A 52,522-nucleotide genomic window follows, 5' to 3' on the forward strand; every position below is an offset into this window, starting at 1 on the left:
GCTGCTCGTCTACCGCAAGGACCTGTTCGCCGCCGCCGGCCTGCCGGCGCCCGACACGTACGAGAAGATCGCCGCCGCGGCGGCGAAGCTGAACACCGGCGGCGTCGCCGGCATCACCGCGGCGACCGCGCCCGGCGACGTGTTCACCCAGCAGACGTTCGAGCACCTGGCGCTGGCGAACAACTGCCGGCTCACCGACGACTCCGGGACGGTCACCCTCGACTCCCCCGAGTGCGTCGAGGCGTTCCGCTTCTACGGCGACCTGATGCGGAACAACTCGGTGAAGGGCGCCCAGGACGTCGACACCACCCGGGCCACCTACTTCGCCGGCAAGGCGGCCATGCTGATCTGGTCGCCGTTCATCCTCGACGAGCTGGCCGGGCTGCGCGCCGACGCCCGTCCCACCTGCCCGCAGTGCCAGTCCGACCCGGCGTGGCTGGCGAAGAACAGCGGCTTCGTCACCGCGATCAAGGGCCCGAACGGCACCGAGCCCGCCCAGTACGGCGAGGTCAGCTCCTGGTCGGTGCTCGACGGCGCGGCCGACCCGGCGAAGTCGTTCGTGGAGTACATGCTCTCCGACGGCTACCCGCGTTGGTTCGGCATGTCCCCCGAGGGGCGCTTCCCAGTGCGCACCGGCACGCCGGAGGACAAGCAGAAGTTCCGCACCGCCTGGAACACCAGCCCGGCCGGCGTGGACACCAAGAAGCCGCTGTCCGAGGTCTACGGCGAGGACGTGCTCGCCACGCTGCGGCGCAGCCCCGACACGTTCCAGCGCTGGGGCCTGACCGAGAACCAGGGCAAGCTCGTCGGCGCCATCCTCGGTGAGCTGCCCGTACCCAAGGCGCTCGCCGACGTCGTCGGCGGCAAGTCCGACGCCCGCGCCGCCGCCGAACGCGCCCGCAAGGACGTCGAGGCGATAGCCAAGGGCGTCAATTGACCACCACCGCGCCGGAGGCCGGCCGCTCCCCCGCACCGGAGCGGTCCCGCCGACCCGGCCGCCGCCCGCTGACGCTGCGCCGCCGCGAGTCCCGCGCCGGGCTCGCGCTGGTCGCCCCGACGCTGCTCGTCGTGCTCGCGGTGATCGGCATACCCATCGTCTGGACGGTGGTGCTGGCCTTCCAGCGGGTACGCCTGGCGACACTGCGCAAGACCGGCCTGTTCGGCGAGCTGACGCTGGACAACATCGACCGGGTGCTGCACACGCCCGGGTTCGCCGACACGCTCTGGACCACAGTGCTCTACAGCGTCGGCGGCACCGCCGGCTCGATAGTGGTGGGCCTCGTGGCGGCGCTCGCCGTACGCGGGCCGTTCCGGGGCCGCACGCTGGTACGCGCGTCGATGCTGCTGCCGTACGTGGCGCCGGTGGTCGCCGTGACGTTCGTCTGGCAGGTGATGCTGGACCCGCAGCTCGGCATCGTCAACGACTGGGGGCGGCGCTTCCTCGGCTGGGACTCCCCGGTGCCGTTCCTGTCCCAGGAGTCCACCGCGCTGTGGACGGTGATCGCGTTCGAGGCGTGGCGCTACTTCCCGTTCGCGTTCCTGTTCCTGCTGGCCCGGCTCCAGGCGGTGCCCGGTGAGCTGGAGGAGGCCGCGCGGGTCGACGGTGCCACACCCACGCAGCGGTTCCGGCACATCCTGCTGCCGCAGCTCATGCCGGTGATCGCGCTGATCGGCGTGCTGCGGTTCATCATGACGTTCAACAAGTTCGACGACGTCTACCTGCTCACCGGCGGCGCGGCCGGCACCGAGGTGGTGAGCGTCCGGGTCTACCAGTTCCTCACCGCCCGTACCGACATCGGCGCGGCCGCCGCCCAGGCGGTCGTCCTGGCCGTGGTGCTGCTCGTGTTCGTGGCGATCTACCTGCGCTTCTTCGGCGCGCGACGGGAGGCGTGATGGACCGGGACCGGATCGAGACGGTCAGCCTGCGCTGGCTGCGCCGGCTGGTGATCGCCGGGTTCCTGGTGGTCACACTGCTGCCGTTCTGGTACATGCTGGTGCTGTCGGTACGCCCGATCGAACGCCTGCTGCTGGAACCCGGGTCGCTCTGGGTGCCGTTCGGCGAGCTGACCGTCGCCACGTACGCCGAGGTGCTGAGGTCCGTCTCCGACGGCGGCCAGGGCTTCCTCACGTTCATCCGCAACAGCGGCCTGGTGGCGCTGGCCGCCACCGCGCTCACCCTGGTGATCGCCATTCCGGGCGCGTACGCGGTGTCCCGCCTGCGGTTCTTCGGCCGCCGGCAGGTCAGCGCGCTGTTCCTGGCGGTCTACCTGTTCCCGTCCATCGTCATCGCGATCCCGCTGTTCGTGGTCTTCACCCGCGCCGGGCTGCGCGGATCGCTGACCGGCCTGGTGCTCGTCTACATCTCGCAGACGCTGCCGGTGTCGGTCTACATGCTGAAGAACTACTTCGAGACCATCCCGGTCAGCCTGGAGGAGTCGGCGGCGATCGACGGCGCCGGTCGGCTCGGCATCATCCGCCGGGTCAGCCTGCCGCTGGCCGCGCCGTCGGTGATGGCTGTCGCGCTGTACGACTTCATGATCGCGTGGAACGAGTACCTGTTCGCGCTGCTGTTCCTGGTCGACCGGCCGGACAGGTGGACCGTGTCGCTGGGGTTGTCGCTGCTCGCCGACGGCGTGGAGGTGCCCAAGACCGTGCTGATGGCCGGCTCGGTCATCCTCACGCTGCCGATCGTGGTGCTGTTCTTCGCCGGGGAACGCCTGCTCACCGAGGGACTCACCAGCGGGGCCGAGAAGGGCTGAGGGTCCGTGCCAGGATGATCGGGTGCGAGCATCACGGGAGCGCCGGGCCGGCGCGCGGGCGGCCCGGTTGCTCACCGAGGCGCTCGCCCCGACCGTCCTGGTCACGGCGCTGCCGCTGATCGCCGCCGCCCGGGTCAGCCGCTCGGCGGGCCAGTTTTTGCTCTGGGGCGGCATCGCGCTGACGTTCTGCGCCGTCATCCCGATCGGTGTGCTCGTGCACGGCGTACGCCGGGGGCGGCTCACCGACCGGCACGTCGGCGACCGCACGCAGCGGGCCCGGCCGCTGTCGATCGGGCTGGCCTCGGTGGCGGCCGGGTTGCTGCTGCTGGCGGCGGTACGCGCACCCGCCGAACTGTTCGCCGTGATCGTGGTGGTCTTCGTGGTCGGCGCGGCCTGCGCGCTGGTGAACCACTGGTGGAAGCTGAGCATCCACGCCGCGGTGGCCGCCGCCACCGTCGCCGTGCTGGTGCCGCTGGCCGGCCCGGCCGCGAACGTCGGCTGGGCGCTCGTCGCGGCCGTCGGCTGGTCCCGGGTACGCCTGGGCGACCACACCTGGCCGCAGGTGCTGGCCGGTGTCGCGCTGGGCGGGCCGCTCGCCGCCGGCACGTTCCTGGCGCTCGCCTGACCCGCTCCCACAAGATCAGCTACGGTGGCGTCATGGGCAAGCCGACGCGCTGGGTGACCGACACGAAGCCCGGCCACTCGCAGTGGTACGTGGACCGCTTCCGTCAGCTCGCCGCAGAGGGCGCCGACCTGGCCGGTGAGGCGCGGCTGCTCGACGCGCTCGTACCGCCCGGCGCGCGCGTCCTGGACGCCGGCTGCGGCACCGGCCGGGTCGCCGCCGCGCTCGCCGCGCGCGGGCACGACGTCGTGGGCGTGGACGCCGACCCGACGCTCGTCGAGGCGGCCCGCGCCGACCATCCCGGCCCCCGTTTCCTGGTCGCCGACCTGGCCGAGCTGGACCTGGCCGCGCAGGGCGAGGCGGAGCCGTTCGACGCCGCCGTGCTGGCCGGCAACGTGATGGTCTTCGTCGCCCCCGGCACCGAACGCGACGTGCTGGGCCGCGTCGCCGCGCACGTGCGCCCGGACGGCCTCGTGGTGGTCGGCTTCGCCACCGACCGCGGCTACCCGGTGGCCGACCTGGACGCCGACGCGGTCGCCGCGGGGCTGCGCCCTGAGCACCGCTTCGCCACCTGGGACCTGCGGCCGTGGCGCGACGACGCCGACTTCGCGGTGACGGTGCTGCGCCGCCCCGCCGGCTGACCCTTCTCCTGCCGCGCCGGGCTCACGCGGGCGCGGCGACAGTGCGGGCGGCCTCCGGGTCGAGCGGGCTGCCGGCCGGCAGGAGGTCCACCAGGGCCGCCGGCAGCCGCGCCGGGCGCACTCCGGCATAGCCGAGCATGCCCGGCACGTCCGTGCCGGTCAGCGCGTACCGCCGTCCGAGGTCGGTGATCACGCAGACCGCGCCGCCGGTAGCGCCCGGCGCGGACACCGCCTCCACCAGCGCGCCGCGTCCCGGCTCCACCACCACCTCGTCGGCGAGCCCGGCCCGCCCGCCCGGTGTCCGCGTGGCAGCCGCGAGGTCCGGCGCGGTGACTCCGAGACGGATCTCGCGAACGCCGGCGTCGTCCCCGGCCCGCGCGCAGATCGCACCGCTCTCGGCGGCGGCCAGCCGGGGCGGGACGGCGGGCGGCGCGGCCGGCCCGCCGGGCACCAGACCGGGCAGTTTCGGCAGCGCGGCGAACCGGCCGAGCGTGATCGGTTCCGGCTCCCCCTGGCCGGTGCGGGCCAGCAGCAGCGCCGCCTGCAACTCGGTGATCGCCGCCAGCCCGCCGCGCCGGGCTACCGCGTACTGCCGTCCGCCGCCGGAGTTGCGCACCAGGTAGACGTCACCCACAGCCGCGCCGGTGACCCGCTCGGACGGCTCGCCGAGGTCGTCCAGCGGCGGCGGGGCCAGATCCGCGCCGGCCGGGAGCGTGTTCAGCAGCGCCGCCGCCACCGGCACCGCCCGTTCCCTGGTGGCGGCGAGCGCGGCGAGCACCCGGTCGGTGTCGCGCAGCAGGTAGCGCCGGTCGTGCCAGAGCAGGTGCAGGCCGCCGTCCGGGTGCCGCGCCAGCAGCCCCTGGTCGCCGAGCACCCGGCCGCCGGTGGCCTGCCGCCCGATCAGCAGCACCGACCGGGCCTCGTCGCGCCCGGGCTCGTCCCCCTCCACGGAACAGAGCGTCCACGCGTCGCGGACCAGCCGGTCCGGCGCGGGCAGCGAGTCCGGCGCGTCGGCGATGCCCAGCGGCAGACCGCGCGGCACCCCCTCGATGGCGCGGCGGCCGACCAGAACCGTCTTCGGCTTCTCCGCCCCGATGATCAGCAGCGCGGAGGCGTAGTTCGACACCGGGTGCAGCTTCTCGTCGCGGTAGACGAATCGCGCACCCGACTCCTTCTCCACGATCACCGCGCCCGTCTCGCGCCACGAGTCGCCGCCGCCGGTGAACAGGCCGTGGAGGGCGACGCCGCCGAGCGCGATCGCCGCGACCAGGACGCTGGCCAGACCGGCGCCGGCCAGCCGGCGGAACGGGGACTGCGGCGGGTCCGTCTCCCGCATGACGAGTGCGGCGACCGCCCGCTGGACGGTGAACTGGTACGAGTGCAGCTGGTCCTGCCGCGACGCCATCGTGTCCCTTCCCGCCGGGATGGTCGGCGCACAGGATAAGCGCTCCGTCGATGCCCCGGCGACCCTGCGTGTCCCTCACCCGCCCCTCGCACCACTACGGAATGGATACCCCGGGGGGTGTGTTACACATGCAGGACCCGAACCGACGGAGGTACTGATGGCCAGCGTGGCGTTGACCACCACCGACTTCGCAGAGACCGTCAACCGGGACGGCATCGTCCTGGTCGACTTCTGGGCCGGCTGGTGCGGCCCCTGCCGGGCGTTCGCGCCGGTCTACGAGAAGTCCAGCGAGCAGCACCCGGACATCGTCTTCGGCAAGGTCGACACCGAGGCCGAGCCGGCCCTGGCGGCCGCCGCCCAGATCCGGTCGATCCCGACACTCATGGCGTTCCGGGACGGCGTGCTGGTGTTCGCCCAGCCGGGGGCCCTGCCGACGGCCGGACTGGAGGAGCTGATCCGGGCCGTACGCGACCTCGACATGGACGAGGTCCGGACCAAGACCGCCTGACGGGTGGCGACACCGGTACCCCCTGGGGTATGTTTGCGAGCAGGAGGTGAGACGTGAAGCTTCGACCCGAGATGACCGGCGACGCGCTGACCCGGCTCAAGCGGGCCCGAGGGCAGCTCAACGCCGTCATCGAGATGATGGAGAACGGCGAGGACTGCCGCGCCGCGCTGACCCAGCTCGCCGCGGTCTCCAAGGCCATCGACCGGGCCGGGTTCAAGATCATCGCTTCCGGCATGCGCTACTGCGACGCCGCCCGACAGGCGGGCGAGGAGCCGGAGATGACCGAGGAGGAGCTGGAGAAGCTCTTCCTGTCCCTGGCCTGACGGCACCCGCCTGACCGGCTGAGTCCCGCCCGCGCCGTGTGACCGCGACGCGGGCGGGTAAACACCTGCCTGGAGAACCCGGGCCGCAGACTGTCCCACGCATACCCCCCGGGGTATATAGGCAATGAGAGGAAACGGCATGCCCCTCGACGTGTCCGTCATCGCGACCTCCTCGCTCGGCGACCGCAGCTACCTCGCCTCCGACGGCCGGGTGGCGATCGTGGTCGACCCGCAGCGCGACATCGACCGCATCCTGTACCTGGCCGGCGCCGAGGGCGTACGCATCACCCACGTCGTCGAGACGCACATCCACAACGACTACGTCTCCGGCGGACTGGAACTGGCCCGGATCACCGGCGCGCAGTACCTGGTGGCCGCCGCCGACACGGTCGAGTTCGACCGGACCCCGGTTTCCGACGGCGACACCGTGCCGGTGTCGGACACGATGCGGCTGCGGGTGATCGGCACCCCGGGCCACACCTTCCACCACCTGTCGTACGCGATCGACGAGGCCTCCGACGGCGGCTGGACACCGGCCGGCGTGTTCACCGGCGGCTCGCTGCTGTTCGGCACCACCGGCCGCACCGACCTGCTCGGCGAGCAGTACGCGCACGAGCTGGCACACCACCAGCACGCCTCGGCGCGCAAGCTGGCCGACCTGCTGCCCGACGGCGCGCAGGTGTGGCCCACGCACGGCTTCGGCAGCTTCTGCTCGGCCAGCCAGGCCGACGCGCCCGAGTCGACGATCGGCCGGGAGAAGGAGGCCAACCCGGTGCTGCGGCTGGCCGCCGACCAGTTCGTCACGGAGACGCTGGCCGGGCTGGACGCCTACCCGGCGTACTACGCCCACATGGGCGTCGCCAACGCCGCCGGGCCCGCCCCGGTCGACCTCACGCCGGTGGCCCGCGCCGACGCCGACGAACTGCGCCGGCGCGTCGCCGCCGGCGAGTGGGTGGTCGACCTGCGCCACCGCAAGGCGTACGCGGCCTCGCACCTGGCCGGAACCGTCAGCCTCGGCCTGGACGGGCCGATGTCGACGTGGCTCGGCTGGCTGATCGACTGGGGCGTGCCGATCACGTTCCTGGCGCAGACCCCGGAGCAGGTCGCCGACGCCCAGCGGGAACTGGTCCGCATCGGCATCGACCGTCCGGCCGCCCAGGCCACCGGCGAGCCCGAGCAGTGGACCACGGACCCGTCGCAGCTGCGGGAGACGGCGGTGGCCGACTTCGACGCGCTCGCCGCCGCACAGGCCGGGAAGACCCCGGCCGGGCTGCCCGAGCCGCAGGTCGTCCTCGACGTGCGGATGACCAACGAGTGGAAGGCCGGGCACATCGACGGCGCGGTGCACGTGCCGCTGCCGGACGTGCCGAAGCGGCTCGCCGACATCCCCGCCGGAACGATCTGGGTGCACTGCGGCTCCGGCTACCGGGCCACCGCCGCCGCGTCCCTGCTCGCCAACGCCGGCCGGGACGTGGTGCTGATCGACGACTCGTACGGCCGGGCCGTGACGGCCGGCGTACGCATGGCGCCCACCGCCTGACCTCTCCCTGAGCGCCCGGCCGGCGTGTCCCTACGCCGGCCGGCGCCCGACCCTGCCCGAAAACACCCGTGAAGGAGTACAGAGAGCATGACCACGACCACCCCCACCACCATCGACGCGGCGACCCTGCGCGAGCTGATCGCCGCCGGCCGTACGCCCCGGATGCTCGACGTGCGCACGCCCGGCGAGTTCGAGGCGGCGCACATCCCCGGCGCGTACAACGTGCCGCTGGACCTGCTCCGGGAACACCGCGCCGAGCTGCGCGGCCACCTGGACGAGGACGTGGTGCTGATCTGCCGCTCCGGCGTCCGGGCGAGCCAGGCCGGCCAGGCGCTCGGCACCGTCGGCCTGCCCAACGTCAAGGTGCTCGACGGCGGCATGCTGGCCTGGCAGGCCACGAACGCCCCGGTCAACCAGGGCCGGTCGCGCTGGGACCTGGAGCGCCAGGTACGCCTCGTCGCCGGCTCGATCGTGCTCGCCGCCGTCGTCGGTTCGGTGTTCGTGCCCGGCCTGAAGTGGGTCGCCGGGTTCATCGGCGCGGGCCTCACGTTCGCCGCGCTCACCAACACCTGCGCCATGGGCATGCTGCTGAGCAAGCTGCCGTACAACCGCGGCGCGAGCTGCGACCTGGACACGATCGTGGGGCAGTTGCGCGACGGGAGCCGCAGGTGACGACCCTCGCGCTGACGCTGGCCGGCGCGGTGCTGATCGGCGTGACGCTGGGCCTGCTCGGCGGCGGCGGGTCGATCCTCGCCGTGCCGCTGCTGGTCTACGTCGCCGACCTGCCCGCCAAGGAGGCGATCGCCACCTCGCTGCTCGTCGTCGGCGTGACGAGCGCCGTCGGCGTGCTGCCGCACGCCCGCGCGAACCGGGTCCGCTGGCGCACCGGGCTCATCTTCGGCCTGGCCGGCATGACCGGCGCGTACGCCGGTGGCCGGCTGGCCGAGTTCGTCCCGGCCGGCGTCCTGCTGACCGGGTTCGCGCTGATGATGCTCGCCACCGCGGTCGCGATGCTCCGGGGCCGCCGGTCCGCCGAGGGCCGGCCGGTGCCGCACGAGCTGCCGATGCTGCGGGTGGTCGGGGACGGCGTGGTCGTGGGCCTGGTCACCGGCCTGGTCGGCGCGGGCGGCGGCTTCCTGGTCGTACCGGCCCTGGCGCTGCTGGGCGGGTTGCCGATGCCGGTCGCGGTCGGCACCTCGCTGGTCGTCATCGCGATGAAGTCGTTCGCCGGCCTGGCCGGGTACCTGTCCAGCGTGCAGATCCACTGGGGGCTCGCCGCCGGGGTCACCGCCGCCGCGGTCGTCGGCAGCCTGCTCGGTGGCCGGCTCGCCGGCCGGATCCCGGCCGACCTGCTGCGCCGGGGGTTCGGCTGGTTCGTCGTGGTGATGGGCGTGTTCGTGCTCGCGCAGCAGTTGCCGCCGGTGTGGGGACTCGCCGTGGGAGCGCTTGCCGTGGCCGGTACGGTCACCTTGGCGGTGTGGGGCCGCCGGAGGAGGGAACACAGTGGACAGCAGCGCCTGGGACAGCCGGTACGCCGACGCGCCCGGACTGGTGTGGAGCGCTGAGCCCAACCGTTTCGTGGTCGAGTCGGTCGCCGGGCTGACCCCGGGGTCAGCGTTGGACGTCGCCGCCGGCGAGGGCCGCAACGCGGTCTGGCTGGCCGGTCAGGGCTGGCGGGTCAACGCGGTGGACTTCTCCGCCGTGGCCGTGGACCGGGGCCGGGAGCTGGCGGCCGCGCGGGGCGTGACAGTCGACTGGCGGGTGGCGGACGTGACCGCGTACCGGCCGGTGCCGAACAGCTACGACCTGGTGCTGATCAGCTACCTGCACCTGCCGGCACCCGAGTTCGCCGGGGTGCTCGCCGCGGCGAAGTCCGCGCTGCGCCCCGGCGGCACGCTCGTGGTGGTGGGCCACGACCTGGCCAACCTCACCGGCGGCATCGGCGGCCCGCAGGACCCGGACGTGCTGCTCACGCCGGAGTCGGTGGTCGACGGGCTGGCCGGGCTGCGTGTGCAGCGGGCCGAGACGACCCGCCGGCCGGTCCCGGCCACCGACGGCGGCACCGTCGACGCGCTGGACACCGTCGTGGTGGCCACCCGCCCCGCCGACTGACCGCCGTCCGCCGTCGTTTCGCCGGGCCGGGACCGGCCGGTAGCATCCGGGGACGGATCGGCGGAGAGGACACCGGGTGGGCGCGCGTTTCGAGGAACTGGCCTGGCGTGAGACGCCGATCGGCGAGATCAGCCTGCGGCGGCGCCGCGACCCGGCGCTGGACGCCGAGGTGTACGAGGTGAAGCTCGACGACGAGTACCTCATGTCCAGCGCCTTCCCGGTCGCGGAGATCGAACTGGCCCGGCTCGGGCTGGCCCCGCTGACCGGTGACGCGCTGGACGTGGTGGTCGGCGGGCTCGGCCTCGGCTACACCGCGCGTACCGCACTGGAGGATCCCCGGGTGCGGTCGCTGGTGGTGGTCGAGGCGATCGAGGACGTGATCGACTGGCACCGGCGGGATCTGCTGCCGTTCGCCGCCGGTCTGGCCACGGATCCACGTACCCGGTTCGTCCGGGCGGACTTCTTCGCCGCGGTCGCCGGCGGCGGTCTCGACCCGGACGAGCCGGGGCGCCGCTTCCACGCGGTGCTGCTGGACGTGGACCACTCCCCCCGCCAGGTGCTGCACCCCGGTCACGCACCGTTCTACACGGCCGACGGGCTGCGCCGGCTGGCCGCGCTGCTGCACCCGGAGGGCGTCTTCGCGCTGTGGTCGAACGACCCGCCCGACCCGGAGTTCCAGCGCACGCTGACCGAGGTGTTCCCGACCTCGGTGGCGCACGTCGTCCGGTTCCCGAACCCGTTGCAGGGCCGGGAGGCGGCGAACACCGTGTACGTGGCCCGGCACTGATCCACCCGGCGGCGCATGGCCGCACGAGCAGCGGGAAAGCGCACGGCCCACCGTACGACGGGAGGCTGGGACATGCGCGCGTTGCTCTGGGTGGTCGGCGTGGTCGCCGGTGTGCTCATCCTGCTCGGGCTGCTGCTGGAGGCGGTCCGCTGGCTCGTCATCATCGGCGTGATCGCGCTCGCCGCGGTGATCATCTTCGGGATCGTGAAGGGCCGGCGGGTGGTGCACCAGCATTCGACCCGCCGACGCTGACCTGCGGAGAGTGTGACCCACCCGGCAACCTACGTGAGCGTAGGTTACCGGGCGGTCAAGTTAGGCTGGGGGCGTCATCCGCGCGACGAGGAGTAACGGCGATGGACGCGACCGCCCAGCGACCCTGGACCCGTAGCTACGCACCCGGCGTGCCTGCCGAGATCGCCGAGCCGGACGGCTCGCTCGTCGACCTGCTCACCGAGGCGGCCGGGCGGTTCGGTCCCCGGGTCGCGCTCGACTTCTACGGCGCCACCACCACGTTCACCGAACTGGCCGACCAGGTGTCCCGCGCCGCCGAGGCGCTGCGTCGCCTCGGCGTCGGCCCCGGCGACCGGGTGGCTCTGGTGCTGCCGAACTGCCCGCAGCACGTGGTCGCGTTCTACGCCGTGCTGCGCCTCGGCGCGGTGGTCGTCGAGCACAACCCGCTCTACACCGCCGACGAGCTGGACCGGCAGCTCACCGACCACGGTGCGACGGTCGCGATCGCGTGGGACAAGGTCGCGCCGCTGGTGGCGGGACGCGGCGCCGTGCGTACCGTGGTGGCGGTCGACCTGACCGCGGCGCTGCCGCGGCTCAAGCGGTGGGCGCTGCGCGTGCCGCTGCCGAAGGTCCGCGCCGCCCGGGCCGCGATGACCGCCCCCGCGCCCGGCGCCCTGGCCTGGTCGGAACTGGTCGCCGCCGCCGGGCCGCTGCCCGCCGGCCATCCCGCGCCGGAGGCCGGTGACGTGGCGCTGCTCCAGTACACCGGTGGCACCACCGGCGAGCCCAAGGGCGCGGTGCTGACCCACCGCAATCTGCGCGCCAACGCCGCGCAGGGCCGGGCCTGGGTGCCGGGCCTGCGCGACGGCGCGGAGACGGTGTACGCGGTGCTGCCGCTGTTCCACGCCTACGGGCTGACGCTCTGCCTCACCTTCGCCGTGAGCATCGGGGCCACGCTGGTGCTGTTCCCCCGCTTCGACGCCGACCAGGTGCTCGACGCGGTCCGCCGCCGCCCGCCGACGTTCCTGCCGGCGGTGCCGCCGGTCTACGCGAAGCTGGCCACCGTCGCCCGGGAACGCGGCGTCGACCTCACCTCCGTCCGGTACGCGCTGTCCGGCGCGATGTCGCTGCCGCCGGCCACCGTGGAGCTGTGGGAGCAGGTGACCGGCGGCCTGCTGGTCGAGGGGTACGGGATGACCGAGACATCGCCGATCACAGTGGGCAACCCGGTCGCGCCGACCCGCCGCCCCGGCACGGTGGGCGTGCCGTTCCCCTCCACCGACGTACGCATCGTCGACCCGGAGGACCCGTCCCGCGACCGCGCGCCGGGCGAGGCCGGCGAGCTGCTGGTCCGCGGCCCGCAGGTGTTCTCCGGCTACTGGCACCGGCCCGAGGAGACCGCCAAGGTGCTGCTGCCGGGCGGCTGGATGCGCACCGGCGACATCGTCACCATGGACGCCGACGGCTTCGTGACGGTGGTGGACCGGATCAAGGAGCTGATCATCACCGGCGGCTTCAACGTCTACCCGTCCGAGGTGGAGGAGGCGCTGCGCCGCGTCCCCGGCGTACGCGAGGCCGCCGCCGTGGGAATGCCCACCGACGACGGTGAGGAGGTCGTCGCAGCGGTGGTGGTCGACCCGGCGGTGGCCGGTACGCCGGAGGCGATCCGGACCTCGTGCCGCACCCACCTGGCCGGATACAAGGTGCCGCGCCGGGTCGTGGTCGTCGACGAGCTGCCGTACTCCCAGATCGGCAAGATCCTGCGCCGCGAGGTCCGCGAACGCCTGCTCGCCGACCGCTGACCCGCCCGCGGTGTTCCACCGACGGCTGACCGGGCCGGGACGAACGGGCCGCGCCGCGCCGGACGTGTCGGTGCCGGCGCCTACGCTGTGGCGATGGTCGACAGGCGTCAGGTGATGGCCTTCCGCGTGCGCGCTCAGCAGCTCGACCGGGCCGAGGGCTCGCTCGCCGACACCGCCGTGCTCGACATCGGCGTGCAGGACACCGGCCCCGACGGCGGCCGGTGGGCGCTCGCCGCGCGCGGTGTCGACGTGGCCCCGCTGACCGGCGACGACCTGGTCCTGCTCTGGACCGTACGCGGCGCCCCGCACCTCTACCGCCGTGCCGACGTGGGCGCGGTGGCCGCCGCGGTCGAGCCGTTCTCCGACGCCGACGCGGGCAAGCGCATCTACGACGCGGCGAAGCCGTTGAAGGCGGCGGGCATCGGCATCGTCGCCGCGCTCGACGAGGTGGCCGCGCGGATGCGGGAGATCGTCCGCACGCCGACGGTCAAGGGCGAGGTCTCCGGGCGGCTCGCCGAGGTGATGCCGCAGCCCTACCTGCGGTTCTGCCGACCGTGCGACGCGACCCACCTCTACGAGATGCCGTTTCGCCTCGCCGCCGTGCGTGCCGGCCTGGAGCTGCGGCTCGACACGTCGCCGCCGGTCCTGGAACGCATCCGCCGATTCCGTCCGGCCGACGCGCCCGGCGACCGGTTCGACCTCGTCCGCGCCTACCTGCGGCTGCTCGGCCCGGCGACCCCGAAGCACGTGGCCGACTACCTCGACGCCCCGGTCAAGGAGGTCAAGGCCCGCTGGCCGGGCGACGCGGCCGAGGTGAGCGTCGACGGCGAGACGCGCTGGCTGCTCGCTGCCGACGAGGCCGCGCTGGCGTCGGCCGAGACCACGACGACGCGCCTGCTCGGCCCGTTCGACCTGTTCCTCCAGGCGAAGGACCGGGCGACGCTGGTGCCGGACGCGGCTCGCGTCAAGGAGCTGTGGCCGGTGCTGGGCCGCCCCGGCGCGGTGCTGGCCGACGGGGATCTGGCCGGCACGTGGCGGCCCCGCAAGTCCGGCCGGACCTTCACCGTCGCCGTTCACCAGTGGCGCAAGCTCACCGGCGGCGCACGCGACGCGGTGGTGGCGGAGGCCGAGCGCCTCGCCGCGTACCGGGGCGTGCCGCTGGCCGGCGTCGACTTCGCCGAGTGATGGCATCATGATCGCGTGATCGTCTGGGTCAACGGTGCGTTCGGTGTCGGCAAGACGACCACCGCGCGGCTGCTCACGAGCGCGCTGCCGGACGCTCGGCTGTTCGACCCGGAGTTCCTCGGCTCGATGCTCACCGCGTTCGTCACCTCCCCCACCGGTGACTTCCAGGACCTGCCACTGTGGCGTCATCTCGTCGTGCAGACGGTCACCGGGCTGGACCGGCACCACCCGGGCGTCTGGATCGTGCCGATGAGCCTGCTCGACCCGGCGTACCGCGCGGAGATCCTCGGCGGCATCCGCGCCGCGGGCGTCGACGTCCGGGAGGTCGTGCTCACGCTCCCCGAGGACCGGTTGCGGGCCCGCATCGACGCCGACCACGTCGAGGTCGGCGCGCGCGGCTGGCGGCACGACCACGTCGCCCGGGCGCTCGCCACGTTCGGATCGGTGACCGACGCCCGTCTGATCGACGCCGCCGCCCCGCCCGAGCAGGTCGCCGACGCCGTCGCCGCGCACGTGCGCGCCGAAACTCGCTGTCCGGCTTCCGGGCCCGGTGGTAGACAGCCGGGGTGATCGAACCGATGACGTTTACCGATCGGCTGCGGCTGATCGACGACCGGGCGGCCGCGTTCCGGGACGCGGTCGCCGCCGCGCCGGACCTCGACGCGCCGGTGCCGACCTGCCCCGAGTGGACGCTGTTCGACCTGGCCCGGCACATCGGCGAGGGACGCCGCTCGTGGGCGGCCACCGTCGCGGCCGGACCGGAGGCGTCCGGACGGGCCGCACCGGACGGTCCGTACGCGCCCCGGGAGCGTACGGCGCTGCGGGACTGGCTGGCCGAGTCCACCGAGCGGTTGCTGGTCGCGCTGCGCGACGCCGGACCCGATCGTGGTTGCTGGACGTGGTGGGACACGTCGCAGTCGCCGCAGAACTGCGGCGCCGTCGCCCGGCACCAGCTCCAGGAGATCGCGGTGCACACCTACGACGCCCAGCTCACCGCGGGCGCGCCGCGGCCGTTGCCGGTCGAGGTGGCCCTCGACGGCGTGGAGGACTTCCTGTTCACCTGCTGCGCGACCACTGTGCCGTGGCCGTACGCGCCCGCCGTCCTCGACTACCACGTCACCGAGGGCGGCTCCTGGCGCACGCGGCTCACCCCCGACGGCGTACGGGTCACCCGCCTGCCCGCCGGAACCGATGCCGGCCCGGCCGACACCGCCGCCAGCTCCAGCGCCGGTGATCTGGTCCTGGCCTTCTACGGCCGGATACCGCTGGACGCGCTCACCGTCGAGGGCGACCGGCGCGTACTCGACCGGATCGCGGCGTGGGATCCGGACGCGTAGGACGGCGGCCCGATCGTGGGAGGATGCTCGGTGTGCCGGGTCGTGCGTTGAGCTTCGGAGCGGCCGCGCAGGCGTACGAGCGGTTCCGTCCCGGCTATCCCGAGGAACTGGCCGACCTGGTGCTGGCGTACGCGGACCGGCCCGTCCGGACCGCCCTGGAGATCGGCGCCGGGACCGGCAAGGCCACCCGGCTGTTCGCCCGGCGCGGCGTCGCGGTCACCGCCACCGACCCGGACGCCGCGATGCTCACCGAGCTGCGCCGGCACGTGCCCGCGGACGTCCGGGTCCGGCAGGCCGCGTTCGAGCAGTTGCGCGCCGGCGAGCGCCACGACCTGGTGTACGCGGCGGCGGCCCTGCACTGGACGGACCCGGACCGGCGGTGGGAGCGGATCGCCGGGCTGCTCACCCCCGGTGGCGTGTTCGCCTCGTTCGGCGGGCCGCTGCGGCTGGCCGACCCGGCGCTGCGCGACGCGGTGGCCGCGGCCCGGTCCGAGTACCTCGCCGACGACGAGATCCCGTCGCCCGACGGCACGCCGCCGGCGGCCGGCATGCAGTGGCCCGGCACCGAGCTGCGCGCGTCCGAGTGGTTCACCGACGTGCGCCAGTCGGGGATCGAGCGGCGGATCTCGACGAGTGCCGACGACTACGTCGGTCTCCTGTCGACCGTCTCCGCCTATCTCGAACTGCCGCCGGACGTACGCGAGCAGGTGTTCCGCCGCATCCGGGCCGTCCTGCCCGGCACTGTCGAGGTCACCGCCGACGTCACTGTCCACCTGGCGCGGCGAACGCCGCAGCCCTGATCAGACGGCCCAGGAGGGCCGCCAGACCGGGCCCGGCAGCGGCGGCAGGCCCGCGAAGTGGCGGATCACCGGCCGCAGCCCCGGGTGCGGGCCGGTCCGCGGCAGCATGAGGTTGATCGGGTACGCGAGCACCGGACCCGCGATCGGGATGCGGCGCAGGTCGTGGCCGGCGGGCCACAGGTAGCGGTCCCGGGCGCCGACGAGCGTCGCCACGTCCGCCGAGTCCGCCAGCGTGTCGAGGAGCACCTCGGTGCCGAAGTTCGGCCCGGTCGCGTCCACCCACAGGTCAAAGGCGTCGGCGAGCTGCTCGTAGAACTCGCCCCACTCGCTGCCCGGCACGATGCCCGGCACCCGGAGCCGTTGTCCACGCAGATGGGCGGGCGTGAGCGTGCGCGCGGACGCGAGCGGATGCCGGGGCCCGGCGAGCAGTTGCAGCGGCAAGTCGAAGGCACGGACCATCCGTACCTCGGGCGGCAGCGCGGCCGGGTCGGTGACGGTACGGAACGCGGCGTCCACGTCGCCGGCCCGGACCGCGGCGGCGACCTGCCGGGGGTCGTCGACCCGCAGCGTCACCACGTCGAGGTCGACGCCCGGGTGGGAGCGCCAGTAGTCGTGCAGGAGAACGGCCTGCGCACTGCGCAGGCCGAGCACGTCGATGCGCGGCGCCCGCGCGCCGGGCCGGACCGCGGCGACCGCGCGGTCGGCGCCCGCGACGACGCCCCGGGCGTGCGGGAGGAACGCCCGGCCGTCGTGTGTCAGTTCGACCCCTCGGGGTGTACGGGTGAACAGGCGCACTCCCAGCTCCCGCTCCAGCGCGGCGATCCGCTTCGACACGGCCTGCTGGGTGACGCCCAGGTCGTCGGCGGCATGCCGGAACTGACCGAGTTCGGCCGCCCGCACGAACGACCGCACCGCCTCGCTGTCCACCGGCCCACAGTAGGCGGGTCCAGCCGATGGTTGTGGCGCGCCGGGCGGCGGTTGTTTGCCGCGGCACCCGCGCGGCCGGTCTGATGCGCGGGGCATCGGTGACGGGGGGCGGCGTGCGGAGACCGGGGTCGGATTTCGGGTGGCTGTGGTCGGCGTACGCGGTGAGCACGTACGGCACCTGGCTGGCGTTCGGCGCGTTTCCGCTGATCGCGGTGCGCGTGCTGGATGCGTCGGCGTTCGCGGTGTCGCTCCTGGAGGCGGCCGGACTCGCCGTGGCGGCGGTGCTGGCGGTCCCGCTGGGCCCGTGGATGGCGTACCGGCCCAGGCTGCCGGTGATGGTCGCGACGGATCTGGTCCGGTTCGCGGCGCTGGCGAGCGTGCCGGCCGCGTACGCGCTCGGGGTGTTGTCCTACGGACAGTTGCTCGTCGTCGCGGTGGTCTGCGGGACGGCCGGCATCACGTTCACCGCCGCGTCCGGGGCGTACCTGAAGAGTCTGGTCCGTGGTGATCGGCTGCTGGCGGCGAACGGGCGGTTCGAGGCGACGAGCTGGGCCGCGACGGCGACCGGGCCGCCGCTCGGGGGCGCGCTCGTCGGGCTGCTCGGACCGGTCGTCACCATCACCGCGGACGCCGTGAGCCACCTGCTGTCGGCGCTCGCGGTGCGGCGGATCCGGGCCGGCGACACGGCGGCGCCCCGCGACCCGGCGGGCGGCTCGCGGGCTGCCGGCCTGGGCGCGGGCTGGCGGTTCGTGCGCCGCGACCCGGTGCTGTGGCGGCTGTTCCTCAACTCGGTGCTGGTCGGCGGCCTGATCATGGCGACCGCGCCGTTGCTGGCGGTGCTCCTGCTGGGTGAGTACCGGGTGGCGGCCTGGCAGTACGGGCTGGTCTTCGGCGTCTCCGCGCTCGGCGGCGTGCTCGGCGCACGGCTGAGCCCGCGCCTGGTGCGGCGGTACGGGCGGCAGCGGGTGATGACGGCGTCCGGCTGGCTGCGGTCGATCGTCCCGCTCGGTCTCGCGTTCACCCACCCGGGGACCACCGGCCTGCTGACCGTCATCGCCGTCGAGTCGGTCCTCATCACCTGCATGGGCGTGTTCAACCCGATCTCCGCGACCGAGCGCCTGCGCCGCACCCCGCAGGCGCACACCGCGCAGGTCCTGACCGCGTGGAGCGTCACCGGCCGGCTCACCCAGGCCACGCTGATGACCGTGTGGGGCGTCCTCGCCACCGTCGTCGGCCCGCTCGCCGCGATCACCGCGTCCGGGGTGCTGCTGCTCGCCACGCCGCTGCTGCTGCCGACGCGCCGGCACACGCGCGACCCGGAGCCCGCACGCCCGGCCGCTGCGGTCTCCTGAAACGGGCGGCCGGACGGTCAGGACGCCAGGTATGCGGTCAGCCGGTCGGCGAGCGGACCCGGGTGACTGAGCGCCACCGCGTGACCGCCGTCGATCTCGTCCGGAACCACACCGAGCCGGTCGGCGGCCACCCGGCGTTGGAAGTCGGCGGGGAAGAACCGGTCGTCGCGAGCGATGAGCACCCTCGTCGGCACAGCCGGCCAGTCCGCGAGCGGCCACGGCTCGTCCCACTCCGCGCTGACCTGCTGCCGGCCGTGCGACGGCGCCTCGGCGACGATCTCGGCCGGCACACCGTTGTAGAACTGCTGCTCCTCGCTGAGCCCGTCCGGCTCGCGGTAGCCGGTGTCGCCCCACCAGTCCCCCGGCTTCTCACCGGGCCGCGGGATCATCGGGGTGAGCAGGACCAGCAGCCGCACCGGCAGGCGGTCGGCGACCAGTGGTGCGGTGAACGCGCCGTACGAGTGGCCGACCACCACGAGGTCGTCGCGGTCGCCGACGGCGTCGACCACCGTCCGGCGGAAGTCGGTGAACCCCGCCGAGCGGTCCCCGATCGGCAGCTCCGGCACCACCGTGTCGTGACCCCGGGCGGCCAGCTCGGGAACCAGCAGATGCCAGTCCCACGCGCTGCCCCCGCCACCGTGGATGAGCACGAACGTCGTCATGTCCGGACCCTCCCACACCGGTACGACATGCCGTCACCGTGCGGAAGGGCCCTCGGATCCCCGACCGTTTCCGCGCGGGCCACCCCTGACCGGGGTCGGGACTCGCTCGTTCAGATCGGGCGGCCGAAGGTGACCGCCTCCCGGACGAGCCGTGGCGCCTTCTCCGCCAGTTGCGCGTCCGGTCGCGCGCCGAGCGCGTCGTTCACTGTGGAGAAGGCCAGCCGGAACGCGATGAGCGTGGTCGCCTCGAAGATCTCCCGGTCGCTCAGGCCGGCGTCGCGCAGGCGTTGCGTGTCGGCCTCGATGGTGGCGTTCGGGTCCGTCACGACCCGGCGGGACCAGTCGGCGAGCGCCGTCTCCCGCTCGGACAGGTCCGCCTCGGTGCCGCGCAGCACCGCGGCGGCGGTCGTCTCGTCGCTCATCCCGGCCAGCCGCGCGCCCCAGGCCAGCGCGCAGTACGAGTCGCCGCGGGCGGCGGCGGTGGCGGCGACCAGCACCGCCACCTCCCGCGCGGACAGCGTGGACTCGGACAGCAACTCGGTGCGCGTGTTCTGGAACGACATCAGCACGTCCGGGCGCCAGCACCAGACGCGGGTGAGGTTGTTGACATAGCCGTCGGCGGCGAGGTCGTCCTCGTACGCGGCTTTCGCCGCCGGGCTCTGCGGCGGTTCGGGGAGGAAGGCGGGATTCATGCGGGCAGTCTGCGCCACCCGGGCGGCCCCCACTGGCTGATCAACGACAGTACGATCCGCTGATGATCCGGGCGGTCTTCTTCGACGTGGGCGGGACGATCCTCGACGAGACGCGCGAGTTCGCGACCTGGGCGGACTGGCTGGGCGTTCCCCGGCACACGTTCTCCGCCGTCTTCGGCGCGGTGATCGCCCGTGGCCTGGACTACCAGGAGGTGTTCCGGGCCTTCCGGCCCGACTTCGATCTCACCGCCGAACTCGCGCGCCGGGTCGCGGCCGGCGACCCGGAGTCGTTCGGCGAGGAGGATCTCTACCCGGACGCGCGGACGTGCCTGGCCGCCCTGCGCGAGCAGGGACTGCGCGTCGGCCTGGCCGGCAACCAGCCGGAGCACGCCGAGGCGACGTTGCGGGCGCTGGACCTGCCGGTGGACGTGATCGGCACGTCGGCGGCCTGGGGCGTGGCGAAACCGGAGCCGGAGTTCTTCGCCCGGGTCGTCCGCGAGGGCGGCGGCGACGCGTCGGCGATCCTGTACGTCGGTGACCGGCCGGACAACGACGCCACGCCGGCGATGGCGGCCGGCATGGCGGCGTGCCTGATCCGGCGCGGCCCGTGGGGTCACATCCTCGACATGCCGGACGTGGCCGACCGGTGCCTGTTCCGCGTCGGCTCGCTGGACGAGTTGCCGGACCTGGTGGCGCGGCACAACGGCGCGGGCGGCTAGCCAGCCGACAGGGAGACCCGGATGCGGTGGTGGCGCGGCGACCCGCGCCGAAGACGGTGACGCCGCTCGATCCGGACATGTTCGATCCCGCCTGTCCGGCCTCGGCGTCGTACCCCTGGCATAGCCTTCCGGCCATGGCGAGCGAGGAGTTGGACGAGCTGATCGTGCCCGACGCGCAGGCGCTGCGCGCGTGGTTGTCCGCCAACCACGACACGTCGCCCGGTGTCTGGCTCGCGCTGGGCCGCAAGGGCGGCACGATCACCACGCTGACCTGGCAGCAGGCGGTCGACGAGGCGCTGTGCTTCGGCTGGATCGACGGGCAGGGCCGCAAGCGCGACCACGAGAGCTCCTGGATCCGGTACACCCCGCGCCGGGCGCGCAGTTCCTGGTCGCAGCGCAACGTCGCGCACGTGGCCCGGCTGGAGTCGGAGGGGCGGATGACACCGGCGGGCCGGGCCGCGGTGGAGGCGGCGAAGGCGGACGGCCGGTGGACGGCGGCCTACGCGCCGCCGTCGGAGGCCGAGGTGCCCGCCGACCTGCTCGCCGCCATCGCTGCCGAGCCCGCCGCGCAGGCCATGTTCGACGTCCTCACCAGCGCCAACAGGTTCTCGCTCATCCACCGGCTCAACGCGGTCAAGCGGGCGGAGACCCGGCAGCGCAAGATCGGCGAGTTCGTCGCCATGCTGGCCCGCCACGAGACGATCCACCCGCAGAAGGCGAAGCCGCCGAGCGCTCCCTGACGTCGGATCCGGTCGACCGTCGGCGGCTTACCGGCTCACGCGTGGTCCCGGACGAACGCGCGCATGAGCGCGGCGCACTCGGCCGCGTGGGTCTCCAGCAGCAGGTGGCCGCCGTCGTAGATGTGCGCGTCCATCCGGTCGAGCGCGCGGTGGTACGCGAGCACCTCGGCCACGTCGAAGTACGCGTCGTGGCGGCCCCACAGCACGAGCGCGGGCGGCTGGTGGGCGCTGTGGTACGCGGCGATCTCGCCGAACCGGGCGACATGGTTCGCGTAGTCGGTGAACAGCGCGAACTGCGCCTCGACGTTGCCGGGCCGGGTCATCCGCTCCCAGTCCAGGTGCCACGCCTCGGGCGCCTGCAACGGGCGTACGTGGCCGGGCAGCCCGGCGAGGTACTGGTCCCGGGTGCCGGCGAAGGTCAGCCAGTCCGGCAGCGCGGCGCGGGTCTCGTCGCCCGGGTCGGCCCAGTACGCCCGCGCGGTGTCCCACTGCGCGCCGAGCCCGTCGGCGTGCGCGTTGCCGCTCTGCACGACGAGGCCGCGGATCCGTTCCGGGGCGCGGGTGGCCAGGTGGTACCCGACCGGCGCGCCGAAGTCGTGCAGGTAGACGAAGAAGCGGTCCACGTCGAGCCGCCCGAGGAGGCGTTCGACCGTCCACGACAGGTTCTCGAACGTGTAGTCGTACTCGGCGACTGTGGGCGACGAGGACATGCCGAAGCCGGGCAGGTCGGGCGCGAGCACGTGCGCGACCTCGGCGAGCGCGGGCATGACCTCGCGGAACGTGTGCGACGAGCTGGGAAATCCGTGCAGCAGCAGCACCGCCGGGTCGCCCGGGCGGCCGGCCTCGCGGAAGAACACCTCCAGGCCGTCGACGTCGGCGTGCCGGTGGCGGATCTTCTGACTGGCGCGCATCACCTCATCCTGGCGGCCCGGGCGCGCCCGTACGGCCGATTCGCCGCGGCCCGGGCATGACCGGCGGCTGAACGGGGGTGAACCCGGCGTACGCTCGAACGAGCCGACGGTGGGAGGTCGCCCGCGATGATCCCGGTGCTGATCCTGTTCGGGGTTCTCCTCGGGCGCTGGTGGCGGTCGTCGCTCGTGGCCGCCGCGCTGGGCTGGCCGGTCCTGCTGGTCGCGACCGACGTGACGGAGGTCGACGCCGGGCTGCTCGGCGCGGCCGTGCTCGCCGTCGTCAACACCGCTGCCGGCGTGCTGCTCCATCAGGGAGCACGCCTGGCGATCCGGAGCCTTCGGGCACCCTGAGCCGGGCTCGTGCGCTACCCGGTGCCGCCGGTGTTCCGGATCATCCGCCGGAGCACCTTGAGCGTGGTGACGTAGTCGGCGTCGTCGACGCCGTCGTGAATCAGGGCCCGGATCTCCGGCGCGTGCTGCTTCAGGCGGACCCGGGCGGCCTCCCCCGCCTCGGTGATCCGCAGCCGGCCGTTCGCGTCGCGGCTGAGCCAGCCGCGTTCCCGCAGCACCTCCGCCTCGGCGTCCAGGTCGTCCTCGGCCCGCAGATACGAGCGCATCGCGTGCCGCAGCTCGGGGACGGTCAGTGCGCCGCCGCCGGGCAGGAGGTCGTTCGGGGACAGGTTGCGCAGGAGCCAGAACTGGGGCTGGGTGAAGCCGTGCGCGGCATGCCGGGCCCGGGTGAAGGCGATGAGCGACTCGTACGCGACGCCCGTCCAGTAGGCGGCCGGCTGGCCCGCGAGTTCGGCGTCGGACAGGTGCGGCGTCGTCATGGTGGTCTACCTCCGGCAGTGGTCGGGTGCGCTCGACGCTAGGACCTCAACCACGCTTCAGATCAAGCCACGAGGGGCACCGCGTGGCCGCCGGCGCAGGCATGATGGGGCGCATGCGGGTAGCGATGGCGACCGACGCGGGGCATCCCGGCCGTACCAATGAGGATTTCGCCGGCGCCGTCCCCTGCGGCATGGTCCTGGTCGACGGCGCCGGTGGCATCTCCGGCGCGGACGAGGTCTGCCACCACGGCATCGCCTGGTACGCGACCCGGCTCGGCGGCGCGCTGCTCGGGGCGCTGTCCGAGGATCGGAGCCTGCGCGACGTGCTGGCCGAGGGCATCGAGCGGGTCACCGACCAGCACCGCGACACCTGCGACGTCACCCACCCGATCAGCCCGTTCGCCGCCGTGGCGATGCTCCGGTTCTCCGGCGGGACCGTCGAGCACCTGGTCCTCGGCGACGCGGTCGCGGTCGTCGGCCGGGCGGCGGGTGAGCCCGTCGTCGCCCACGATCCGCGTGAGGTGGTGATCGCCCGGTCCTTCGAGGAGCGGTTGAAGGACGTGCCCGAGGGTGGCGACGAGTACCGGCGGCTGCTGATGGAACTGCGGGCCCGGCGGAACAGCCCTGGTGGGTTCTGGGTGGCCAAGGACGACCCCCGGGTGGTGGACGAGGCCGTCACCGGCGAGTGCCCCGTCGACGAGGCGCGCACAGCCGCGCTGCTCAGCAACGGCGCGAGCCGTCTCGTCGACACGTTCGGCCTGACCGGCTGGCCCGGGCTGCTGCGCCTGCTGGAGACCCACGGCCCCGCCGAGGTCGTCCGCCGGGTGCGCGAGGCCGAGGCGCGCGAGGGCTTCGCCACCGACGACGCGACGATCGTCTGCCGGCTCTGACCGCCGTGGCAACCGGGGTGCGCGGGCCGGGTGTCCTCGTGTTGACTGCGGCGATGGACCGTCAACGGCTCAGCAGCATCGCGCATTCGCACCACCCGATCGCGGCCCCGCTCTCCGGCGTCAGCGTCAACCGGCTGCTGCGCCGGGCCGGTCGTCGTCCGGCGGCCCGGATCCTCGACCTGGGCTGCGGCGAGGCCGCCTGGGCGTTGCAGGCCCTCGCGCACCACCCGGACGGGCACGCCGACGGCGTGGACCTCAACCCGCACGCGCTCGAACGCGCCACCGAGGCCGCCGCCGTGCGCGGCCTCGCCGACCGGCTCACGCTGCACGAGCGCGACGCCCGGTCGTACGTGCCGGACGGCGACTACGACCTGGTGCTGTGTGTCGGATCGACGCACGCGTTCGACGGGTTCGGCGGGACGCTGGAACTGGCCGGCCGGCACGTGAACGCCGACGGCATCCTGATGGTGGGCGAGGGATTCTGGCAGGTGCCGCCGACGCCGGAGGCGCTGGCGGCGCTGGGCGCGAAGCCGGACGACCACACCGACCTCGCCGGCCTGGTCGCGGCCGCCGAGCAGGCCGGCTGGACACCGGTGTACGCGCACGTCAGCGACGCCGCCGAGTGGGACGACTACGAGTGGTCGTGGACCGGTTCGCTGACCGAGTGGGCGCTGGACAACCCGGGTCACCCGGATGCCGCCGGCGCGCTGGCCGCCGCCCGGGAGCACCGCGACCAGTGGCTGCGCGGATACCGCGGCGTGCTGGGGTTCGTGACGCTGGTGCTGCGCCGGATCTGACCGGCCGGTCCTCGCGCGCCGCCCGGCCCGAACCGGACGGCGTCAGGAGCCGAGGTAGCGCAGGATCGCCAGGACCCGGCGGCTGTAGCCGGTCACGTGGGTGAGGTCGAGCTTGTCGAAGATGGTGTTGACGTGCTTCTCGACGGCGCTCTGCGAGACGTGCAGGCGTCCGGCGATCGCGGCGTTGGTGTGGCCCTGCGCCATGTGGTGCAGCACGTCGCGTTCCCGAGGGGTGAGGCGGCCCAGCGGGTCGCTGTGGCTCGTGGCGGACATGAGCTGCCGGACGACCTCGGGGTCGAGCGCGGTGGCGCCGGCGGCGACGCGGTCGAGCGCGTCGAGGAACTCCTCGACCTGGGCGACACGGTCCTTCAGGACGTAGCCGACGCCCTCGGACCGGTCGGCGAGGAGTTTAGCGGCGTAGCGCTTCTCGACGTACTGGGACAGGACGAGCACGGCGACGTGCGGCCAGCGGCGGCGGATCTCCAGCGCGGCCCGCAGTCCGTCGTCGGTGTTGTCGGGCGGCATCCGGACGTCGGTGACGACGGCGTCGGGACGATGCTCGTCGACGGCGGCGACGAGCTGGTCGGCGTCCGCGGCGGCGGCCACCACCTGGTGTCCCTCGTCGGCCAGGAGGCGGACCAGCCCTTCGCGGAGCAGGGTGGAGTCTTCAGCGAGGACTATGCGCACGGCAGCTCCGCTCGGATCGTGGTGGGTCCACCGGGTGGGCTGTGCACGTCGAACCGGCCGTCGAGCGCGGTGACCCGGCGGGCGAGCCCTTGCAGGCCGCTGCCGTGCGGGTCGGCGCCGCCGATGCCGTCGTCGTGCACACGCATCCCGATCGTCGTGTCCCGTGCCTCGATCTCGATCGCGACGAGCGTGGCGCGGGCGTGTTTGGTGGCGTTGGTGAGCGCCTCGCAGGCGACGAAGTAGAGCACGGTCTCGACCGGCCGCGCGGGCCGGACCGGCACATCGTAGGTGATCTTGACGGGCGTCGCCGACCGCTGTGCCACCATGGTCAGCACCTCGTCCAGCGTGGTGTGGTCGAGTGCGGACGGGTAGACCCGCCAGGCCACCTCCCGCAGTTCGTCGACGGCGCGCTGGGCGTCCTCGTGCGCCTGCGTCAGAAGGGCGCGGGCCTTGTCGGGGTCGCGGCTGCGGCGTGCCCGCCCGAGCAGCATGCCGAGGGCGACGAGGTGTTGTTGCAGCCCGTCGTGCAGGTCGCGCTCGATGCGCTGACGCTCGGCGTCGACAGCGGCGATGACGCCGGCCCGGCTGACCGCGAGTTCGCTGATCCGCCGCTGCAACGCCTCGCGTGTGTGGGATTCGAGCAGGCGGCGGGCCAGCCGGCGGTCCAGCGTCGCCACGCCGGCCATGGCCTGGAGGTTCACCGCCAGCAGGGCGGCCCCGATCAGCACCTGGAGCAGGAACCCGGCGACGGTCATGGTGCCCGCCACGAAGGAGCGCACCACGATGGCGGCGAGCACCACGCCGACCACGAGCAGCCCGGCGGTGAGCGCGCCGAGAGCCGCCGGCAGGAGCCGGGCGGCCAGGTAGCCGACGACCCGTGCTCCGCCCGCCCGCACCGGTGGCGGCACTTCCTCCGAGGCGACGACGGCCAGGCGCCGCCGCTCCCACTCCGCGACGCGCCGGGCGTACCGGATGGTGGTCGCGCCGACGCGGCGGCGGACCGCCGGCGCCGGCGAGACCGCCACCACGGCGAGCCCGGCGAGGAGCAGGAACAGCGCCTCGGCCACGGCGGTCAGGACCCCGACGGCCACGGCCGCCACTGGCCGGCCCCACCGGGCCACGGCAGGAAGGCGCGACCGCCGACCGTGGACCGTGTGCTCCGGCATCGGGGCCTCCCGTCGTGGCTCGTGTCGTCCCGGGTCGATGGCGGGCGGCCGGGCGTGTGTCCGGCCGCCTGCCAACCTAGCCACCGGTCACCGGCCGTCGTCCGGCCGGCGTGGGGTTCCGTACAGGGTGCCCCGTACGGCGTGCTCGGCCGCCGGTCGCGGGCGGCGCGCCCTGATCAGCCGGGACACGACGAAGTACGCGACGGCCAGCGCGCACACCACGACGACGATGCGCTGGAACGTCCCGGCGTACGGCTCGACGACGTGCCAGTTCTCCCCGAGCAGGTAGCCGGACATCACGAACACGGTGTTCCAGATCAGGCTGCCCAGCGTGGTGTAGAGCAGGAACGTGGGGACCGGCATGCGTTCCACACCGGCCGGGACGGAGATGAGGCTACGGAAGATCGGGATCATGCGGCCCAGGAAGACCGTCTTCACCCCGTGCCGGGCGAACCACGTCTCCGTCCGGTCGATGTCGCTCACCTGGATCAACGGCAGCCGTACCGCGATCGCGCGGACCCGGTCGCGTCCGAGCGCGGCGCCGACGCAGTACAGCGCCAGCGCGCCCACCACCGAGCCGATGGTGGTCCAGAGGATCGCGGCGAACAGGTTCATCCGGCCCTGACTGGCGGTGAACCCCGCCAACGGCAGGATCACCTCGCTCGGGATGGGCGGGAACAGATTCTCCAGCGCCACCGCCAAACCGGCGCCCGGGGCGCCGAGCCGCTCCATCAGATCGGTCACCAACCCGGCCAGCCCGCCCTGCGGCGGATCGGATTCCCCGGCCAGCCGGCCGGCTACGTGCCACAAACGGATCATGCCGATGACGCTATGAAGCCGTGGTGTTCCGGACCATGAGGTTGACCGCCGACCTGAGCGGGCCGGCCCCAGCCGCGGGGTGTGGAGAACCGCACCCCGGGCGGCCACCGGTAACGTGGAGCCGCACGTCGTCGCGGGGCAGCGCTCCCGCCGTCCAGAACACGAGTCCGGTGGGTGGTCCTCGGTGCCGATGCAGATCCGTTTCGCCGTGCCGGCCGATCCTGCCTATCCGGCCCGCGTGGCCGCCGCGCTCGCCGCCGCCCGGCTGCGCCGGTTCGGCTACATCGGCGCGGCCCTCGCCGCGATCGGGGTGATCGGGTGGGTCGCCTCGCAGGCGTCGGAGCGGGGTGACCGCTTCGCGTCGCTGTGGACCGCGTTCATCGTGGCCGGCGTGCTGTCGATGCTGTACGCGCCGTGGGTGCGGTGGCGGGCCCGGCGCCGCTCCGGCGGCTACGCGGTCGAGGGCGGCTACGACATCGACGACCGCAACATCATGATGCGCAGCGGTTCGGAGTCCGGCGGCATCGCCTGGGACGGCGTCACACGGGTCAGCGAGACCCCGGACTTCTGGCTCGTGTACGTCGGGCGGATGCCGGCCACCGTGATCCCCCGCTGGCTGATGTCCGCCGAGGACGCCGGGACGCTGCGTGCCTTCATGACCGAACGCGGTCTGCTCGACGACCGTTGACGATGTATTGATTGACTGTATATGTTGCCTCGGTGAGTGAGATGCGCGAGGCGACCTTCCTGATCCTGACCGCGTTGGCCGACGAGCCGCGCCACGGCTACGGGATCATCCAGGACGTCTCCGGCCTGTCCGGCGGTCGCGTCAACCTGCTGCCGGGCACGCTCTACGCCGCCCTGGACCGCCTGGTCGCGCAGGGCCTCGTCGAACCCAGCCACGAAGAGGTGGTGGACGGCCGGCTGCGCCGCTACTACCGGCTGCACGCCGACGGCCAGGCCGAGCTGGCGCGCCAGACCGAGCGGCTGCGGCAGCTCGCGTCCGCCGCCGAGACCCGGCTGCGCGCCCTGCGACCCCGCACCGCCTGACCCCCACCGTCACGGCCTCGTAGGGAGAAACCCGTGCACCGCTGGCTGCTGCTGGCCTACCCCCGTGACTACCGCCGCGCGCGCGGGCCCGAGATCCTGGAGACGGTACGGGACGTCGGCGCGGCCCACCGGCGTACCCGGATGGCGGCGAATCTCGTACGCCACGGTCTGCGCGCCCGGCTGGGACGGCCGGCGAGCCGTACCGTGGTGGTCTGGGCGTCGGTCTTCGCGGTGGTCTGCGGTCTGTTCGCCGCGTCGTTCGGCACCTGGCTCGCCTGGCTCGGCTCCCGCCCGCTCGACCACCGGGACCTCGCCGCCGTGGTGGGACAGCTCTACCCGGACCGGCAGGCGGGCCACCTCGACCAGGAAGACCCGCCCGCCGTGTTCCTCATCTACGGCCACCCGCTGACCGGAGACCTCCTGTCCGAGCTGCTGCTCGGTGACGGCGGCGAGTACGCGCCGGCCGAGCTGACCGCGTCGTTCGACCAGGCGCCGCCCGCCGGCCTCACCGAGCTGCGCCGGCGTCTGGACGCCACCGGGTGGGAGCAGAGCGAGCCCGTCCACTCCGACGCGTACGACTGCATCCCCGACCATCCGCGGTGCGACCCGGCGACCATCCCCTCCGACATCACCGTGAACGCCGCACGGGGCGACCACATCCTCGCTGTGGAAATCACCCCCGAGGGCTCGATGAGCCTCACCCTCAGCCGGGCCACCCCCGGCGCCGCGTATCCGGCCGGTCTGCTCGGCTTCGCACTCGGCGCGCCGGGCGGCTGGGTGCTGTTCGGCTGGGCCAGCCGCCGCACCGAGGAACGGCGCCCGCTGGTGCAGGCGCCGGCGAAGGTCCTGTACGGCGTCGCGATGGTGTTCTGGGCCGCGCCGATCCTGCTGAGCGCGCCGCTGATGCTCACGCACCACCTGAGCGAGCCGCATCCCCGCTGGCACGTGCCGTGGGAGTGGCTCGGCCAGCCGGCCCTGTCGCTGCCGTTCCTGCTCGGCGCGGTCCTGCTGCTGCTCGTGCTGGCCCTGGCGGCGCTGCCGCACCGGCGCCCGGCCGACCGTACGCTCGCCGGGGCGACGGGCCAGCGCCCGGCGGTCTAGCATCGGGCGATGACGTCGTCCCTGCACCGCCTGCCGAAGATCAGCGCACCGGCCACGCGGGCGCTGAACGCCGCCGGCTACACGACGCTGCGCCAGCTCGCCGGGGTGCCGCGCGCGGAGCTGGCCCGCTTGCACGGCATGGGGCCGAAGGCGCTGGGCGTCATCGAGGCCGCCCTCGACGAGCACGACCTGCGGCTGAGCTGACGAGGTGATCGCGGTGCCGCAACAGATGCACCTGGACGTGATGGTCGACGACCGGGACGAGGCGGGTCTGGCGGTGCTCGCGCTGGGTGCGCGGCGGTTGCCGGGCGACCACGTGCACGGCCACCCCGCAGGCCGCCCGTTCTGCCTGATCCGGCGTCCCACCTGGGCGTCGCCGGTGGGCGGGTCCGCGTGACGCACCAGGACCGAACGCACCGGGAGGTCACCGGTGGCGGCCAGCCCGCCGACCGCTGGACGGTGAACGCGTGGCGGGTCCTGCACATCGGGGTGGCGATCACCGCGGTCTGTCTGCTCTGGGCGGTCAGCGTCCCGGGTTTCGTCTTCCTCCTGATGCTCGGCGTGGTTCACCTGCTCGTTCTGGCCGGTCTGGGTTGGGCCGCCCTGGTGGTGTTCTTCGTGGCGGAGCGCCGCCGCTGGTCCTGGCGTTTCCTGACCGCCCCGGTGATCGTCGTGCTCACGGGGGCGTTGCTCGCCGCGGGAGCGCCGTTCCAGGCTCGCTGGGCGGTGAGCCGTGGCGCGTTCGATCGGGTGGTCGCCGCCCTGCCCCCGGCAGGCCCGGAAGACGCCGAGTGGTCACCCGTGGCGGTGCCGCGCCGCATCGGCGCCTACCTCATCACCTCGGCTTACACCGTCCCCGGCGGTGTGGTGCTGTACGAGACCAACGGATACATGCTGGACGACGCCGGATTCGCCTACCTGCCCCAGGGCCCCACCGCCGACCTGGCGACCGAGGAGTTCGAGGCTCCGCGCTTCACGCACCTCGGCGGCCCCTGGTACAGCTGGACCGCGAGCTGGTAGGGCAACGACCTACGGCTGCCGCGAGGATTCCCGGTAGGGGATGAACACCAGCGTCCGACGTTGCCGCCGAGGTGGCGATGGAAGTCGGTGGCGGCCCGCCGGTCGGACACGGCGATGACGACGTGGTCCGGTCCGGCCACGGGCGTCTTGCGTCGACCGTACCGGCGGGCCCGGCCGGGGGTCAGGCGCTCGGACGCCGCCGGACAAGGTGACGGGCGAAGAACCGGTTCGCGGGCTCTCCCTCGAACTGCGGCACGCCCGTGTGCCCACCCATGTTGGCGTGCAGCGTCTTCTCCGCCGAGCCGAAGGCGTCGAACAGGTCCAGTGCCATCTGCCGGTCGTTGCCCTCGTCGTCCCACTGCAGCAGGACGTGCAGCGGAATGGTGACCCGCCGCGCCTCCTCGATGATGGCGCGCGGCACGAAGCTCCCGGCGAACAGGAGCGCGGCCACGATGCGCGGTTCGACAAGCGCCAGCCGCACGCCGATCGAGATCACCCCGCCGGCGTACCCGACCGGGCCTCCGACCTCGGGCAGCGCGAGGAGGGCGTCCAGCGCGGCCCGACACTCCGGGACCGCCTTCTCGACCAGCGGCAGGACGAGCCGGTCGACGATCTCGTCGGCGACCGGCTCACCGGCCGCCAGCGCGCGGTGCAGATCGGCGCGGGCCTGTTCGGCGGCGGCGGACGCAGGCCGGTCGCCGCTTCCGGGAAGCTCGATGGTGGCCGCGGCGAAGCCCTGCGCGACGCAGCCCTCCGCCCGTGCCAGCAGGCGGGGATACATCCGGCGGAGTCCGCCGGGGTGGCCGAGCAGGATCAGCGGGGCCGGCTCGGACGCGGATGCGGGCGTCCACAGGAGGCCGGGGATCTCGCCGAGGGTGAACGTGCGCTCGCGGACGCCGTCGGCGAGGCGCTGTTCGGAGGTGAATCGCATGGTCGTGCCTTTCGGGAGTGAGACGGCGCTCCCGGACGACCTATCGCCCGGCCGTGACCCCCGAGGGGAGCACCCATGTCGTTACTGCGGTCACGGGTACCACCTCCCTCGTCCTCCGGCACGGCCACCGGAAAGCTAACAGCACCGGCCGGGGTCGCCAACCGGTTTTCGCGACCGGCCTCGGCCCGTCACCGTAGTCTGCCCGCGACCTGGTTGAGGCGAACGGCGAGGTCACGTTTCGCCGCACGAGGCTGTCGATCACGGTGGGCGTGGCTGCCGTCCGGGTGCCACGCCCACCCCGTCATCGCGTCGACGTCGGACCTGTCACCGGCCGGCCGCGCGGAGCATCGCCTCCGTCTCGGGGTCGGGCATGATCTCCCGGACCTCCTGGGCGCAGCGGCACGACACGGCGATCTTGGCGGCCCACTTCAGCGCCTCGTCGCGTGAGGCCACGTCGAGGACCACGAACCCGCCGATGACCTCCTTGGTCTCCGGGAACGGCCCGTCGGTGACCACCCCGTCCGTACCGACGATGCTCGCCTGCTGCCGTTCGAGCCCGGTGCCGTACACGAAGACGCCCGCGTTCACGGCCTCCTGGATGACCGCGTGCGCGTCCTTGCCCACCTGGGGGATCTCCTCGGCGGGGATGTGGTCCATCGCGCCGTCGTTGAACGAGATCAGGTACCGCGCCATGCCATGACTCCCTTGTCCGGGCGGCCCGGTCCGGCCGCCTCTCACCCGTACTACGAACGAGCCGCCCCGGATCCGACGTCATGCGCCCAGCGGGTTCAGTGCGCTTCGAGGACGAAGAGGACGACAGGCGTCCTCCTCACCGGACCGCCTCCTCGACAGGCGGGATGGGCACGGCGGTGCCGGTCACCGCGATCCCGGTGCCGGGGCCGGCGGGGATGCCGACGGTGAGCAGGCTCGGACGGCCCATGTCCTCGCCCTGCCGCACGGTCACAGTCGCGGGCGGCTGCACCAGGCCCAGCTCCCGCAGGTAGCCGCCGAACGCGGCGGCCGCCGCCCCGGTCGCGGCGTCCTCGACCACGCCGCCGGGCGGGAACGGGTTGCGCGCGTGGAACACCAGCGGAGACTCCCGGTGCACCAGGTCGATCGTGGTCCAGTCCCGCTCGGCCATCAGGGCGCTCAGCGCCGCCATGTCGTAGTCCAGGTCCGTCAGGCGCTGCCGGGTCGCGGCGGCCACGATCGGGTGCCAGGCCCCGGCGTACGCGACACGCGGCGGCAGCGTCGCGTCGAGATCGTCAGGCGACCAGCGCAACGCGGCGAGCAGCGCCGCGAGGTCGTCGGCGCCCAGGGGCACGGTACGCGGCGCGACGCTGGTCAGCGTGGCGGTGGTGGCGCCGTCGGCCTGCACGCTCGTGGCGACCTCGACCAGTCCGGCGCGGGTGTCCAGGTGCAGCACACCGGGGCCGTGCCGCTCGGCGTAGGCGACCGCAGCCGCGATCGTCGCGTGGCCGCAGAACGGCACCTCCGCCTTCGGGCTGAAGTAGCGCACCGTGAACCGCCCGCCCCCGCCCGCGGGCACGAGGAACGCCGTCTCGGAGTAGCCGACCCGGGCCGCCACCTGCTGCATCTCCGCGTCTCCGACGCCCGTGGCATCGAGGACGACGCCGGCCGGGTTGCCACCGGCGGGGTCGGCGGTGAACGCGGCGTATCGGTTGACGTCCATGATCACGATCCTAGGTCAGCGGCCCGCCCTCGGCTGTCCCGAAGCGGGCGACGAGGAAGTCGAGTCGCTCCTCCTGCCCGCCCGCCGGGACACGGCCGCTGCGGGACAGCACCGTGATGCCGTGCAGCGCGCTCCAGAGGACCTCAGCGGACAACTCCCGCCGCTCGTCTCCGGGGTCGAAGCAGCTGACGAACTCGTCGAAGCAGGCCCGCAGCGGCGGCGGGGTCTCGGCGCTGGCGAACCGCAGTTCGGTGGGCAGGACGAACATGGCGTCGTACAGGGCCGGCCGCTCGGTCGCGAAGTCCAGGTAGGCGTGGCAGACCGCGCGCAGGGACTGCCCCGGGTCGGGCGCGGCCTGCCGTGCGCGGCTCAGGTGGGTGGCGAGCTCGGTGAACCCGTCCAGGGCGACGGCGGCGACGATGGCGTCCTTGCCGTTGAAGTGGCTGTAGAGCACGGGCTGGCTGTACTCGACCCGGTCCGCCAGTCGCCTGGTGGTGACCGCCTCCCAGCCCTCGGTCTCGGCCAGCTCGCGCGCGGTGGCGACGATCAATCGATGACGCTGCGCCCGCTCACGTTCGCGGCGCTCACTGACGGCGGACATGACCGGATCCTAGCAGCGCTAGACATCCTGCCGGCGACAATCTATCGTCGCTCTCATCGCTAGCGCCGCTAGCAAGCCGCCGCCACCGAGGGGATGCCATCCATGCTCACCACAGCCGCCACAGTGCTCGCCGGGCTGATCGGCGTGGGCTGCGTACTCATGGGGGTGCTCGCCTTCCGGAGGCCGCAGGGCGCCGCCGGCTTCGGCATTCCCGACACGCCGACCGAGGACCCCACCTTCCGGGCCTGGCTGACCGTCAAGGCCGTACGCGACATCGCCTCGGGCGTCTTCATCCTCATCCTCGTGGCCGGCGCGACACCCCATCTGCTGGGCTGGTTCATGCTCGCCGCCACCGGCATACCCGTCGGAGACGCGCTGATCGTGCGCCGCAGCAACGGCCCCGCGACCGCCGTCTACGGCGTTCACGGCGCCACCGCCCTGGTGATGCTGGTGATCAGCGTCCTGCTGCTCGCCGCCTGAGCGGCCCACACGGAACGGAGAATCCGATCATGCGTAGCTTCGAGATCACATCCATCGGGACCGTCCGCAACGACCGGACGGACATCCAGCACAGCGACAACTGGGGTGCGGTCCGCAGCACGATCGTCGTGGACGAGCGGTTCGGCGAGGCGTGCCTCCAGGGTCTGGAGGAGTTCTCCGACGTGGAGGTCTTCTTCGTCTTCGACCGGTTCCCGGACGGCGGCGACTTCCGGGAACCCCGTCCCTACCGTGGCCGGGCCGACCTGCCGCCGATGGGCGTGTTCGCCGGTCGCGGCCCCCGCCGGCCGAACCGCATCGGCGTGACCTGCTGCCGGATCGAGTCCGTCGACGGCCGCGAGCTGACGGTGGTGGGCCTCGACGCGGTGAACGGCACCCCGGTGATCGACCTCAAGCCGGTGCTGGCGGAGTTCGTCCCCGCCGACGTCCGGCAGCCGGGATGGGTCAGCCGCATGATGTCCGAGTACTTCCAGTCGTAGCGTCGGCGCGGCGCGCGTGCACCCGCGCCGCAGGCGAGCGTCCGGTGGGAGGCACCCGCGAGACGGATCCGGCGAGCGCGGGATGCTCCGGACGCACGCCTGGACGGCGCGCGGATTCCTCCGCCGGGTGGCGGGCGTCGATCTGGGATGCTTCCTCCATGCCGTCCTTCCCGCCCACCTTCTCCCCCGAGGTCGTCGCGCAGCCGGCGCAGGCCCAGCTCGAGGCGTTCCTCGACGAACACCGCGACGCGCTCGACCGCTGCCTGGACGGGCTGACCGAGGAGCAGGCGCGCCGGTCGCTGGTGGCCTCCCGGACCACGCTGCTCGGTCTGGTGAAGCACGCGACCTTCGTCGAGAAGGTCTGGTTCGACGAGGCCTTCACAGGCCGGTCGCGCGCCGAGATCGGCATCCCGGAGCGGTCGCAGGACTCGTTCCTCCTCGACGACGGCGACACGATCGCCGGCGTGCGGCGGGCCTACCGCGACGCCCGCGACGCGTCACGCCGGGCGACCTCCACGCGGGGCCTGGACGACATCCTCACCGGGCACCGGCGGGGCCCGCTTCCGCTGCGCTGGGTGTATCTCCACGTCCTGCGCGAACTCGCCCAGCACTGCGGGCACGCGGACATCCTCCGCGAGCAGATCCTCGACGGATAGCGGGCGGCCGGCGGTGGCCCGTCGTCGGAACGGTCCGCCGTCACGCGCCGACGCCCTCACCGGGGTCACCGGCGAGCGAGTCGGGGGCGCGCATCCGCCACGCGTCGGTGACCAGCTCCGTCAGACGCTCCACGCCGACGTGCGCCAGCCGCAGCATGACCAGGGGCGACCCGTCGTACGCGGGCGTGGTGAAGAACAGGTCGGGCTCGCCGAGGAGCAATGCCTGCTTCTCCGCCTCGTCGCCCACGTACAGCACGGCGATGTCGGTGCGGATGCGCCGCGGCCTACCGGGCGTACGCTCCGGATAGGACCAGACGAATCCCTTGCCGGCGACCCGGAAGTCGAAGCCGTCACTGTCGATCTCGACCACGTGCGGCAACGACAGCGCCACCCGGCGGACGTCGTCCGCGTCAACCATGACGGTCACCCCGGGACACCGCCTTCCGCACCGGCACAGCCTAGCCGCCGCGCTGCCGTGCGGTGGCAGGCCGCCAACGTCCTTCCGGTCACAACCCTGGCCGTGCCGATGGTCAGATGGTGAATCCGCCGTCGACGTTCACCGTCGCGCCTGTGAAGTAACGCCCGTCCGGGCCGGCCAGGAACGCCACCGCGGCGGCCACGTCGGCCGGCTGCGCGTAGTGGCCGAGGGCGGTGAACCCGTTGATCGTGTCCGCGTTCGGGCCGTCGGCCGGGTTCAGCTCGGTGTCCGTGGCACCGGGGTTCACCAGATTCACCGTGATCGCTCGGCCGCCGAGTTCGCGCCCGAGCGCCTTGGTCAGACCGATCAGGGCGGTCTTGCTCATCGCGTAGAGCGAGAAGCCCGGGAAGACCGCCCGCTCGGCCGTGTTGCTGCCGATGTTGACGATCCGCCCGCCCGCCGACATGTGACGAACCGCGGCCTGTGAGGCGACGAACGGCGCCCGGACGTTCACCGCGACTGTCTGCTCGAACTCGTCGAGACCCAACTGCTCCAGCGGCCCCAGCAGGAACGCGCCCGCGTTGTTGACCAGGACGTCCAACCGGCCCAGCTCATCGGCGGCCCTTTCCACCGCCGCGATCACCGCTGCCGGGTCGGCGCTGTCGGCCCGCACGGCGATCGCCCGCCGTCCCACGGCCTTGATCTGCTCCACCACGTCGTCGGCGCGCCGCTGATTCCGCTGGAACGTCAGCGCCACGTCGGCGCCGTCCTCGGCCAGGCGCAGGGCGACCGCCGCGCCGATGCCACGGCCACCGCCGGTGACGAGAGCTACCTTGCCGTCGAGTGCGTTGTTCATGGTGGACAGCCTGGTCGACGAGGGGCCGGCTGTCCGGCGGGGATCGGACGCCGCGTTCGTGACACGACGACGACAAGAATGGTGCGGTGGCGAGCACCATCTCGGCTTGCAAGGATGGGTGACGTGGGCACCGACATCGCCGGTGGGGTGGAGATGAGGCCGGACGGTCCGGGTTCGCCCTGGCAGCTGGCCGACGTCAGCCTGGATGCGCTACCCCGTCATTACGACGCCTTCGGGCTGCTGTTCGGCGTGCGCAACCACGCCGGGTTCGAGCCGGTCGCGCCCGGCCGTGGCCTGCCGGACGACGCCGGCGCGGACCTGCTCGCTCTCCTCGCGGACGGCGAACACGACCACACCTGGGTGACATGGGCGCAGTTGGCGTCCGTCGACTGGAGCGCGCAGGCGCCCCGTGTGGACGACCGGATACACGAGTACGAGCTGACGAGCCAGGGACCGCGCCTCGTGGGCAAGGCCGGACACCACGGGCGAGCCTGGCGCGAGGTAGCCGGCGAGCACGCGGACCACCGGGGCAGCAGCTACCCGGAGGGAACCGAATGGCGCGCTGCCGACCGGATGTGGCGGGTGGAGCGCCTGACCCACGGTGATGTGCTGCGCGCCGACCCGCAGCTCCGCGCGCTGCTGGACCGCATGCGCGAGCTCGCCGAACGGTACGGCGGCGACAACGTACGGCTCGTCGTCTGGTTCGACAGCTAGCACCGCCGCGCGCGATCAGGAGGCTCCCCACTCATCGCCGCGCGCGTACTCCCCCGAACAACCGGACCCGGTGGTCGACGTCGCGGTCCGGCTCAGTGTTCGTAGCCGGCCTCCTGGTCGGCGAGCACGTCGTGGCCCGGGCGCCTCGCCGGGGCTCAGTCCATCGCGATGTAGAGCCGTTGGCCGCCGGGCCGGTAGCCGACGCGCTCGTAGACCCGCCACGAATCCTCGCCGCCGGCCTCCAGCCAGGCGACCTCGGCACCGGCCTCGAACAGCCGCCGGGTGACGTCGGCGGTGATGGCCGACGCCAGCCCTCGGCGGCGGCAGGGCGCGCGAACGGCGATGCCGGCCACCTCGCTGACCGCGCCGAACGGCGCTGCCGCACCGCCGCCGCCCGCGCAGCCACCGTCCTCGGTGACGGCCATGACGACCACGCCGCCGGTGTCCTGCTGGCGCCGCAGGCGAACCACGTCGGCCGCGGCGGCGACCGGATCACCGCCGAACGCCTCGTTCTGCGTGCTGATCAGCGCGGCGCGCTGGGAGTCGGTCTCCGGTACGCACAGGCTCAGATGTTCCGGCACCGGTGGGGACGCCAGCGTGTCCGGCACGCAGACCAGGTAGGTGTGCCGGGCTTCCACGGTGAAGCCGGCGACGGTCAGCAGCGCCTCCAGGTTCGGGGGCGCAACTGGTGACGTACTCCAGGCGGGGTCTGCGGTCGGCGGCGTGAAACGCCGCGACCAGGGCGGTGACGTCGGCCGCGGTGACGTCGGCGCCGGGACGCGGCGTCGCGTAGTTGACGTACGGGCTGGTCGTCGTCGGATCAAGCCCGATCACGAACGGCCCCACCTCGACGGGCACGGGCCGGCGCGACAGGTTGACGACGACGGACTGTTGGATGCGGGCATCCATGCTCAACGGGAAACCTCGATGCATGAGAGAGCTGCGACGGGCGGAGGAAACGTCGGGCCGCCCCGCCGTGTCGCGGGCACACGACGGTCATCCGTCGCGTGGTGAGCGGGTGCTTGCCGGCTCGTCGATCGGCTGAACGACCGCGGCGAAACTGTCGGTGCCGGCCGCTAGCCTGCCGCCGTGATGAAAGTCGATATGGAGAAGGCCGCGCTGTGTGAGTTCCTCGAATATCAGCGTGTCAGCATCCGAGCCGTCCTGGCGGATCTGGACCCGGCCTCGCTGCGCACGCCGGTCCTGCCCTCCGGATGGTCGCCGCTCGGGCTGGTGGAGCACCTCGGGCATGCGGAGCGCCACTGGTTCCAGGAGGTCTTCCGCGGTTCCGTAGAGCCGGTGCCCTGGCCGGACGAGAACACACCACTGCGCACGACTCGATCGCCGTCCGAGGTCTTCGGTTTCTACCGCGACCAGTGCGACATCTCCGACGCGATCATCGCCGCGGCCCCGCTGTCGGCGGCACCCGCCGGCCGGCATCCGGACGAGACGCTGGCGTCCCAGACCACCGACCTGCGACGGATCGTTCTGCACGTCATCGAGGAGACCGCTCGGCACGCCGGTCACCTGGACGCCGTGCGCGAGCTGATCGACGGGCGCACCGGGCTCGGGCCGCGCTGAACCGAGCGGGAAGCCCTCGCCGCCGGCTCCGCCGTTCGGACCGGTCAACGACGCACCCGGTAGCGCAGGTGCAGCACCCGATCGCCCTGGAGCACCACGTCCGGATCCTCCAGCAGGTGCTGCGCGTCGACCGACCCGAAGTAGCGCTTCCCGGACCCGAACACCACGGGTACGACGTCCATGCGTACCTCGTCGACCAGGCCCGCGGCGAGCACCTGGCCTCCGACGTCGCCCGCGGCGACCTCGACGACGCGGTCCTCCGCGAGTTCCTGCGCCCTGGCCACGGCTGCCTCGATTCCGTCGACGAAGTGGAACGGCGACTCGGCGTCCCAGCCGTCGGGTGGCGGCCGGTGCGTCACGACGACCACGTGGTCGATCCCGCTCGGCGGCGTCCCGTCCCAGCCGCCGGTCAGGTCGAAGACGTGCCGGCCGACGACCGTCACCGCGATCCGGTCCCAGTACGGCCGGACGTAGTCGTAGGACGTCTGCGACACCGTCAACGCGCCGCTGTCGTCCAACGGGACGTCACCGCTCGTCAACCAGTGGAACAGCGGTCCGGGCTGGTCGTTTCCGTCCGCGACGAAGCCGTCCACCGACACCGAGCTGTACAGGACCACAGTGCCCACGCGGGCTCTCCTCTGCCTTGGGTGCCCCCAAGCTAGCGTCCCGCGAGCTGCGGTTCTTGTACGAAATCAATCGGCCGGCAGCGGCCAGCCGTCCATCGCGTGGCCGGGGTGTTCGCGCAGGAACCGCCGCCGGACCTCGATGTACCGCGTCGGTGTGAGCCCGGTGAACTCCCGGAACTCGTGACCGAAGTGGGCCTGGTCGAAGTAGCCCGCCGCATTGGCGAGCGCGCCCCAGTCGACCGGACCGGCGGGGTCGAGCGCGAACACGGTGGCGGCGAAGCGGTAGGTGCGGGCCATCCGCTTCGGTGTGACGCCGACGAGTTTCTTGAACCGCTGTGCCAGATGGGTGCTGCTGACACCGGCTGCCGTCCTCAGGTCGCCGATCGCCACCGCACCGCCGGTCGCCGCGATGACACCGCTCGTATGGCGGATCAGCCCCAGGCCGGCGGTCTCGCGCAGCCGTCGCATCAGCTCATCTTCGAGCAGCGTCAGCATCTCGTCCGGTCCGTCCGCCGTGGCCAGCCGGTCACGCAGCTCAGCCACGGCGGGCCGGCCCCAGACCTGCTCCACCGGCACCGGCCGGTCACACAGTTCGGCCGCGGGCATCGGCAGGAACGGCGCCAGGCCCCACGGCTTGACGTGCACGCCGACGGACCGGGTCGGGCGTGGGTAGCCGAACTCGAACGCGCGGGTGGGCGTGGTGATCACGCAGCCGTCGGCGTACTCCGCGGTCCCGATGTCGGCGCCGCCGCGGATACGGAACGGTGCCCCGAGGTTGACGACGAGCAGCGCCGCCGGCATCGGCGGCAGCGTCAACCGGGGGTACGGGGGCGTGCCCGCCAGGTAGTAGAGGTCGTCGATCAGCCCGTCCAGCGGCGGTCGAGGCACTCTGGAGACGTACTCCACGCCCACAGCATCGCGGACGCCCCGCCGTCGTCGCCGACGCCACGCCCAGCACGACGATCGACCCGGCTGTCGCAAGAGCAACTCGCACAGCCGGCAGTCCATGAACGCGATTCCAGCCGGACGGGCTCAGACGTTCCGCCGGATGCGCACCCTCGGACGCTCGCGCGTTCTGCTGACCGCGAAGAGGTCTTCATGGGGCCTCGCCCACCGGCCATGCTGGCTCGATGGATGTGCCGAGGCGCCTCACTTCCGAGGCCATGCTCACGAACCTCTACGCGGCCTTCAACAGGCGTGACATCCCCACGCTGCTGGCCGCCCTGACGCCGGACGTCTCGTGGCCCAACGGCTGGGAGGGAGGCGTCGTTCACGGCCGGGACCAGGTGAGTGCCTACTGGCGCCGGCAGTGGGACGAGCTTGAGCCCATGGTCACGCCGACCGCGTTCAGCACGGAGGCCGACGGCCGCATCGTCGTCACCGTTCATCAGGTCGTCCACGACAAGGCCGGCACGAAGCTCGCCGACCACACCGTCACGCACGTCTACCGCCTCGACGGCGGCCTGGTGACAGAGATGGAGATCCGGGAGTGACGCAACGTCCCGGAGAGGTACGAGAGGTCGCAACGGCGATGACTTTCGTTGCGGCTTCCGGTCTCTATTCCCGCGCACCCGCTCTCCCGGTTCTCCGGGGGAGCCCATGACCGCCACACACAGGAGGCAGGCGTGAAGCTTCTTCTCACATCCGCGGGCGTCCAGAACCCGAGCATCACCGATGCGCTGGTCGGCCTGCTGGGCAAGCCGATCGCCGAGTCCAGCGCCCTCTGCATCCCCACGGCGGCCTACCCGATGGGCGGACCGGCCTCGGCGTGGCGCTTCATCACCGGTCAGACGCCGCTGCCCATGAGCGGGCTGGGCTGGAAGTCGCTGGGCGTCCTCGAACTGACAGCGCTGCCGAGCATCGGCGAGGAGCGGTGGGTTCCCTGGGTCCGGGAGGCCGACGTCCTGCTCGTGCACGGCGGCGACGCCACGTACCTGTGCCACTGGATGCGGCAGTCCGGGCTGGCGGACCTCCTGCCGTCGCTGCCCGACACCGTCTGGGTCGGGCTGAGCGCCGGCAGCATGGTGCTGACCCCACGGGTCGGCAGGGAATTCGTCGAGTGGCAGTCCGCGCCCGACGACCGCACACTGGGGCTCGTCGACTTCTCGATCTTCCCGCACCTGGGCCTCGAACCGGACAACACCATGGCCGCTGCCGAGAAATGGGCGGCCGAGATCGCCGGTCCGGCGTACGCGATCGACGACCAGACGGCCATCACGGTGACCGGCGGCACCGTCGAGGTCGTCTCCGAGGGGCACTGGAGGCGGTTCCCCTCGTAGGGGTGATCGGCCGCGCTACCCGAGCAGCGTCGCCGCCACGGCCACTGTGGCCAGTGACAGCGTCGTGGTCACCATCACCGCCCGGTTGGCCACCGTCTCGCCGACGCCGTACTCCTGGCCGATGATGAACGTGTTCTGCGCTGTCGGCAGGCCCGCGCACACCACCACGGCGAGCAACTGCGGCGCGGACAGGTGCAGGGCCAGTCCGGCCGCGTACGCGATGACCGGCTGCGCGACGAGCTTCAGCGCGCTGATCGCGGCCAGTTCGGCCGGCCCGGCGGGCTCTGCCGGTTCTGCCGGTTCTGCCGGTTCTGCCGGTTCTGCCGGTTCCGGCCGCGACGGCGCCGTGCGGTGCAGCGACGCGCCGAGGGCGACCAGGGCGGCCGGAACCGCGGCACCCGCCAGCAGCGTCAGCGACGCGTCGGCCACCGACGGCAGACGCAGGCCGCCAGCCGAGCACGCGACACCGAGCAGCGACGCCAGGATCACCGGATTGCGTACGGGCAGGGAGGCGATGCGGCGGACGCGTACCCGCCCGTCCTGGTCGCTGTGCCGGTCCAGGGCGACCAGGATCACGGGCGTCACCACCAGCACCTGGAGCAGCACCACCGCCGCCAGGAACGACACGTCCCCGAGAACCTGCGTGGCGATCGGGATGCCGAGGTTCGCCGAGTTCACGTACCCGGCGGCCATGCCCCAGATCGTCCGTTCGCCGGGCTCGCGACCGAACAGCCGGCTCGCGCCGGCCCACCCGAACCCGATCACCGCGACAGTGCTCACGCCGAAGGCGAGCAGCGAGCGGCCGGCGAACCCGGACAGCGGCATTCGCGCCAGGGCCAGGAACAGGGCGGCCGGCATCGCGAGGTGGAACACGAACCGGCCGAGCACCGACGCCGCCGCCTCGCCCAGCAGGCCCCAGCGACAGGCCGCGTACCCGGCCGCGGTGAGGATCCAGATCGGTACGAACGCCGACACCAGGCTCATCCGGGCGTCACCGGAGCGTCGCGCCGGGTCAGGGATCGGCGGGCGTGCGGAGCGTACGAGCCGGGAACCCCTCCGACGCGTCCACGGCGCCTACCGAGCCGACGGGCAGCCGAGGGCTGTCCCCGTGTACATCGACGAGGGACGGGAGCCACGGTGGGCGGCACCAGGATGACCTTGCCGGGGTGAGCGCGTCAGTTCCAGGTGACAGTGGCCCGTGTCCGCCAGAGATCCAGGACGGCCGCGTCCCCGCGTAGGTCGAGGCGTTCAGTCCCACTCCGGTTCCACAGCAGGAGGTAGAGCTCGGATGCAGGTCCCACGACGGTCAGCTGGGCCGGCATCTCACCGGCGACCAGGCGGCGCCCGGCCGGCTCGATGTAGAAGGTCCATCCCGCGTCCACATCAGTAGGCACCAGGGCCATACTGAGGGGTGGATCCGCCACCAGACGCCCACCGGGCCGGCCGAAGAAGCCGTTCAGCAGTTCGTCGATGCCGTCAGCGGCGAAGGACGGATCCCAGTACGGAACCGTGGAGACAGCCGACTCGGCATCGGCGCGATGTACCGCGGTCTCGTGAGCCTGGCGACGTGCCCAGAACGCCAACGGCGAGGGCGCGGGCAGAAACGTCCAGCACTCGACGCTCTCGTCAGCCGCTGCCAGCGTGTCCACGAGTGCGCGATGGCCCTCCCGAAACCAGTCCAGCAGCTCGTCGTCATCCACCACGGCGAAGAACTCCGCCTCTTCCCGGGTGGAGTAGGGCTGACGGCGTCCTGTGATCACGTGGGCCATGGCCCAGCGGTGTACACCGCCGACATGGTGCAGCAGGTCACGGACCTGCCATCCGGGGCAGGTGGGCACGTGTGCGTCCAGACCCGCCCGGCCCGCCGCCTCTGCCAGTCGGACGCCTTCCTCATCCAGCGCGGCGATGTTCTCGGCGATACGCATGACGGGAGCGTCCCACGCGCCACCGACCCTCCGCCAGGCGGGCGTCGTGCCATCATGGCGCACTCACCTGCCGCAGATCGGGCGGCACTCGGTCACCCCGGCATGACGCGAGCAGGTCGTGACCGTCGCCCGCTGATCGCCCCGCCGGTATCCAGGAGTCTTGCGGGGAGCATCCCCACCCGATCTCGACCCGCCAGGCGCCTAGGATGGTCCCGGTGACCACACCCGAACGGCGACCCGCCGACGTCCCGACCGACGAAGCCCGGGTCGACGAGGCCCTGCGACTGCTCTCCGGTGCACCGGTCGCACTCGATGTCGCCGTCAAACGGCTCGCCCGCGGCAGCGGCGTCTACGCCTGGTGGGCAGCTCCGTCCGTCCTCCCCGACCTCCCCGGTCCGCCGAACGACAGCGACCCGTCGCGGCGGATGCTCCATCTCGGCCGGGCGACCAGCCTGCGCGGCCGGATCCTGCGCAACCATCTGAGGCGTTCGGGCAGCTCGACCCTGCGCCGCACGCTGGCCGGTCTCCTCGTCTCCGAGGGCTACCGGACGACCTGGACCGACCGGGTCGTCCTGGTTCCCGAGGACGAGGCACGGCTGACCGCCTGGATGCACGAGCACCTGCGCCTGACCTGGGCCGAGGACGCCGCGCCGACGGACATCGAGGCCGAACTCGTCCGGCGCCTGCACCCGCCGCTCAACGTCCACGGCGTCGACCCCGCGCACATCCAGGCCGCAGTGGTCGCCGCCAAGAACTCGTACAACCTCAGCAGCGGCCCGGCGCAGCCCTGACGCCCGGCACGCTGCCGGCATCACCCGATCCGGCGGACGCGTGCGACCCGTCGCTGTAGTGGAACTTCTCGTCCCCGGCCCGCAACACGCTCACCGCAGCCACCCCAGGAACCGCCGGTGCAGCGACCCCGCAGGCGCCCAGCTCAGATCCGCCGTCGCCCGCACCAACTGCGCTCCCAGGTACACCGCCAGCGACACCGGCGCGCCCTCGTACTCCGCAAGCAGCTCCCGCCGCCGCGTCGCACACGGCCACGGCGCACCGCACCCGCCGCACGTCCAGACCGGCAGCACCGGCCCGTGGGTGCTCACCCCCGCACCCCCAGAAAGCTGGCGACGCTCGCGCGCGCCTGCCGGCTGGTCGCCCACGCGACCTGCCAGCAGGGGTACGGAGTCAGGCACGCCCACCACAGCCGGCAACCCACGCACATCCCGTCCAGACCCCGTACGTGCACCGCCAGGATCGCCTGTTCCGCTGTGCTCACTGGTCCTCCTGCGACGGCCAGTGACCGCGATTGATCGGTACGCGGTGACGGTTCCGGCACGGCAGGTCCGCACCACAGCGGCACACCCACCGCCACTTCCGCCACGACCAGGCCGGGCGATGCCGGCGTACGAGCGTCGACGCGACAGCGAGGAGGTAGCCCTCGTAGGGCAGGCGCCTCCTGCGTGACCTGGTGGGTGCGACGACGTCGGCATCCCGGCGCGAAGCTTGTGCCGCTGCCGACTCGACGGGCGCTGTCTGCGCATGATCGGATTCGGCCAGTGCGAGGATCCGCCGCTTGGCCGCCTCCCATTCGGCCTTCTGCGTGTCCTGGCCCATGCGGTGCCAACCGTTCCGACCGCCCATCACCACCTCCGTCCGCTCCGGGGCGACGGACACTGCACAAGGGAGTGCGGCGCCGCGCCCGGCAGGATGAGGCGTTTCCTCACCCGAAAACGGACACTAGGGCCGCATGGTGATGGAGAAATTACCGCTGGTTATGCCGCCAGGCTGATGCCCAGCCGCCCGGCCAGCAGACGCAGTTCGGTCGGCACGGCCCGCCGCTTGGCCCGCTGCGCCATCGCGACCACCGCGTCCTGGGCGAGCGGGTTGAGGGAGAACGGCACCGGCGCGGCCTGTTCCGCACGCACGAACGCAGCGATCGCCTCGTTGTCCCGGCGACCGGAATCGGCCAGCGCCCGCCCGAGGTCGAGCCAGTACGACATCTGCCGGATCGACGCCGCCAGCACCTGCGGCCGTACCGTGCGGGACAGCTCGATCACCCGGCCGGGCTCGCCGGACTCGGCCGCGATGGACATCTCCCACAGCGTCACGTTCGTCGGCCCGAATCCGCAGCCGTTGAATCCCATGCCGTCCGCCGGGTCACCGAGGGTCGCCGCTTCCCGGGCGGCCTCGGTCAGATGGTCACGCGCGGCGTCCGGGCGCCCGCTGACTGTCGAGGCCAGAGCCGCCGACAGGTGCAACTGACCGAGCATCTGCCGGACCCGCTCGTCGGACGCGGCGGACTGCAGCTCTGCAAGGGAGCGGTCAGCCGCCCGCGCGGCGAGGGACGCCGACTCGATCGGCAGACTCTGCGCGTACGCGAAACGGGTCGCGCCCAGCCACGCCGCCTCCTCCACGTCCTCGGCCGCCGTCACCGCCACGCGCGCCGCGTTCAACGCCAGGTGGCGGTACCCGAGGTGCCGCAGGCAGGCCGACGCCTGGTACGCCACCTGCGCGAGCGCAGGTCCACCGACTGCGGCGGCCTCCAGCAGTAGGCCGGGCAACATCTGGGCCATTGCCGGGAAGTTCGAGCGGTGGCGGAGCTGCTCACTGCGGGCGATGCCCGCCGCCAGCGCTTCCCGGGTACGCGTCGACGGCCGCCGCTCGCCGTCCTCGATCTCGATGAGTGCGGACCAGATCGCCGGCACGCACTCGGCCGCGCGCTCACGCGCCGGGTCGCCCGTCTCGGTGCCCTGCCCGAGCAGGTCCGCGACCGTGATCTGCAACGCGGCGGCGACGGCGACCAGGGTGGAGCGCCTGTCGATCGTCTTACGGCCGGACTCGACCTGGGAGATGTAGGACTGGCTGACCCCGGCGAGCCCGGCGAGAACGGCCTGGCTCATCCCGCCACGGCGCATCCGCCAGTAGCGAATCCGGGCACCGATCGTGTCGGCCTTGCTGGCCATGTCTCGCCTGCCTCCCAGGACGAGGGCTGGGACTCCGGCACCGGCCGGTGAAGCCGGCATACCCCGTGCGCCAGTGTACGTGGATCGATGCTCTCGCATTGACGTCGAGGCGGTTCCTACCTGCCGCTCCCCTGCGCTCTGTGGTCGACTGGTTGGGCCGACCGGAGGTGCTGCCGACATGCCAACGCCGCCTGCCTACTTGGTTATCGCCGCCGACCTGCGCGCCGCAATCCTGTCCGGAGAACTCCCCGCCGGAGCCAAGTTGCCGTCCGAGTCCGGCCTGATGCGCCAGTACGACGTGAGCCGGACCGTCGCCAAGTGGGCCATCGCCGTCCTCAAGGGCGAGGGCATCGTGGAGGGCCGCGCCGGATCCGGCGTATACGTCCGTGACACCACCCGGCTGGTCCGTCACGCCCGAGGCCGCGACGCCCGCTCCGCCGACGGCCCGACTTCCCCGTTCGCCCGCGACGCGGCCGACGCTGGGCAGCAGGGCACGTGGGAGCACGACAGCCGACACGAGAAGGCCGATGAGCGGATCGCCGCCTGGCGCGGCGTGGAGCCGGGAGCGCCCGTAATGCGGACGTCGTATCGCTTCCTCGCCGACGGCGAACCGACACAGCTTTCCGTGTCGTACGAGCCGCTCGCCGTCACCGAGGGCACCCCGGTTGAGTGGCCCGAGGACGGCTCCGTGAAGGGCGTCGTGGCCCGCATGGACACCATCGGCGTACGGGTCGACGAGGTCGTAGAGTGTGTCAGCCTTCGATCAGCGACTGCCGAGGAGGTCGAGGCTCTCAACCTGCCGGCCCGCACGTTCGTACACACCATCGAGCGGACCTACACGGCGGGCGGTACGCCGGTGGAGACGGCCGACATCGTGCTGCCCGGCGGTCGATACGAACTCGTCTACCGTCTCCCCATCGACTGACGAGTTGACGAGGGGGATGCGATGTCGACAAGGCCTGATGAGGAGTCGCTTCCGATGAGGACCGATCCTCACGCGGGAGCCATGAGCTTCATCTTCGAGGCGGGCGTACTCAAGCGCGCCGCGCGGACCGGTTGGTGGTTCGCCGGTGTGAAGCACCCCGAATCGATCGCCGAACACTCGTTCCGCACGGCGCTCATCGGCATGATGCTCGCGGCAATGGAGGGCGCCGATCCGGCTCGCGTCTCGATGTTGTGCGTCCTGCACGACACCCAGGAGACCCGGATCACCGACATCCCGCACATCGCCAAGCGCTACCTCACCGCTGCGCCTAACACCGCCGTCACCGCCGACCAGGTCGCCGCCTGCCCGCCCGCCGTTGCCGACGTGATCAATGCTGCCGTCGCAGAGTACGAGGCCGGCGCAACTCTGGAAGCCATCGTGGCCCGCGACGCGGACAAGTTGGAGTGCCTCGTCCAAGCGATCGAGTACCGGCATCAGGGAGTCGCGGACGTTCAGCGCTGGATCGACAGCTCGCAGGCGGCACTCAAGGCAGCGACCGCCCAGCGCCTAGCTGATGCCGCCCTCACTGGCGCCCCTGTGGCATGGCCGAGCCCGCCCCGTTCTTGACGTAATCGTCGGACCAGCCGTTCGCGTTCATGCCCACGCCTCTCAGGCACCGCTCTGTCAATGAGAGCTCCGGCTTTTCCAAGGTTTGATCTGCCCAATTTTATTCTGGTCACCTCCGGTCCATCCCGTATGCCCGGACGGGGTGTCGGATGCCCGACCTTGCTTTGTCCACTCCAGGCATTTAGGTGTTTGGTCCTGTAACGAGGGTGGATAGCGGTTCGTTCATGCCCTATTTTTGGACGCCTGTCGGGGCCGGCCCCTGTCTGGCACTGTCGCACCGGTTGGCCGGCTCTACCATTCTGCCAAAGGAGTCCGGGTGGCGCAGACGGTTGCCGTACAGGTTGGCGCAGTCGAGGTGCTGTTCGAGGTCGCGCCCGTGGCCGGCTCTCAGCAGACTTCGGCGGGCGGACGCGTCGATCGGGCCGCGGATTATGTCGCGGGCGCGTTCGAGCGGGCGCAGTCGGCGGTGGAGGAGATCGCCGTATCGACGGCGCGGATGGTCGGCCGGGTGACACGCCGGGTCGGTAGCCCCGAGTCGGTGGAGGTCGAGTTCGGACTGAAGGTATCGGCCAAAGGTGACGTGATCGTGGCAGGCACCTCGGCCGAGGCTTCACTCAAGGTGAAGATCATTTATGGCATGGATGGTATTCGAGGGCATGGCGAAGCGGAGAAGGGCGACGAGGGCACCGATGCCAGTGAGTCGCAGGACGCCGCCTGATGACTGCACGGGTGGCCGCGTACGAGTTTCTCGGCTGGGTTGCCGCTGACGATGCGGCGCCTGTCGGCACGTGTTTTCAGGTCGAACCGGGTGTGCTGGTCACTGCTCACCATGTCCTCACGGAAATCGAAGCGGCGGCAGTGGAGTGCGTCGTGCGAATCGGGCCCATCGGGGCTGATACCGGGTGGGACGCGACGGTCCAGCGCCTCGACGAGGTGCACGACCTGGCGGTCCTGCGCGCCGAACGGCCGCTGCCGGGGTCTGTTGCGCAGCTCGTCACCTCCGACGGGGTACGGGAGCACGAGGCAGTGACCACGGCCGGCTACCCGACGGTCGATGACGACGAACACGAGTACGAGCTGCTGGCCGCCGGGGGTCATTGGCGCGGACCGGCGTTGAGAGACAGTGTGTTGTGGTCGCGTCTGCAGGTGGATGCGCTCATGCCGGGTATGAGCGGCGCGCCGGTGATGCGGGCGTCCGACCGGGCGGTGGTGGGCGTCGTCTCCGGCCGCTACAACTCACAGGACGGTTGGCTGGCCGGTGCGGTGTGGGTGTCGCGGGTCGAGGACCTGTCCGTGCTGTTGGACGGGGTGGCGTCGGTTGTCGTTGAGGAGACGGTGCCGCCGAACGGGCTGCTGGACCTGGTGCTGACGGTGTCGCAGTCGCAGGTGCGCCTGTCGGGGTATGGGCAGGATGTGACGGCGGCGCATCGCGGTGTGTCACCCGGCTTGGCCAATGCGTTGCACGACGTACGTCGAGAACGCGCTCGCGAGCGTGCGGTGATGCGTGACGATGCGGGCGGAGGCCGGACCGCTGGTGTGGTCTCGTTGCGGCGCGCCGGCGAGTTGTTGGCGGAGTCGTTCCTGCCGGTCCCGGTGGCGCAGGCGCTGGCCCGGGTGATCCGCCTGGCACCGCGCCATCATCTGCCGGTGCGGGTGGGAGTGCAGGCGCCGGAGTTGTGGTGGCTGCCGTGGGAGGCGTTGCCGGATCCGGTGACCGGCCGTCCGCTGGTGCTGCACGAATTGGTGTCGGTGTATCGGAGGGTGGAAGCGGCCGGTTCCCGGTCGGCTGCGGTGCCGGGCCCGCTGCGGATTGTGGTGGCGATCGCCTCGCCAGAGTCCGGCGGTGGCCCGTTGCTGGACTACGAGCGGGAGCTGGGCAGTGTCCTGGACGCGGTGCATGGAGCGCATCGCAGCCGGGCGGTGGTGCGGATCGTGCCGTTCGCCACGACGGCGGCCATCCGCGCGGTGCTCGACGAGGACCCGACGCATGTGCTGCACCTGTCCGCGCACGGCGCGCCCGGCTTCCTGCACCTGGAGGATGAGCAGGGTCGTGCCCGGTCGGTGGATCCGGAAACGTTGATCGCGGAGGCGATCCCGGAGGGCCGGATGCCGCGGGTGATCTCACTGGCGGCCTGCTACACCGACGCAGCCGGCGAAGGCGGTGCGGGTTCGTTCGCGGCTAGGTTGGCCCGGCGGGGCGCGGGCGCGGTGATCGCGACGCAGACCTCGGTCACCGACGTGTACGCCACACGGTTGTTCACCACTGTGTATGCCGAGCTGGCAGCTTCGACGCGGCCGGATGTGGTCGCGGCAGTGGCGCAGGCCCGCCGGCAGGTGCAACGAGACCTGGACGCCGGGTCGGATCCACTTGCTCAGGCGGTTGCTGGCATGGACGAATGGAGTGTAGTCAGTGTGCTGGCTGCCGCTCCGTCGGTGACCGTCGTGGACGGCAGCGGTTCTGTCGAGCCCCGGGCGGAGATCGTGCCGGACCTGGGTGGCCTGCTCGCCCGGCCGGTCGGGCAGTTCGTCGGTCGCCGGCACGCACAGCGCACCGTGCCCGGCCTGCTCAATGACGGCACCGGCACGTCGGTGCTGCTGCACGGCATCGGCGGTATCGGAAAGACCACCCTGGCCGCCGAGGTGGTACGCCGCCTGCTGGACGTGTCGACGGACTGGCGTCTGGTGACCGTGACCGGCCCGGTCACCGTCGACGGGCTGTTAACCGCAGTCGCTGAGGCAGCCCGCCGGGAGCTGCTGCTGCGGGCACGGACAAGTGGCTCGCAGGTGGCTGCGGTGCAGTGTGCCGGCCGGGTGGACCTGGCCTGGTCCGACCGGTTCGCTCTGCTGCGCGAACAGATCCTCGCCGGCATGAGGATCCTGGTGGTGCTGGACAACTTCGAGGACAACCTGGTCCGCGACAGCGACACTGGCGCCGGCTGGTCGGTCGGGGATCCCGGGCTGGCGGGGTTGCTGGCCGCCTGGCTGACCAACCCTGGCCGTAGCCGGCTGCTGATCACCAGCCGGTACCGGTTCGCGCTACCCGACCCGGCCGCTGAACGGCTGCGCCCCTACCAGGTGCCCCCGTTGAGTCTGGCCGAGACCCGAAAGCTGCTGTGGTCGCTACCCCGCCTGGACCGCCACGCCGCCGACATCTACGCCCAGCAGCGGATCTGGCGAACAGTCGGTGGCCATCCCAGGGCTTTGGAGTACCTCGACGCGCTGCTACCCGGCGACGGCCCTGCTGGACAGGGCCGATTCACCGACATCACCCGACGGCTCCACCAGGCCGTCGAAGCACGGCTCGGCTCGGCCGACACGGCCGCATGGTTGGCCCAGGAGCGCAAATTGGACGCGGCGCTGGCCGACACGGTCACCCTGGCTGCTGATGACATCCTGCTCACCGAGCACCTAACCAGGCTCGACACTGTCGAAGGCGCGGTCCGGCTGCTGGCCGGGATCAGCGTCTACCGCGAGCCCGTCGACGTCAACGGACTGCTCTTCCAGATCGGCGTCACCAACCCGGATGCCGACCTGGAACCGCAGCTTGACAGAATGTCAGAGGCAGTTGCGCAGATCCGTGAGTTGCTGTCGCGATACGCACTCGATCTGAACGGGCTGGCCCAGGCACTCGAGCAAGACAGCCCGCTGACCCCGGCAGACCTCGAGCGTCTCACTCGGCTTGTTGAGCAGGCACGCCGTCCGCCTGAGCCCCCGTTCACCGCCCCACCGAGTATGACCGAGTTGATCCAGCACTTGGTCATGACCAGTCTGATCGCCGTCCTCGATGACGGTCGGGTGGTGATGCACCGATGGACCGCCACCGAACTGCAGCGCCACTGGAACGCCGACCATGGTCCGCACCACCGCCCCGGCCTGGTCACCGCCGCCCATCAAGCCGCCACCGCATACTGGCGGTGGCGCGTCAAGGTCTGGCCACAAGGCCCGCTCGACGACCTCCACGATCTCGAAGAGACCCGCCACCACCTGCTGGCCATCGATGATCTCGAAGCCGCCGCAACCATCACGTGGCATATCTGCAGCCAGCTTCATCAGTGGGGGGCATGGGACCGGGAAATCAGCCTGATCCACGACACCCTTCGCTGGCTGCCAGAGGATTCACTCAGCCGCCCGGCCTGGTACCACCAGCTCGGCATCCTCGCGCAGAACCGGGGCGACTACGCCGAAGCCGAACGCCGCCTTCTGCAGTCCCTCACCATCAAGAAGAAACTCGGCAACCGCGCCGGCATGGCCACCAGCTACCACCAACTCGGCAGCCTCGCCCAGAACCGGGGCGACTACACCGAAGCCGAACGCCGCTACCAGCAAGCCCTCACCATC

At 72.5% G+C, this 52,522-nt stretch carries 63 protein-coding genes and 2 pseudogenes (1 of these 65 running past the window's edge); 42 read left to right on the forward strand and 23 right to left on the reverse strand.

The features are described 5' to 3' along the window. The 5 genes in view from V6U82_RS08860 to V6U82_RS08880 are tightly spaced (at most 32 nt apart) and all read left to right on the forward strand, a layout consistent with a single transcriptional unit that may run on beyond the window. Window positions 1-937: the 3' portion of an ABC transporter substrate-binding protein gene (locus tag V6U82_RS08860; RefSeq protein WP_334460385.1), read on the forward strand. It extends 455 nt beyond the left edge of the window; only the last 937 of its 1,392 coding nucleotides appear in the window; its start codon lies beyond the left edge, outside the window; it ends in the stop codon at window positions 935-937. Then, a complete protein-coding gene (locus V6U82_RS08865; protein ID WP_334460387.1) occupies window positions 934-1,893 on the forward strand; it encodes a carbohydrate ABC transporter permease in 960 nt (319 codons plus the stop codon). The genes V6U82_RS08860 and V6U82_RS08865 overlap by 4 nt, the downstream gene beginning before the upstream one ends. Further along, window positions 1,893-2,759, forward strand: a complete 867-nt coding sequence (locus V6U82_RS08870; RefSeq protein WP_334460388.1) for a carbohydrate ABC transporter permease — start codon at window positions 1,893-1,895, stop codon at window positions 2,757-2,759. The genes V6U82_RS08865 and V6U82_RS08870 overlap by 1 nt, the downstream gene beginning before the upstream one ends. Window positions 2,760-2,781: 22 nt before the next feature. Continuing rightward, window positions 2,782-3,384 (forward strand): phosphatase PAP2 family protein, encoded by a 603-nt coding sequence (locus V6U82_RS08875; RefSeq protein ID WP_334460389.1) that lies wholly within the window; start codon window positions 2,782-2,784, stop codon window positions 3,382-3,384. Between the two features lie 32 nt (window positions 3,385-3,416). Next, entirely contained in the window at window positions 3,417-4,022 is a 606-nt protein-coding gene (locus V6U82_RS08880; RefSeq protein WP_334460390.1) for a class I SAM-dependent methyltransferase, read from the forward strand. A gap of 22 nt (window positions 4,023-4,044) precedes the next feature. Here the strand turns inward: V6U82_RS08880 and eccB are convergent, their stop codons facing one another. Next, window positions 4,045-5,427, reverse strand: a complete 1,383-nt coding sequence (eccB, locus tag V6U82_RS08885; RefSeq protein WP_334460391.1) for a type VII secretion protein EccB — start codon at window positions 5,425-5,427, stop codon at window positions 4,045-4,047. Window positions 5,428-5,584: 157 nt separating this feature from the next. Here eccB and trxA point away from each other — a divergent pair, with 157 nt between their 5' ends. The 13 genes from trxA (at window position 5,585) to V6U82_RS08950 (ending at window position 16,052) form a co-directional block, all read left to right on the forward strand. Beyond that, on the forward strand, window positions 5,585-5,935 hold the full coding sequence (gene trxA / locus V6U82_RS08890; RefSeq protein WP_128137484.1) for a thioredoxin: 351 nt from the start codon (window positions 5,585-5,587) through the stop codon (window positions 5,933-5,935). A gap of 53 nt (window positions 5,936-5,988) precedes the next feature. Further along, window positions 5,989-6,258: a metal-sensitive transcriptional regulator gene (locus tag V6U82_RS08895; protein WP_120570221.1), complete on the forward strand. Its 270-nt coding sequence runs from the start codon at window positions 5,989-5,991 to the stop codon at window positions 6,256-6,258. Between the two features lie 139 nt (window positions 6,259-6,397). Continuing rightward, on the forward strand, window positions 6,398-7,798 hold the full coding sequence (locus V6U82_RS08900) for an MBL fold metallo-hydrolase (RefSeq protein ID WP_334460393.1): 1,401 nt from the start codon (window positions 6,398-6,400) through the stop codon (window positions 7,796-7,798). Between the two features lie 87 nt (window positions 7,799-7,885). Continuing rightward, window positions 7,886-8,470, forward strand: a complete 585-nt coding sequence (locus V6U82_RS08905; RefSeq protein WP_334460395.1) for a rhodanese-like domain-containing protein — start codon at window positions 7,886-7,888, stop codon at window positions 8,468-8,470. After that, complete coding sequence (locus V6U82_RS08910; protein ID WP_334460398.1) at window positions 8,467-9,363, forward strand: sulfite exporter TauE/SafE family protein; 897 nt, start codon at window positions 8,467-8,469, stop codon at window positions 9,361-9,363. The genes V6U82_RS08905 and V6U82_RS08910 overlap by 4 nt, the downstream gene beginning before the upstream one ends. Beyond that, window positions 9,302-9,910 (forward strand): class I SAM-dependent methyltransferase, encoded by a 609-nt coding sequence (locus V6U82_RS08915; RefSeq protein ID WP_334460400.1) that lies wholly within the window; start codon window positions 9,302-9,304, stop codon window positions 9,908-9,910. Before V6U82_RS08910 ends, V6U82_RS08915 begins: the two co-directional genes overlap by 62 nt. 76 nt (window positions 9,911-9,986) lie before the next feature. Beyond that, on the forward strand, window positions 9,987-10,697 hold the full coding sequence (locus tag V6U82_RS08920) for a spermidine synthase (protein ID WP_334460402.1): 711 nt from the start codon (window positions 9,987-9,989) through the stop codon (window positions 10,695-10,697). Window positions 10,698-10,769: 72 nt separating this feature from the next. Further along, window positions 10,770-10,949: a hypothetical protein gene (locus V6U82_RS08925; protein WP_018787202.1), complete on the forward strand. Its 180-nt coding sequence runs from the start codon at window positions 10,770-10,772 to the stop codon at window positions 10,947-10,949. 101 nt (window positions 10,950-11,050) lie between these two features. Then, window positions 11,051-12,730, forward strand: a complete 1,680-nt coding sequence (locus V6U82_RS08930; protein WP_334460405.1) for a long-chain-fatty-acid--CoA ligase — start codon at window positions 11,051-11,053, stop codon at window positions 12,728-12,730. A gap of 93 nt (window positions 12,731-12,823) precedes the next feature. After that, window positions 12,824-13,915, forward strand: a complete 1,092-nt coding sequence (locus V6U82_RS08935) for a winged helix DNA-binding domain-containing protein (protein WP_334460407.1) — start codon at window positions 12,824-12,826, stop codon at window positions 13,913-13,915. Window positions 13,916-13,930: 15 nt separating this feature from the next. Continuing rightward, window positions 13,931-14,485, forward strand: coding sequence for an AAA family ATPase (locus tag V6U82_RS08940; protein WP_334460409.1), 555 nt, complete (start codon window positions 13,931-13,933; stop codon window positions 14,483-14,485). Window positions 14,486-14,493: 8 nt separating this feature from the next. Then, window positions 14,494-15,252, forward strand: a complete 759-nt coding sequence (locus V6U82_RS08945) for a maleylpyruvate isomerase N-terminal domain-containing protein (RefSeq protein ID WP_334460412.1) — start codon at window positions 14,494-14,496, stop codon at window positions 15,250-15,252. Between the two features lie 47 nt (window positions 15,253-15,299). Beyond that, window positions 15,300-16,052, forward strand: a complete 753-nt coding sequence (locus tag V6U82_RS08950) for a class I SAM-dependent methyltransferase (RefSeq protein WP_442933430.1) — start codon at window positions 15,300-15,302, stop codon at window positions 16,050-16,052. Here the strand turns inward: V6U82_RS08950 and V6U82_RS08955 are convergent, their stop codons facing one another. Next, window positions 16,053-16,979, reverse strand: a complete 927-nt coding sequence (locus V6U82_RS08955) for a LysR family transcriptional regulator (protein WP_334460417.1) — start codon at window positions 16,977-16,979, stop codon at window positions 16,053-16,055. Between the two features lie 83 nt (window positions 16,980-17,062). On the opposite strand from V6U82_RS08955, the gene V6U82_RS08960 reads away from it, so the two are divergent. Next, window positions 17,063-18,331, forward strand: coding sequence for an MFS transporter (locus V6U82_RS08960; RefSeq protein ID WP_334460418.1), 1,269 nt, complete (start codon window positions 17,063-17,065; stop codon window positions 18,329-18,331). Window positions 18,332-18,348: 17 nt separating this feature from the next. Here V6U82_RS08960 and V6U82_RS08965 read toward each other — a convergent pair whose 3' ends face one another. Continuing rightward, complete coding sequence (locus V6U82_RS08965; protein ID WP_334460420.1) at window positions 18,349-18,993, reverse strand: alpha/beta fold hydrolase; 645 nt, start codon at window positions 18,991-18,993, stop codon at window positions 18,349-18,351. A gap of 110 nt (window positions 18,994-19,103) precedes the next feature. Beyond that, the gene (locus V6U82_RS08970) at window positions 19,104-19,685 is read right to left on the reverse strand and encodes a carboxymuconolactone decarboxylase family protein (RefSeq protein ID WP_334460421.1); all 582 of its coding nucleotides are present in this window, start codon (window positions 19,683-19,685) and stop codon (window positions 19,104-19,106) included. A gap of 62 nt (window positions 19,686-19,747) precedes the next feature. On the opposite strand from V6U82_RS08970, the gene V6U82_RS08975 reads away from it, so the two are divergent. Both V6U82_RS08975 and V6U82_RS08980 read left to right on the forward strand, forming a co-directional pair. Beyond that, window positions 19,748-20,404, forward strand: a complete 657-nt coding sequence (locus V6U82_RS08975) for an HAD family hydrolase (protein WP_334460422.1) — start codon at window positions 19,748-19,750, stop codon at window positions 20,402-20,404. A 134-nt stretch (window positions 20,405-20,538) separates the two neighbouring features. Next, the gene (locus V6U82_RS08980) at window positions 20,539-21,144 is read left to right on the forward strand and encodes a YdeI/OmpD-associated family protein (RefSeq protein ID WP_334460424.1); all 606 of its coding nucleotides are present in this window, start codon (window positions 20,539-20,541) and stop codon (window positions 21,142-21,144) included. Window positions 21,145-21,179: 35 nt separating this feature from the next. Here V6U82_RS08980 and V6U82_RS08985 read toward each other — a convergent pair whose 3' ends face one another. Then, complete coding sequence (locus V6U82_RS08985; RefSeq protein WP_334460426.1) at window positions 21,180-22,055, reverse strand: alpha/beta fold hydrolase; 876 nt, start codon at window positions 22,053-22,055, stop codon at window positions 21,180-21,182. A gap of 126 nt (window positions 22,056-22,181) precedes the next feature. Here V6U82_RS08985 and V6U82_RS08990 point away from each other — a divergent pair, with 126 nt between their 5' ends. Then, window positions 22,182-22,406, forward strand: coding sequence for a hypothetical protein (locus V6U82_RS08990; protein ID WP_128137214.1), 225 nt, complete (start codon window positions 22,182-22,184; stop codon window positions 22,404-22,406). A 14-nt stretch (window positions 22,407-22,420) separates the two neighbouring features. Here the strand turns inward: V6U82_RS08990 and V6U82_RS08995 are convergent, their stop codons facing one another. Next, complete coding sequence (locus tag V6U82_RS08995) at window positions 22,421-22,885, reverse strand: MarR family transcriptional regulator (RefSeq protein WP_334460428.1); 465 nt, start codon at window positions 22,883-22,885, stop codon at window positions 22,421-22,423. A 113-nt stretch (window positions 22,886-22,998) separates the two neighbouring features. Between V6U82_RS08995 and V6U82_RS09000 the strand changes: the two genes are divergently transcribed. Together V6U82_RS09000 and V6U82_RS09005 are read left to right on the forward strand one after the other, a co-directional pair. After that, entirely contained in the window at window positions 22,999-23,775 is a 777-nt protein-coding gene (locus V6U82_RS09000; RefSeq protein ID WP_258544859.1) for a hypothetical protein, read from the forward strand. 53 nt (window positions 23,776-23,828) lie between these two features. Further along, window positions 23,829-24,572: an SAM-dependent methyltransferase gene (locus V6U82_RS09005; RefSeq protein WP_128137217.1), complete on the forward strand. Its 744-nt coding sequence runs from the start codon at window positions 23,829-23,831 to the stop codon at window positions 24,570-24,572. 42 nt (window positions 24,573-24,614) lie between these two features. Here V6U82_RS09005 and V6U82_RS09010 read toward each other — a convergent pair whose 3' ends face one another. The 3 genes from V6U82_RS09010 to V6U82_RS09020 all read right to left on the reverse strand — a co-directional run bounded on the left by V6U82_RS09010 (window position 24,615) and on the right by V6U82_RS09020 (window position 27,244). Beyond that, window positions 24,615-25,259: a response regulator transcription factor gene (locus tag V6U82_RS09010; protein WP_334460432.1), complete on the reverse strand. Its 645-nt coding sequence runs from the start codon at window positions 25,257-25,259 to the stop codon at window positions 24,615-24,617. Continuing rightward, window positions 25,250-26,350, reverse strand: coding sequence for a sensor histidine kinase (locus tag V6U82_RS09015; RefSeq protein ID WP_334460434.1), 1,101 nt, complete (start codon window positions 26,348-26,350; stop codon window positions 25,250-25,252). Before V6U82_RS09015 ends, V6U82_RS09010 begins: the two co-directional genes overlap by 10 nt. A 162-nt stretch (window positions 26,351-26,512) precedes the next feature. Next, window positions 26,513-27,244: a DedA family protein gene (locus V6U82_RS09020; protein ID WP_128136284.1), complete on the reverse strand. Its 732-nt coding sequence runs from the start codon at window positions 27,242-27,244 to the stop codon at window positions 26,513-26,515. Window positions 27,245-27,434: 190 nt separating this feature from the next. Here V6U82_RS09020 and V6U82_RS09025 point away from each other — a divergent pair, with 190 nt between their 5' ends. The 6 genes and pseudogenes from V6U82_RS09025 (at window position 27,435) to V6U82_RS09050 (ending at window position 30,415) form a co-directional block, all read left to right on the forward strand. Further along, window positions 27,435-27,932 (forward strand): YcxB family protein, encoded by a 498-nt coding sequence (locus V6U82_RS09025; protein ID WP_128136310.1) that lies wholly within the window; start codon window positions 27,435-27,437, stop codon window positions 27,930-27,932. Between the two features lie 41 nt (window positions 27,933-27,973). Beyond that, window positions 27,974-28,294: a PadR family transcriptional regulator gene (locus V6U82_RS09030; RefSeq protein WP_128136311.1), complete on the forward strand. Its 321-nt coding sequence runs from the start codon at window positions 27,974-27,976 to the stop codon at window positions 28,292-28,294. Window positions 28,295-28,327: 33 nt separating this feature from the next. Then, window positions 28,328-29,395: a hypothetical protein gene (locus V6U82_RS09035; protein ID WP_334460436.1), complete on the forward strand. Its 1,068-nt coding sequence runs from the start codon at window positions 28,328-28,330 to the stop codon at window positions 29,393-29,395. Window positions 29,396-29,404: 9 nt separating this feature from the next. Further along, window positions 29,405-29,599, forward strand: coding sequence for a DNA-binding protein (locus V6U82_RS09040; RefSeq protein ID WP_128136286.1), 195 nt, complete (start codon window positions 29,405-29,407; stop codon window positions 29,597-29,599). Between the two features lie 10 nt (window positions 29,600-29,609). Continuing rightward, window positions 29,610-29,792: pseudogene (locus V6U82_RS09045) on the forward strand (VOC family protein); the annotation flags it as partial. After that, window positions 29,789-30,415: a hypothetical protein gene (locus V6U82_RS09050; RefSeq protein WP_334460437.1), complete on the forward strand. Its 627-nt coding sequence runs from the start codon at window positions 29,789-29,791 to the stop codon at window positions 30,413-30,415. The pseudogene V6U82_RS09045 and the gene V6U82_RS09050, both read left to right, overlap by 4 nt. Before the next feature lie 181 nt (window positions 30,416-30,596). Here V6U82_RS09050 and V6U82_RS09055 read toward each other — a convergent pair whose 3' ends face one another. From V6U82_RS09055 to V6U82_RS09070, 4 genes are all read right to left on the reverse strand, one after another. After that, the gene (locus tag V6U82_RS09055; protein ID WP_334460439.1) at window positions 30,597-31,346 is read right to left on the reverse strand and encodes an alpha/beta hydrolase; all 750 of its coding nucleotides are present in this window, start codon (window positions 31,344-31,346) and stop codon (window positions 30,597-30,599) included. 324 nt (window positions 31,347-31,670) lie between these two features. Further along, complete coding sequence (locus V6U82_RS09060; protein WP_128136289.1) at window positions 31,671-32,039, reverse strand: YciI family protein; 369 nt, start codon at window positions 32,037-32,039, stop codon at window positions 31,671-31,673. A gap of 136 nt (window positions 32,040-32,175) precedes the next feature. Continuing rightward, window positions 32,176-33,039 (reverse strand): PhzF family phenazine biosynthesis protein, encoded by an 864-nt coding sequence (locus V6U82_RS09065; RefSeq protein ID WP_334460442.1) that lies wholly within the window; start codon window positions 33,037-33,039, stop codon window positions 32,176-32,178. Between the two features lie 10 nt (window positions 33,040-33,049). Beyond that, window positions 33,050-33,640 (reverse strand): TetR/AcrR family transcriptional regulator, encoded by a 591-nt coding sequence (locus V6U82_RS09070; protein ID WP_334460443.1) that lies wholly within the window; start codon window positions 33,638-33,640, stop codon window positions 33,050-33,052. A gap of 102 nt (window positions 33,641-33,742) precedes the next feature. Here V6U82_RS09070 and V6U82_RS09075 point away from each other — a divergent pair, with 102 nt between their 5' ends. From V6U82_RS09075 to V6U82_RS09085, 3 genes are all read left to right on the forward strand, one after another. After that, window positions 33,743-34,120: a DUF4267 domain-containing protein gene (locus V6U82_RS09075; protein ID WP_334460444.1), complete on the forward strand. Its 378-nt coding sequence runs from the start codon at window positions 33,743-33,745 to the stop codon at window positions 34,118-34,120. Window positions 34,121-34,149: 29 nt separating this feature from the next. Beyond that, window positions 34,150-34,617 (forward strand): SAM-dependent methyltransferase, encoded by a 468-nt coding sequence (locus V6U82_RS09080; protein ID WP_334460446.1) that lies wholly within the window; start codon window positions 34,150-34,152, stop codon window positions 34,615-34,617. Window positions 34,618-34,775: 158 nt separating this feature from the next. Next, window positions 34,776-35,273 (forward strand): DinB family protein, encoded by a 498-nt coding sequence (locus tag V6U82_RS09085; protein WP_334460448.1) that lies wholly within the window; start codon window positions 34,776-34,778, stop codon window positions 35,271-35,273. A 40-nt stretch (window positions 35,274-35,313) separates the two neighbouring features. Here the strand turns inward: V6U82_RS09085 and V6U82_RS09090 are convergent, their stop codons facing one another. Both V6U82_RS09090 and V6U82_RS09095 read right to left on the reverse strand, forming a co-directional pair. Next, entirely contained in the window at window positions 35,314-35,691 is a 378-nt protein-coding gene (locus tag V6U82_RS09090; RefSeq protein ID WP_181726489.1) for an MmcQ/YjbR family DNA-binding protein, read from the reverse strand. 112 nt (window positions 35,692-35,803) lie between these two features. Next, a complete protein-coding gene (locus tag V6U82_RS09095) occupies window positions 35,804-36,547 on the reverse strand; it encodes an SDR family NAD(P)-dependent oxidoreductase (protein WP_334460450.1) in 744 nt (247 codons plus the stop codon). 123 nt (window positions 36,548-36,670) lie between these two features. On the opposite strand from V6U82_RS09095, the gene V6U82_RS09100 reads away from it, so the two are divergent. Further along, entirely contained in the window at window positions 36,671-37,261 is a 591-nt protein-coding gene (locus V6U82_RS09100) for a hypothetical protein (RefSeq protein ID WP_334460451.1), read from the forward strand. A 155-nt stretch (window positions 37,262-37,416) separates the two neighbouring features. On the opposite strand, the gene V6U82_RS09105 is transcribed toward V6U82_RS09100, so the two are convergent. Continuing rightward, entirely contained in the window at window positions 37,417-37,899 is a 483-nt protein-coding gene (locus V6U82_RS09105; protein ID WP_334460452.1) for a GNAT family N-acetyltransferase, read from the reverse strand. Window positions 37,900-38,353: 454 nt separating this feature from the next. Between V6U82_RS09105 and V6U82_RS09110 the strand changes: the two genes are divergently transcribed. Continuing rightward, on the forward strand, window positions 38,354-38,842 hold the full coding sequence (locus tag V6U82_RS09110; protein WP_334460477.1) for a DinB family protein: 489 nt from the start codon (window positions 38,354-38,356) through the stop codon (window positions 38,840-38,842). A gap of 44 nt (window positions 38,843-38,886) precedes the next feature. On the opposite strand, the gene V6U82_RS09115 is transcribed toward V6U82_RS09110, so the two are convergent. Then, window positions 38,887-39,468, reverse strand: a complete 582-nt coding sequence (locus tag V6U82_RS09115; RefSeq protein ID WP_334460454.1) for a dihydrofolate reductase family protein — start codon at window positions 39,466-39,468, stop codon at window positions 38,887-38,889. Window positions 39,469-39,534: 66 nt separating this feature from the next. Then, window positions 39,535-40,374 (reverse strand): helix-turn-helix domain-containing protein, encoded by an 840-nt coding sequence (locus V6U82_RS09120; RefSeq protein WP_334460456.1) that lies wholly within the window; start codon window positions 40,372-40,374, stop codon window positions 39,535-39,537. 224 nt (window positions 40,375-40,598) lie between these two features. On the opposite strand from V6U82_RS09120, the gene V6U82_RS09125 reads away from it, so the two are divergent. Together V6U82_RS09125 and V6U82_RS09130 are read left to right on the forward strand one after the other, a co-directional pair. Next, entirely contained in the window at window positions 40,599-40,961 is a 363-nt protein-coding gene (locus V6U82_RS09125) for a nuclear transport factor 2 family protein (RefSeq protein WP_128136300.1), read from the forward strand. A gap of 132 nt (window positions 40,962-41,093) precedes the next feature. After that, on the forward strand, window positions 41,094-41,747 hold the full coding sequence (locus V6U82_RS09130) for a Type 1 glutamine amidotransferase-like domain-containing protein (RefSeq protein WP_334460460.1): 654 nt from the start codon (window positions 41,094-41,096) through the stop codon (window positions 41,745-41,747). A gap of 15 nt (window positions 41,748-41,762) precedes the next feature. Here V6U82_RS09130 and V6U82_RS09135 read toward each other — a convergent pair whose 3' ends face one another. After that, window positions 41,763-42,731 carry an AEC family transporter gene (locus tag V6U82_RS09135; RefSeq protein WP_334460461.1) on the reverse strand — a complete coding sequence of 323 codons (969 nt, stop codon included), beginning with the start codon at window positions 42,729-42,731 and terminating at the stop codon, window positions 41,763-41,765. Between the two features lie 191 nt (window positions 42,732-42,922). Continuing rightward, on the reverse strand, window positions 42,923-43,672 hold the full coding sequence (locus V6U82_RS09140; RefSeq protein WP_334460463.1) for a maleylpyruvate isomerase family mycothiol-dependent enzyme: 750 nt from the start codon (window positions 43,670-43,672) through the stop codon (window positions 42,923-42,925). A 206-nt stretch (window positions 43,673-43,878) separates the two neighbouring features. Between V6U82_RS09140 and V6U82_RS09145 the strand changes: the two genes are divergently transcribed. Further along, window positions 43,879-44,463, forward strand: coding sequence for a GIY-YIG nuclease family protein (locus V6U82_RS09145; RefSeq protein WP_334460465.1), 585 nt, complete (start codon window positions 43,879-43,881; stop codon window positions 44,461-44,463). Window positions 44,464-44,553: 90 nt separating this feature from the next. On the opposite strand, the gene V6U82_RS09150 is transcribed toward V6U82_RS09145, so the two are convergent. From V6U82_RS09150 to V6U82_RS09160, 3 genes and pseudogenes are all read right to left on the reverse strand, one after another. Further along, a complete protein-coding gene (locus V6U82_RS09150; protein WP_073829861.1) occupies window positions 44,554-44,772 on the reverse strand; it encodes a hypothetical protein in 219 nt (72 codons plus the stop codon). Then, a pseudogene (locus V6U82_RS09155) lies at window positions 44,769-45,125 on the reverse strand (hypothetical protein); the annotation flags it as partial. The pseudogene V6U82_RS09155 and the gene V6U82_RS09150, both read right to left, overlap by 4 nt. A 316-nt stretch (window positions 45,126-45,441) precedes the next feature. Next, a complete protein-coding gene (locus V6U82_RS09160; protein WP_334460466.1) occupies window positions 45,442-46,632 on the reverse strand; it encodes a helix-turn-helix domain-containing protein in 1,191 nt (396 codons plus the stop codon). 178 nt (window positions 46,633-46,810) lie between these two features. Between V6U82_RS09160 and V6U82_RS09165 the strand changes: the two genes are divergently transcribed. The 4 genes from V6U82_RS09165 to V6U82_RS09180 form a co-directional block, all read left to right on the forward strand. Next, window positions 46,811-47,557, forward strand: a complete 747-nt coding sequence (locus V6U82_RS09165) for a GntR family transcriptional regulator (protein ID WP_334460468.1) — start codon at window positions 46,811-46,813, stop codon at window positions 47,555-47,557. Between the two features lie 54 nt (window positions 47,558-47,611). After that, window positions 47,612-48,184, forward strand: coding sequence for an HD domain-containing protein (locus V6U82_RS09170; protein WP_334460470.1), 573 nt, complete (start codon window positions 47,612-47,614; stop codon window positions 48,182-48,184). A gap of 316 nt (window positions 48,185-48,500) precedes the next feature. Beyond that, entirely contained in the window at window positions 48,501-48,902 is a 402-nt protein-coding gene (locus tag V6U82_RS09175; protein ID WP_334460472.1) for a CU044_2847 family protein, read from the forward strand. Then, window positions 48,902-52,522, forward strand: a 3,621-nt coding sequence (locus V6U82_RS09180; RefSeq protein WP_334460474.1) for a CHAT domain-containing protein, incomplete at its 3' end; no start/stop codon positions are given. The genes V6U82_RS09175 and V6U82_RS09180, both read left to right, overlap by 1 nt.

The sequence above is a fragment of the Micromonospora sp. CPCC 205554 genome (assembly GCF_036902745.1).
Classification (GTDB): domain Bacteria; phylum Actinomycetota; class Actinomycetes; order Mycobacteriales; family Micromonosporaceae; genus Micromonospora; species Micromonospora tulbaghiae.

Bases quoted from the DNA above. Each gene is read 5' to 3' on its own strand.
- V6U82_RS08870 (WP_334460388.1), top strand. From the start codon at position 1,893: ATGGACCGGGACCGGATCGAGACGGTCAGCCTGCGCTGGCTGCGCCGG.
- V6U82_RS08880 (WP_334460390.1), top strand. From the start codon at position 3,417: ATGGGCAAGCCGACGCGCTGGGTGACCGACACGAAGCCCGGCCACTCG.
- eccB (WP_334460391.1), bottom strand. From the start codon at position 5,427: ATGGCGTCGCGGCAGGACCAGCTGCACTCGTACCAGTTCACCGTCCAG.
- trxA (WP_128137484.1), top strand. From the start codon at position 5,585: ATGGCCAGCGTGGCGTTGACCACCACCGACTTCGCAGAGACCGTCAAC.
- V6U82_RS08900 (WP_334460393.1), top strand. From the start codon at position 6,398: ATGCCCCTCGACGTGTCCGTCATCGCGACCTCCTCGCTCGGCGACCGC.
- V6U82_RS08905 (WP_334460395.1), top strand. From the start codon at position 7,886: ATGACCACGACCACCCCCACCACCATCGACGCGGCGACCCTGCGCGAG.
- V6U82_RS08925 (WP_018787202.1), top strand. From the start codon at position 10,770: ATGCGCGCGTTGCTCTGGGTGGTCGGCGTGGTCGCCGGTGTGCTCATC.
- V6U82_RS08930 (WP_334460405.1), top strand. From the start codon at position 11,051: ATGGACGCGACCGCCCAGCGACCCTGGACCCGTAGCTACGCACCCGGC.
- V6U82_RS08935 (WP_334460407.1), top strand. From the start codon at position 12,824: ATGGTCGACAGGCGTCAGGTGATGGCCTTCCGCGTGCGCGCTCAGCAG.
- V6U82_RS08945 (WP_334460412.1), top strand. From the start codon at position 14,494: ATGACGTTTACCGATCGGCTGCGGCTGATCGACGACCGGGCGGCCGCG.
- V6U82_RS08960 (WP_334460418.1), top strand. From the start codon at position 17,063: ATGCGCGGGGCATCGGTGACGGGGGGCGGCGTGCGGAGACCGGGGTCG.
- V6U82_RS08965 (WP_334460420.1), bottom strand. From the start codon at position 18,993: ATGACGACGTTCGTGCTCATCCACGGTGGCGGGGGCAGCGCGTGGGAC.
- V6U82_RS08970 (WP_334460421.1), bottom strand. From the start codon at position 19,685: ATGAATCCCGCCTTCCTCCCCGAACCGCCGCAGAGCCCGGCGGCGAAA.
- V6U82_RS08975 (WP_334460422.1), top strand. From the start codon at position 19,748: ATGATCCGGGCGGTCTTCTTCGACGTGGGCGGGACGATCCTCGACGAG.
- V6U82_RS08980 (WP_334460424.1), top strand. From the start codon at position 20,539: ATGGCGAGCGAGGAGTTGGACGAGCTGATCGTGCCCGACGCGCAGGCG.
- V6U82_RS08985 (WP_334460426.1), bottom strand. From the start codon at position 22,055: ATGCGCGCCAGTCAGAAGATCCGCCACCGGCACGCCGACGTCGACGGC.
- V6U82_RS08990 (WP_128137214.1), top strand. From the start codon at position 22,182: ATGATCCCGGTGCTGATCCTGTTCGGGGTTCTCCTCGGGCGCTGGTGG.
- V6U82_RS08995 (WP_334460428.1), bottom strand. From the start codon at position 22,885: ATGACGACGCCGCACCTGTCCGACGCCGAACTCGCGGGCCAGCCGGCC.
- V6U82_RS09000 (WP_258544859.1), top strand. From the start codon at position 22,999: ATGCGGGTAGCGATGGCGACCGACGCGGGGCATCCCGGCCGTACCAAT.
- V6U82_RS09005 (WP_128137217.1), top strand. From the start codon at position 23,829: ATGGACCGTCAACGGCTCAGCAGCATCGCGCATTCGCACCACCCGATC.
- V6U82_RS09020 (WP_128136284.1), bottom strand. From the start codon at position 27,244: ATGATCCGTTTGTGGCACGTAGCCGGCCGGCTGGCCGGGGAATCCGAT.
- V6U82_RS09025 (WP_128136310.1), top strand. From the start codon at position 27,435: ATGCAGATCCGTTTCGCCGTGCCGGCCGATCCTGCCTATCCGGCCCGC.
- V6U82_RS09030 (WP_128136311.1), top strand. From the start codon at position 27,974: ATGCGCGAGGCGACCTTCCTGATCCTGACCGCGTTGGCCGACGAGCCG.
- V6U82_RS09040 (WP_128136286.1), top strand. From the start codon at position 29,405: ATGACGTCGTCCCTGCACCGCCTGCCGAAGATCAGCGCACCGGCCACG.
- V6U82_RS09055 (WP_334460439.1), bottom strand. From the start codon at position 31,346: ATGCGATTCACCTCCGAACAGCGCCTCGCCGACGGCGTCCGCGAGCGC.
- V6U82_RS09060 (WP_128136289.1), bottom strand. From the start codon at position 32,039: ATGGCGCGGTACCTGATCTCGTTCAACGACGGCGCGATGGACCACATC.
- V6U82_RS09065 (WP_334460442.1), bottom strand. From the start codon at position 33,039: ATGGACGTCAACCGATACGCCGCGTTCACCGCCGACCCCGCCGGTGGC.
- V6U82_RS09070 (WP_334460443.1), bottom strand. From the start codon at position 33,640: ATGTCCGCCGTCAGTGAGCGCCGCGAACGTGAGCGGGCGCAGCGTCAT.
- V6U82_RS09075 (WP_334460444.1), top strand. From the start codon at position 33,743: ATGCTCACCACAGCCGCCACAGTGCTCGCCGGGCTGATCGGCGTGGGC.
- V6U82_RS09080 (WP_334460446.1), top strand. From the start codon at position 34,150: ATGCGTAGCTTCGAGATCACATCCATCGGGACCGTCCGCAACGACCGG.
- V6U82_RS09085 (WP_334460448.1), top strand. From the start codon at position 34,776: ATGCCGTCCTTCCCGCCCACCTTCTCCCCCGAGGTCGTCGCGCAGCCG.
- V6U82_RS09090 (WP_181726489.1), bottom strand. From the start codon at position 35,691: ATGGTTGACGCGGACGACGTCCGCCGGGTGGCGCTGTCGTTGCCGCAC.
- V6U82_RS09095 (WP_334460450.1), bottom strand. From the start codon at position 36,547: ATGAACAACGCACTCGACGGCAAGGTAGCTCTCGTCACCGGCGGTGGC.
- V6U82_RS09110 (WP_334460477.1), top strand. From the start codon at position 38,354: ATGAAAGTCGATATGGAGAAGGCCGCGCTGTGTGAGTTCCTCGAATAT.
- V6U82_RS09125 (WP_128136300.1), top strand. From the start codon at position 40,599: ATGGATGTGCCGAGGCGCCTCACTTCCGAGGCCATGCTCACGAACCTC.
- V6U82_RS09135 (WP_334460461.1), bottom strand. From the start codon at position 42,731: ATGAGCCTGGTGTCGGCGTTCGTACCGATCTGGATCCTCACCGCGGCC.
- V6U82_RS09140 (WP_334460463.1), bottom strand. From the start codon at position 43,672: ATGCGTATCGCCGAGAACATCGCCGCGCTGGATGAGGAAGGCGTCCGA.
- V6U82_RS09145 (WP_334460465.1), top strand. From the start codon at position 43,879: ATGGTCCCGGTGACCACACCCGAACGGCGACCCGCCGACGTCCCGACC.
- V6U82_RS09160 (WP_334460466.1), bottom strand. From the start codon at position 46,632: ATGGCCAGCAAGGCCGACACGATCGGTGCCCGGATTCGCTACTGGCGG.
- V6U82_RS09165 (WP_334460468.1), top strand. From the start codon at position 46,811: ATGCCAACGCCGCCTGCCTACTTGGTTATCGCCGCCGACCTGCGCGCC.
- V6U82_RS09170 (WP_334460470.1), top strand. From the start codon at position 47,612: ATGAGGACCGATCCTCACGCGGGAGCCATGAGCTTCATCTTCGAGGCG.